This window comes from Mesorhizobium sp. CNPSo 4684, assembly GCF_057784315.1.
The window spans coordinates 1-57,553 of sequence record NZ_JBWLUX010000017.1; the positions used below are offsets into that span (position 1 = coordinate 1).

General features: G+C 63.4%; 51 protein-coding genes and 1 pseudogene (1 of these 52 cut by a window edge). 20 read left to right on the forward strand and 32 right to left on the reverse strand.

Annotated elements, in window-relative coordinates; all coding sequences use genetic code 11:
• From AC04SG_RS17435 to AC04SG_RS17455, 5 genes and pseudogenes are all read right to left on the reverse strand, one after another.
• Nucleotides 1–271 (reverse strand): annotated as a pseudogene (locus AC04SG_RS17435) (2-hydroxyhepta-2,4-diene-1,7-dioate isomerase); the annotation flags it as partial.
• A gap of 151 nt (nt 272–422) precedes the next feature.
• Entirely contained in the window at nt 423–1,154 is a 732-nt protein-coding gene (locus AC04SG_RS17440; RefSeq protein WP_488552045.1) for an SDR family oxidoreductase, read from the reverse strand.
• 183 nt (nt 1,155–1,337) lie between these two features.
• On the reverse strand, nt 1,338–3,710 hold the full coding sequence (locus AC04SG_RS17445; protein WP_488552046.1) for an aldehyde dehydrogenase family protein: 2,373 nt from the start codon (nt 3,708–3,710) through the stop codon (nt 1,338–1,340).
• A 232-nt stretch (nt 3,711–3,942) separates the two neighbouring features.
• Nucleotides 3,943–4,992, reverse strand: a complete 1,050-nt coding sequence (gene deoC / locus AC04SG_RS17450; protein WP_488552047.1) for a deoxyribose-phosphate aldolase — start codon at nt 4,990–4,992, stop codon at nt 3,943–3,945.
• 214 nt (nt 4,993–5,206) lie between these two features.
• The gene (locus AC04SG_RS17455) at nt 5,207–6,034 is read right to left on the reverse strand and encodes a ferredoxin--NADP reductase (RefSeq protein ID WP_488552048.1); all 828 of its coding nucleotides are present in this window, start codon (nt 6,032–6,034) and stop codon (nt 5,207–5,209) included.
• Nucleotides 6,035–6,256: 222 nt separating this feature from the next.
• On the opposite strand from AC04SG_RS17455, the gene AC04SG_RS17460 reads away from it, so the two are divergent.
• Together AC04SG_RS17460 and AC04SG_RS17465 are read left to right on the forward strand one after the other, a co-directional pair.
• A complete protein-coding gene (locus AC04SG_RS17460) occupies nt 6,257–8,341 on the forward strand; it encodes a hydantoinase/oxoprolinase family protein (RefSeq protein WP_488552049.1) in 2,085 nt (694 codons plus the stop codon).
• A gap of 274 nt (nt 8,342–8,615) precedes the next feature.
• Complete coding sequence (locus AC04SG_RS17465; RefSeq protein ID WP_488552050.1) at nt 8,616–10,301, forward strand: hydantoinase B/oxoprolinase family protein; 1,686 nt, start codon at nt 8,616–8,618, stop codon at nt 10,299–10,301.
• Between the two features lie 40 nt (nt 10,302–10,341).
• Here AC04SG_RS17465 and AC04SG_RS17470 read toward each other — a convergent pair whose 3' ends face one another.
• The 7 genes from AC04SG_RS17470 to AC04SG_RS17500 form a co-directional block, all read right to left on the reverse strand.
• Nucleotides 10,342–11,232 carry an SGNH/GDSL hydrolase family protein gene (locus AC04SG_RS17470; protein WP_488552051.1) on the reverse strand — a complete coding sequence of 297 codons (891 nt, stop codon included), beginning with the start codon at nt 11,230–11,232 and terminating at the stop codon, nt 10,342–10,344.
• Nucleotides 11,233–11,562: 330 nt separating this feature from the next.
• On the reverse strand, nt 11,563–12,018 hold the full coding sequence (locus AC04SG_RS17475; protein ID WP_352555950.1) for a MarR family winged helix-turn-helix transcriptional regulator: 456 nt from the start codon (nt 12,016–12,018) through the stop codon (nt 11,563–11,565).
• Entirely contained in the window at nt 12,015–12,599 is a 585-nt protein-coding gene (locus tag AC04SG_RS17480) for an amino acid synthesis family protein (protein ID WP_023714549.1), read from the reverse strand. The genes AC04SG_RS17475 and AC04SG_RS17480 overlap by 4 nt, the downstream gene beginning before the upstream one ends.
• Nucleotides 12,592–13,476, reverse strand: a complete 885-nt coding sequence (locus AC04SG_RS17485; protein ID WP_488552052.1) for a UPF0280 family protein — start codon at nt 13,474–13,476, stop codon at nt 12,592–12,594. Before AC04SG_RS17485 ends, AC04SG_RS17480 begins: the two co-directional genes overlap by 8 nt.
• A complete protein-coding gene (locus AC04SG_RS17490) occupies nt 13,476–15,017 on the reverse strand; it encodes a 6-hydroxynicotinate reductase (protein WP_488552053.1) in 1,542 nt (513 codons plus the stop codon). Before AC04SG_RS17490 ends, AC04SG_RS17485 begins: the two co-directional genes overlap by 1 nt.
• Nucleotides 15,014–17,998, reverse strand: coding sequence for a molybdopterin-dependent oxidoreductase (locus tag AC04SG_RS17495; RefSeq protein WP_488552054.1), 2,985 nt, complete (start codon nt 17,996–17,998; stop codon nt 15,014–15,016). The genes AC04SG_RS17490 and AC04SG_RS17495 overlap by 4 nt, the downstream gene beginning before the upstream one ends.
• Nucleotides 17,995–18,858, reverse strand: a complete 864-nt coding sequence (locus AC04SG_RS17500) for an FAD binding domain-containing protein (protein WP_488552055.1) — start codon at nt 18,856–18,858, stop codon at nt 17,995–17,997. Before AC04SG_RS17500 ends, AC04SG_RS17495 begins: the two co-directional genes overlap by 4 nt.
• A gap of 270 nt (nt 18,859–19,128) precedes the next feature.
• Here AC04SG_RS17500 and pncA point away from each other — a divergent pair, with 270 nt between their 5' ends.
• The 3 genes from pncA to AC04SG_RS17515 all read left to right on the forward strand — a co-directional run bounded on the left by pncA (nt 19,129) and on the right by AC04SG_RS17515 (nt 22,489).
• Nucleotides 19,129–19,743, forward strand: coding sequence for a bifunctional nicotinamidase/pyrazinamidase (gene pncA / locus AC04SG_RS17505; protein ID WP_352582579.1), 615 nt, complete (start codon nt 19,129–19,131; stop codon nt 19,741–19,743).
• A 225-nt stretch (nt 19,744–19,968) separates the two neighbouring features.
• Nucleotides 19,969–21,363 carry a sodium:proton antiporter gene (locus AC04SG_RS17510; RefSeq protein ID WP_488552137.1) on the forward strand — a complete coding sequence of 465 codons (1,395 nt, stop codon included), beginning with the start codon at nt 19,969–19,971 and terminating at the stop codon, nt 21,361–21,363.
• 163 nt (nt 21,364–21,526) lie between these two features.
• Nucleotides 21,527–22,489 carry an ornithine cyclodeaminase family protein gene (locus tag AC04SG_RS17515; RefSeq protein WP_488552056.1) on the forward strand — a complete coding sequence of 321 codons (963 nt, stop codon included), beginning with the start codon at nt 21,527–21,529 and terminating at the stop codon, nt 22,487–22,489.
• Between the two features lie 22 nt (nt 22,490–22,511).
• Here the strand turns inward: AC04SG_RS17515 and AC04SG_RS17520 are convergent, their stop codons facing one another.
• The 8 genes from AC04SG_RS17520 to gcvA all read right to left on the reverse strand — a co-directional run bounded on the left by AC04SG_RS17520 (nt 22,512) and on the right by gcvA (nt 31,638).
• Entirely contained in the window at nt 22,512–23,234 is a 723-nt protein-coding gene (locus AC04SG_RS17520; RefSeq protein WP_488552057.1) for an ABC transporter ATP-binding protein, read from the reverse strand.
• A complete protein-coding gene (locus tag AC04SG_RS17525) occupies nt 23,231–23,956 on the reverse strand; it encodes an ABC transporter ATP-binding protein (RefSeq protein ID WP_192255182.1) in 726 nt (241 codons plus the stop codon). Before AC04SG_RS17525 ends, AC04SG_RS17520 begins: the two co-directional genes overlap by 4 nt.
• Nucleotides 23,953–24,915, reverse strand: a complete 963-nt coding sequence (locus AC04SG_RS17530) for a branched-chain amino acid ABC transporter permease (RefSeq protein ID WP_488552058.1) — start codon at nt 24,913–24,915, stop codon at nt 23,953–23,955. Before AC04SG_RS17530 ends, AC04SG_RS17525 begins: the two co-directional genes overlap by 4 nt.
• On the reverse strand, nt 24,912–25,793 hold the full coding sequence (locus AC04SG_RS17535; protein ID WP_488552059.1) for a branched-chain amino acid ABC transporter permease: 882 nt from the start codon (nt 25,791–25,793) through the stop codon (nt 24,912–24,914). Before AC04SG_RS17535 ends, AC04SG_RS17530 begins: the two co-directional genes overlap by 4 nt.
• 213 nt (nt 25,794–26,006) lie before the next feature.
• Nucleotides 26,007–27,311, reverse strand: coding sequence for an ABC transporter substrate-binding protein (locus tag AC04SG_RS17540; protein ID WP_488552060.1), 1,305 nt, complete (start codon nt 27,309–27,311; stop codon nt 26,007–26,009).
• Nucleotides 27,312–27,566: 255 nt separating this feature from the next.
• Nucleotides 27,567–29,009: a hypothetical protein gene (locus AC04SG_RS17545; protein WP_488552138.1), complete on the reverse strand. Its 1,443-nt coding sequence runs from the start codon at nt 29,007–29,009 to the stop codon at nt 27,567–27,569.
• 186 nt (nt 29,010–29,195) lie between these two features.
• A complete protein-coding gene (gene pncB / locus AC04SG_RS17550; protein ID WP_488552061.1) occupies nt 29,196–30,500 on the reverse strand; it encodes a nicotinate phosphoribosyltransferase in 1,305 nt (434 codons plus the stop codon).
• A gap of 169 nt (nt 30,501–30,669) precedes the next feature.
• Nucleotides 30,670–31,638, reverse strand: a complete 969-nt coding sequence (gene gcvA / locus AC04SG_RS17555) for a transcriptional regulator GcvA (protein ID WP_203277626.1) — start codon at nt 31,636–31,638, stop codon at nt 30,670–30,672.
• Between the two features lie 214 nt (nt 31,639–31,852).
• On the opposite strand from gcvA, the gene speB reads away from it, so the two are divergent.
• From speB to AC04SG_RS17595, 8 genes are all read left to right on the forward strand, one after another.
• Nucleotides 31,853–32,914, forward strand: a complete 1,062-nt coding sequence (gene speB, locus AC04SG_RS17560) for an agmatinase (protein ID WP_203277625.1) — start codon at nt 31,853–31,855, stop codon at nt 32,912–32,914.
• Nucleotides 32,915–33,006: 92 nt separating this feature from the next.
• Nucleotides 33,007–33,789 carry a transporter substrate-binding domain-containing protein gene (locus tag AC04SG_RS17565; protein ID WP_488552062.1) on the forward strand — a complete coding sequence of 261 codons (783 nt, stop codon included), beginning with the start codon at nt 33,007–33,009 and terminating at the stop codon, nt 33,787–33,789.
• A 6-nt stretch (nt 33,790–33,795) separates the two neighbouring features.
• Entirely contained in the window at nt 33,796–34,452 is a 657-nt protein-coding gene (locus tag AC04SG_RS17570) for an amino acid ABC transporter permease (RefSeq protein ID WP_488552063.1), read from the forward strand.
• Nucleotides 34,449–35,096, forward strand: coding sequence for an amino acid ABC transporter permease (locus AC04SG_RS17575; RefSeq protein WP_488552064.1), 648 nt, complete (start codon nt 34,449–34,451; stop codon nt 35,094–35,096). Before AC04SG_RS17570 ends, AC04SG_RS17575 begins: the two co-directional genes overlap by 4 nt.
• 68 nt (nt 35,097–35,164) lie before the next feature.
• A complete protein-coding gene (locus tag AC04SG_RS17580) occupies nt 35,165–36,253 on the forward strand; it encodes an ABC transporter substrate-binding protein (RefSeq protein WP_488552065.1) in 1,089 nt (362 codons plus the stop codon).
• Between the two features lie 81 nt (nt 36,254–36,334).
• The gene (locus tag AC04SG_RS17585; protein WP_112563776.1) at nt 36,335–37,372 is read left to right on the forward strand and encodes an ABC transporter ATP-binding protein; all 1,038 of its coding nucleotides are present in this window, start codon (nt 36,335–36,337) and stop codon (nt 37,370–37,372) included.
• A complete protein-coding gene (locus AC04SG_RS17590; RefSeq protein ID WP_203277622.1) occupies nt 37,369–38,223 on the forward strand; it encodes an ABC transporter permease in 855 nt (284 codons plus the stop codon). The genes AC04SG_RS17585 and AC04SG_RS17590 overlap by 4 nt, the downstream gene beginning before the upstream one ends.
• The gene (locus AC04SG_RS17595) at nt 38,220–39,023 is read left to right on the forward strand and encodes an ABC transporter permease (protein WP_488552066.1); all 804 of its coding nucleotides are present in this window, start codon (nt 38,220–38,222) and stop codon (nt 39,021–39,023) included. Before AC04SG_RS17590 ends, AC04SG_RS17595 begins: the two co-directional genes overlap by 4 nt.
• A 140-nt stretch (nt 39,024–39,163) precedes the next feature.
• On the opposite strand, the gene AC04SG_RS17600 is transcribed toward AC04SG_RS17595, so the two are convergent.
• The 12 genes from AC04SG_RS17600 to AC04SG_RS17655 all read right to left on the reverse strand — a co-directional run bounded on the left by AC04SG_RS17600 (nt 39,164) and on the right by AC04SG_RS17655 (nt 51,253).
• On the reverse strand, nt 39,164–40,753 hold the full coding sequence (locus tag AC04SG_RS17600) for a tetratricopeptide repeat-containing sulfotransferase family protein (RefSeq protein ID WP_488552067.1): 1,590 nt from the start codon (nt 40,751–40,753) through the stop codon (nt 39,164–39,166).
• A 99-nt stretch (nt 40,754–40,852) separates the two neighbouring features.
• The gene (locus tag AC04SG_RS17605; protein ID WP_488552068.1) at nt 40,853–41,533 is read right to left on the reverse strand and encodes an outer membrane protein; all 681 of its coding nucleotides are present in this window, start codon (nt 41,531–41,533) and stop codon (nt 40,853–40,855) included.
• 375 nt (nt 41,534–41,908) lie between these two features.
• Nucleotides 41,909–42,142: a hypothetical protein gene (locus AC04SG_RS17610; RefSeq protein WP_488552069.1), complete on the reverse strand. Its 234-nt coding sequence runs from the start codon at nt 42,140–42,142 to the stop codon at nt 41,909–41,911.
• A gap of 28 nt (nt 42,143–42,170) precedes the next feature.
• A complete protein-coding gene (locus tag AC04SG_RS17615; RefSeq protein WP_488552070.1) occupies nt 42,171–42,329 on the reverse strand; it encodes a DUF1127 domain-containing protein in 159 nt (52 codons plus the stop codon).
• Nucleotides 42,330–42,458: 129 nt separating this feature from the next.
• Nucleotides 42,459–42,755, reverse strand: a complete 297-nt coding sequence (locus AC04SG_RS17620) for a nickel-binding protein (RefSeq protein ID WP_488552071.1) — start codon at nt 42,753–42,755, stop codon at nt 42,459–42,461.
• Nucleotides 42,756–42,931: 176 nt separating this feature from the next.
• Nucleotides 42,932–44,731: a winged helix-turn-helix domain-containing protein gene (locus AC04SG_RS17625; protein ID WP_488552072.1), complete on the reverse strand. Its 1,800-nt coding sequence runs from the start codon at nt 44,729–44,731 to the stop codon at nt 42,932–42,934.
• 139 nt (nt 44,732–44,870) lie between these two features.
• On the reverse strand, nt 44,871–46,274 hold the full coding sequence (locus AC04SG_RS17630) for an MATE family efflux transporter (protein ID WP_488552073.1): 1,404 nt from the start codon (nt 46,272–46,274) through the stop codon (nt 44,871–44,873).
• 187 nt (nt 46,275–46,461) lie between these two features.
• Nucleotides 46,462–47,223, reverse strand: coding sequence for an SDR family NAD(P)-dependent oxidoreductase (locus AC04SG_RS17635; protein WP_488552074.1), 762 nt, complete (start codon nt 47,221–47,223; stop codon nt 46,462–46,464).
• Between the two features lie 10 nt (nt 47,224–47,233).
• Nucleotides 47,234–48,046, reverse strand: a complete 813-nt coding sequence (locus AC04SG_RS17640; protein ID WP_488552075.1) for an ABC transporter permease — start codon at nt 48,044–48,046, stop codon at nt 47,234–47,236.
• Nucleotides 48,046–48,909, reverse strand: a complete 864-nt coding sequence (locus AC04SG_RS17645) for an ABC transporter permease (RefSeq protein WP_192255222.1) — start codon at nt 48,907–48,909, stop codon at nt 48,046–48,048. The genes AC04SG_RS17640 and AC04SG_RS17645 overlap by 1 nt, the downstream gene beginning before the upstream one ends.
• A 63-nt stretch (nt 48,910–48,972) precedes the next feature.
• Nucleotides 48,973–50,136 carry an ABC transporter substrate-binding protein gene (locus tag AC04SG_RS17650; protein ID WP_488552076.1) on the reverse strand — a complete coding sequence of 388 codons (1,164 nt, stop codon included), beginning with the start codon at nt 50,134–50,136 and terminating at the stop codon, nt 48,973–48,975.
• Entirely contained in the window at nt 50,117–51,253 is a 1,137-nt protein-coding gene (locus tag AC04SG_RS17655; protein ID WP_488552077.1) for an ABC transporter ATP-binding protein, read from the reverse strand. Before AC04SG_RS17655 ends, AC04SG_RS17650 begins: the two co-directional genes overlap by 20 nt.
• 113 nt (nt 51,254–51,366) lie before the next feature.
• Here AC04SG_RS17655 and AC04SG_RS17660 point away from each other — a divergent pair, with 113 nt between their 5' ends.
• The 7 genes from AC04SG_RS17660 to AC04SG_RS17690 all read left to right on the forward strand — a co-directional run.
• The gene (locus tag AC04SG_RS17660; protein ID WP_488552078.1) at nt 51,367–52,176 is read left to right on the forward strand and encodes a response regulator transcription factor; all 810 of its coding nucleotides are present in this window, start codon (nt 51,367–51,369) and stop codon (nt 52,174–52,176) included.
• 95 nt (nt 52,177–52,271) lie between these two features.
• Nucleotides 52,272–53,189 carry an AraC family transcriptional regulator gene (locus tag AC04SG_RS17665; RefSeq protein WP_488552079.1) on the forward strand — a complete coding sequence of 306 codons (918 nt, stop codon included), beginning with the start codon at nt 52,272–52,274 and terminating at the stop codon, nt 53,187–53,189.
• Between the two features lie 229 nt (nt 53,190–53,418).
• Complete coding sequence (locus AC04SG_RS17670; RefSeq protein ID WP_488552080.1) at nt 53,419–54,690, forward strand: ABC transporter substrate-binding protein; 1,272 nt, start codon at nt 53,419–53,421, stop codon at nt 54,688–54,690.
• 99 nt (nt 54,691–54,789) lie between these two features.
• Entirely contained in the window at nt 54,790–55,656 is an 867-nt protein-coding gene (locus AC04SG_RS17675; RefSeq protein WP_192255234.1) for a carbohydrate ABC transporter permease, read from the forward strand.
• On the forward strand, nt 55,653–56,480 hold the full coding sequence (locus tag AC04SG_RS17680; RefSeq protein ID WP_488552081.1) for a carbohydrate ABC transporter permease: 828 nt from the start codon (nt 55,653–55,655) through the stop codon (nt 56,478–56,480). The genes AC04SG_RS17675 and AC04SG_RS17680 overlap by 4 nt, the downstream gene beginning before the upstream one ends.
• Nucleotides 56,481–56,495: 15 nt before the next feature.
• A complete protein-coding gene (locus AC04SG_RS17685) occupies nt 56,496–57,542 on the forward strand; it encodes an NAD(P)-dependent alcohol dehydrogenase (protein WP_488552082.1) in 1,047 nt (348 codons plus the stop codon).
• 2 nt (nt 57,543–57,544) lie between these two features.
• Nucleotides 57,545–57,553 carry the 5' end (the start) of an ABC transporter ATP-binding protein gene (locus tag AC04SG_RS17690; RefSeq protein WP_488552083.1) on the forward strand. The gene runs 1,092 nt beyond the window's last position, so only the first 9 of its 1,101 coding nucleotides appear in the window; its start codon is at nt 57,545–57,547; its stop codon lies off the right edge, out of view.

A 57,553-nucleotide genomic window follows, 5' to 3' on the forward strand; every position in this document is an offset into this window, starting at 1 on the left:
CGGTGGCGCCGGTTTCGGCGGCGTGGTCGGAATAGTTCAGCCCAATACAGATGAACTTGCCGGTGCCGGCAACGCAAGGGCCGAGCCGGGGCTTTCCGGACACCGCCGGCAGCGACTTCGGATCGAGCTTCGACAATGTCTCGAGCGACTCCGGATCGAGCGTCTTGCCGGCAATGTCAGGGACATGACCTGAAAGATCGCGGATCGTTCCATCCGCATCGAGCAGGCCGGGGCGCTCGCTCCCAACCTCGCCATAGCGCAGCAGTTTCATCTTGCTCTCCAAATTGCGGCCCAAGGCCGTTTTCAAACTCACTCAGCCAAAGCGACAGAGGGACTGGGCGGACTCTGGCTATCGGATCCGACCTCGGACAAGCCGGACTTTAGGTCTGCTCGATCCCGGACCTTCGGATCGGGAATAGTGCTCAGATCGACCAGCCACCGTCGATATTATAGGCCTGCCCCGACGTGTAGGTGGCGCCGGCGAGATAGACGGCCAGGTCGGCGATTTCCTCGGGCGTGCCGAGACGGCCCATCGGCTGACGGGCGATGAAGGCCGCGCGGGCGGCCTCATAATCCCCCTGCGCATGCATGCGATCCTGCAGCGACGGGCTTTCGACCGTGCCGGGGCAGATGGCGTTGCAGCGAATGCCCTTGGCGACATAGTCGGCGGCGATTGCCTTGGTGAGACCGATCACTGCTGCCTTGGTGACGCCATAGGCGAAGCGGTTGGGCACGCCTTTGCCGGCGCCGGCGACGGAAGACATGTTGATGATGGAGCCGTCGCCGCGCTCCAGCATGCCGGGCAGCACGGCCCGGATGGTGCGGATCATGGCGCGGACATTGAGGTTGAAGGCGAAATCGAGATCAGCATCCTTCATCTCGAGGATCGAGCCGGAATGGACGAAGCCGGCACAGTTGAACAACACGTCGACACGGCCGATTTCAGCAAAGCCCGATGCCACCGCATCATCGTTGAGAACGTCGAGCTTGCGGGTCTTGATGCCGGAGGGCCTGGCGAGTTCGGCCAGCAGCGCCTCGTTGATGTCGGTGGCATGGACGACGGCGCCTGCCTTGGCGAAGGCTAGCGCGCTCGCCTTGCCGATGCCTTGCGCCGCCGCCGTGACGACAACGGTCTTGCCCGCTAGATCCGCCATTCGTCTTCTCCTCCGTCCGTTTGCGATCAACCGGCTTTCTACCGGCAGACGGTCGCGATGCACTGTGCCAGGCGAGCACATTGTGCCGCTTGCGCCCAATCCGATAAATGTTTTTTCTCGTTAAAGAACATTATTTCCGGCGTCAAGCCCGACGGTCCGCTCCGGAGACGGGAACACGAATCCTCAGTCGCCGTAAGGCACCCAGACGTTCTTGACCTCGACGGCGCGGCGCAGCAAGGCATCGCCGGCGGCCTGGTCGGACGCCCAGTCGAGGCCGCGGCCGTTGCCGGTCCAGACGCGCTTGAGATTGCCGATGGAATCGGCCTCCGCCTTGGCGCAGGTCTCGGCATCGGCGAACAGCCAGAGCCCGTCGACATCGTCATGCTTGGCCAGAACGCCTGCAAGTTCCGCCGTGCGGCCGGTGACGATGTTGATGGCGCCGGCCGGAACGTCGGAATATTCGATCACCTGGTAGAGATCAGTGGCGAGCAGCGGGTATTTTTCCGACGGCACGGCGACCACGGTGTTGCCCATGGCAAGGGCGGGCGCCACCAGCGAGATAAACCCGAGCAGCGGCGCGGTGTCGGGTGCTACGATGCCGACGACGCCGACCGGCTCGTGCAGGGCGAGCGTGACGGCGCGGGCCGGCGGCTGATGCACCCTGCCCTCGAACTTATCGGCGAGGCCGGCATAGAGGAACAGGCGCTCGATCGACTGTTCCACTTCTTCCCGGGCGGCCTTGACGTTGGCACCTGTCAGTTCGGTCAGGCGCGCGGCGAATTCGACGGCACGCCCGGACAGATTTTCGGCGAGGTAATAAAGCACCTGGGACCGGTTGTAGGCGGTCGCCTCCCGCCAGGCTTTGCAGGCGCGAGCGGCAGCAACGGCGTCGCGGATATCCTTGCGGTTGCCGAGGCCGACTTCGCCGGCCAGCTTGCCCTTGGCAGTGGCAATCGCCAGCGAGTAATTGCCGTCCGGGCGGACCTGCTTGCCGCCGATGAACAGCTTTGCCGTGCGGTCGATGGCGCCGCCGTCCGATTGCTCGACCGGCTGCGCGGAAGACGTCGCCGGCTTGATCACCGGACCGAGCGGCAGCTTTGCCGCGAGATATTCGAACATGCCCTCGCGCCCGCCTTCGCGACCAAAGCCGCTTTCGCGGTAGCCGCCGAAGCCGCAGGCGGCGTCGAACATGTTGGTGCCGTTGACCCAGACGACGCCGGCCTTCAGCTGCGGCGCGACATGCAGAGCGAGGTTGATGTTTTCACTCCACACCGAAGCTGCGAGCCCATAGCGCGTATTGTTGGCAAGCTCGATCGCTTCCTCGGTGTTGCGGAAGGTCATGGTGGCCAGCACCGGGCCGAACACTTCCTCCTGCGCCAATATGTTAGCCGGCGAAACACCGGTGGCGAGTGTCGGCAGATGGTAATAGCCGGAAGACGGCAGTGCTGCATCCGGCTGCCAGCAGACGGCGCCCTGTTTCGCGCCCTCGGCGACCAGGCCCTTGACCCGGTCGAGCTGCGTGGCGTCGACCAGCGGGCCGATATCGGTGTTCTTGTCGAGCGGGCTGCCGACGCGCAGCCGGCTCATCCTGACCTTGACCTTGGCGATCAAGGCCTCGGCTATGCCTTCCTGCACCAGAAGCCGCGACCCGGCGCAGCAGACCTGGCCCTGGTTGAACCAGATGCCGTCGACCAGGCCTTCGACGGCGCTGTCGAGATCGGCGTCCTCGAAGACGACGAAGGCCGACTTGCCGCCGAGTTCCAGCGATATTTTTTTCCCGGAGCCGGCCGTGGCTTTGCGAATGATCTTGCCGACTTCGGAGGAGCCGGTGAAGGCGATCTTCTGGACGCCGGGATGATTGACGATCGCCACACCCGCTTCCGGTCCGCCCTGGACGATGTTGACGACGCCCTTGGGCACGCCGGCGCGCTCGCAGATTTCGGCGAACAGAATGGCGGTGAGCGGCGTGAACTCGGCCGGCTTCAGCACCACCGTGCAGCCGGCGGCAAGCGCCGGCGCGATCTTCCAGGCCAGCATCAAGAGCGGAAAATTCCACGGGATGATCTGGCCGACGACGCCGACGCCCTTGTTGCCGGGGAAATCCTTGTCCAACGCCTGCGCCCAGCCGGCATGATGGATGAAATGGCGGATGGCCAGCGGCACGTCGATGTCGCGGCTTTCGCGGATCGGCTTGCCGTTGTCGATTGTCTCAAGCACCGCGAACAGGCGCTGATGACGCTGCATGGCGCGGCCGATGGCATAAAGCACCTTCGCGCGCTGGTAACCCGAGGATGCCGCCCATTTCGGCAGTGCCTTGGTGGCGGCGGCAACGGCCGCATCGATATCGGCGGCGCCGGCATCGGAGACCTTGGCCAGCAGCTTGCCGGAGGACGGCTCGCTGGTGTCAAAAGTCTTGCCGCTGGCGGCGGCCTTCCAGGCACCATCGATGAACAGCGCCTTGCCAAAATCGCGCGCGGCGAGCCAGGCATCGGCCTCGTTGCGCGCTTCCGGCGCCGGGCCGTATTCCATGGCGTGATAGCGTTCGAGGATGTTCATGGCGCGCTCCCGAGAATCGTCTTGGCAGGCGCTCTGTCGCGCCCCCCTCTGTCCTGCCGGACATCTCCCCCACGAGGGGGGAGATTGGACTTCGCGCCTGTCGGCTGCCGTCCTGCAATGTCCGCGATTGGCGAAATCGCCGATGACAGCTGATCTCCCCCCAAGTGGGAGAGATGTCCGGCAGGACAGAGGGGGGCGCGAAGGAACTCGGCGTTCAAGGCGTTCACCCGCCTCACGCCATAGCGTGGCGATGATTGGCCGAATAGTGCCCGGTCAAATGGTGCTCGAGCTGACGTTCGATATCGGTCAAAAGGCTCGAAGCGCCGAAGCGGAACAGGTCTGGCTCCAGCCACGGCCGTCCGAGTTCTTCCTTCATCAGCACCAGCCAGTCGAGCGAAGCCTTGGCGGTGGAAATGCCGCCGGCGGGCTTGAAGCCGATGAGAAAGCCGGTCTCCTCGAAATAGGCCCTGATGGCGCGCACCATGGCGAGGCCGACCGGCAGCGTGGCATTGACGCTTTCCTTGCCGGTGGAGGTCTTGATGAAATCGGCGCCGGCCATCATCGCCACCATCGAAGCCAGCATGACATTGCGCAGCGTGGCGAGGTCGCCGGTGCCCAGAATGACCTTGAGATGCGCATCGCCGCAGGCTTCGCGCATCGAGACGATCTCGTTGTAGAGCTCCTGCCATTTGGCGCCGAAGACCAGGCCGCGCGGGATGACGACGTCGATTTCGTCGGCGCCATCGCGCACCGAAGCCTCGATCTCCTGCAGGCGGGTCGACAGCGGCGCAAGGCCGTGCGGGAAGGCGGTGGAGACGGCGGCAACATGGATGCCGGTGCCGCGCACGGCGTCCACGGCGGTGGCGACGAAAGGATGATAGACGCAGACCGCCGCCGGGCGAATCTTCTCGCCTTCGATGCCGAGTCCTTCGACGATGTCGCGGCGGAACGGGTTGACCGCCTTGGCGCAGAGCCGGCGCACGCGCTCTTCGGTGTCGTTGGAGTTCAGCGTCGTCAGGTCCATGCAGGAGACGGCGCGCAGCAGCCATGCCGCCTGGTTGTCGGCCTTGATCGAGCGCCTTTTGGTCAGGCTGGCGACGCGGCGTTCCAGCGCCGAGCGGTTGACGGAGCGCACCGATTCCATGAAGCCGAGATCGAGCCGCATGCCGGTGTTGCGGGCTATGCCGTGCGACTGTGGGACAGGGGTGTTGGCTGCCGCACGCGCCGGCAGCGGTGTGACCTTGGACGTACCGAGATCGGCTTCGCGGATTGTGCTGCTCATCTCCTGCCCTTTCGCTCGACGATTTTACGTCGTGGTGCGCGTCGTTCCTCCGGGCCGCAAAGCAGCTTGGGGCGACACACGCCGAAGATAGCCCGTGAATCGATGCTTCACGAGTCCTTCAAGCGGTCATATCGGAAAAAGGCGGCGAAAGCAGCTGAATTTTGACCGTATGGTCAAAACATCGATCCGAGAGCGCCGGCGCCGAAGCGCCGGCTCAGCCGACGAAAGCGCGCTCGACGACGAAGCTCGAGGGATGGCTGAGCGAGCCCTCGTGGAAGCCCAGGCTTTCGGCCAGCTCCTTGACGTCCTTCAGCATATGCATCGAGCCGCAGATCATGATGCGGTCGGTTTCCGGATTGAGCTTCTCGATGCCGAGATCGCTGTAGAACTTGCCAGAGCCGATCAGCGCGGTGATACGACCCATGCGCGCGGACTCTTCGCGGGTCGTCGAGTTGTAGAGGGTGACGCGGCCGCCGGTCAGTTCGCCGATCAGCGGATCGTTCTCGAGCGCGGCCACCAGTTCCTGGCCATAGACCAGTTCGGCATTGTCGCGGCAGGTGTGAGTCAGAATGAGCTGGTCGAACTTTTCGTAGGTGTCGGGGTCGCGCAGCAGGCTGGCGAAAGGCGCAATGCCGGTGCCGGTCGAGATCATGAACAGGCGCTTTGCCGGGGTCAGCGCGTCGACAACCAGCGTGCCGGTCGACTTCTGGCGCATGATGACGGTGTCGCCGACCTGGATCTTCTGCAGTTCGGAGGTCAGCGGGCCGTCCGGCACCTTGATCGAGAAGAATTCCAGCTCTTCGTCCCAGGCCGGGCTCGCCACCGAGTAGGCGCGGTACACCGGCTTTTCGGCATTGGGCAGGCCGATCATGACGAACTCGCCGGAGCGGAAGCGCAGCGACTGCGGACGGGTGATGCGGAACGAGAACAGCCGGTCGGTGTAGTGCTTCACCGACACCACGGTTTCGGCATAGACATTGGCCGGAATCGGGAACTGCAGCGGACGGGCGCCGGCGGTGTTGAATGCGGATGTGGTGTTCATCAAATCCAACTCTGTCTTGCCCACTCACATATGCGGGCGCCAAACCATTTCCTGCGCGCCCGGACCGTTCAGGTCCCGGCGTGCCGTTCACACACTCCAAAGCGGTAAGCTCTTGTGTCCGAAATTTATTAGTATACAAACGATATTTGTGTCAAGATACCACGCTAAAACAGCTTTCCAAACTGCGGCATATTCGTAGTCCTGCCATTTCGGGTTTCGACAATGAAAGAGAATTTTTCGGTGCAACAGCCGGATTCCCTGGGTAACGTCGTTGCCGGCATCGATGTCGGTGGAACCTTCACCGACCTCATTTTGATCGACGGCAAGGACGGCGGCAGGGTGCATATCGCCAAGACGCCAACCACGGTCGACAACCAGGCTTTCGGTGTGGTTTCAGCGCTTGGCGCCACCGGCTTTGCCATAGACGGCATCGACCTCATCGTGCACGGCACGACCACCACCACCAACGCCGTTCTGGAACGCCGGCTGGCGAAGACCGGCATGATCACCACACGCGGTTTTCGCGATGTGATCGAGCTTGGCCGGCGCACCCGGCCGCAGCCCTACGGCATGACCGGAAGCTTCGTGCCGATCATCCCGCGCGATCTCAGGCTGGAAGTGTCGGAGCGTGTCGAGGCATCGGGCGCGGTGCGCACGCCGCTCGACGAGCCGGAGATGCGCGCAGCGGTGAGGGCGCTGATCGCGGCCGGCTGCGAATCCCTGGTCATCCATTTCCTGCACTCCTATGCCAACCCCAGGCATGAGCGGCGCGCCGCCGAGATTGCCGCCGAGCTCTGGCCGAATGGCTACATCACCACCGGCCATGCGCTGCTGTCGGAAGCGCGCGAATTCGAGCGCGGCGTGACCGCCGCGGTCAACGCCTCGGTGCAGCCGATCCTCGAGCGCTATGTCGAGCGGCTGCGCAAGGAGTTGGCGGCCAAAGGTTATGCCCGCGACTTCCTGATCATGAACGGCAATGGCGGCATGATCTCGGCCCGCTTCGTCACCAGGGAATCGGCCAAGACCGTGATGTCAGGCCCGGCCTCCGGCGTCATCGCCGCCGCCTATACGGGCAAGCGCGCCGGTTTCGAGAACCTCGTCACCTACGACATGGGCGGCACCTCGACCGACGTGGCGCTGATCCGCAACGCCGAACCCGCTGTCTCCAACGAGATCGAGATCGAATATGCGATGCCGATCCATGTACCGATGGTGGCGGTGCATACGGTCGGCGCCGGCGGCGGCTCGATCGCCCGCGTCGATGCGGCCGGGCTGATCCAGATCGGCCCCGAAAGTGCCGGCGCCAATCCCGGCCCGATCTGCTACGGCCGCGGCGGCGCCGAGCCGACCATCACCGATGCCAATCTGGTGCTCGGGCGGCTGGCGCCGAAAAAGCTGCTGGCGGTCGAGAATCCGGTCACCGTCGAGCGCGTCACCGGCATTTTCGAAGACAAAATCGGCAAGGCCACCGGGCTCTCCGGCGTTGAGGCGGCGGGCGCAATCCTGCGGCTCGGCAACATGAAAATGGCCGGCGCCATCCGCATGGTCTCGGTGTCGCGCGGCCATGATCCGCGCGATTTCGCGCTGTTCGCCTTCGGCGGCGCCGGACCGTTGCACGCCTCCGCGCTGGCGCGCGAACTCGGCCTTCCCCGGGTGCTGGTGCCGGCGCGTCCAGGGATCACCAACGCCCTCGGCTGCGTCGTCGCCGATCTGCGCCACGACTTCGTCAACACCATCAACCAGCCGGTGTCTGTGCTCGATGAAACCCAGCTTCATGTGGTATTGGAACGGCACCGAAACGAAGGCGAAGAGCTGATCGGCAAGGAAGCGGTGAAGCCGGAGACGATCCGCGTCACCCACTCCGCCGACATGCAGTTTGTCGGCCAGACCCACATCATCAACGTGGCGCTGCCGTCGTCCTCGGTGACCCGGAGCGAGCTGCAGGCGCTGTTCGAAAAGGCCTATTTCGCCCGCTTCAAGGTCGAATTGCCGGAAATCCGCGCCAATCTGGTCAACCTCAACACCTCGGTGACCGGCGTGCGGCCGGCGATCGACCTATCGCGACTGATCGACCCGGCCGGACGCGCCAAGACGCTTGACGAGGCGCTGCGCGAGACAAGGCCGGTCTGGTACGCCGGCCGCTGGCACGACACGCCTGTCTATGCACGTGAAAAACTGCCGCTCGATGCCGTCATCAAGGGGCCTGCGATCCTCGAACAGATGGACGCCACAACCGTGCTTGAACCCGGCGACCGCGCACGTTCGGACGCCGACGGCAACATCATCATCGATGTGGGCAAGGAATGATGGGAAACTCGTTGGTTGGTCTCGCTCCTTTTACCTTGGACGCAGCGCTGCCCCTCATCGCCCTGCCAGGCACTTCTCCCCGTATAGGGACGGGGAGAAGGGGGCAGCTGCGGCCTTGCTTCTTTTCTTGCGACGTTGAAAGTGAGCGAAAACATCGGCGATGGCGTCTTTCTCCCCGTCACTATACGGGGAGAAATGTCCGGCAGGACAATGCGGGGCGGCGCCAAGCTTCAGATTTTCTATTTCCCGCCGTACCAGTGGAGGCGCTTGCACCATGACCGGCCTCGACGCCATAACGCTTTCGGTCCTCCAGGCGGCCTTGCAGCAAGTCTGCGACGAGATGGACCTGACCTTTTCGCGCGCAGCCTTCTCGCCTGTCATCGCCGAGGCCAATGATCGTTCCGACGGCATTTATTCAGCCGTCGACGGTTCGCTGATCGCGCAAGGCAGCCAGGGCCTGCCGGTGTTCGTCGGTGTCATGCAGTATTCGACCAAAACGGTGATCGAGATGATCGCCGACGGCCGCTGCCTGGCCCCCGAACCAGGCGACATCTACATCGTCAACGACCCCTATCTCGGCGGCACGCATCTGATGGATGTGCGTTTCGCCATGCCGGTCTATCGCGACGGCAAGATATTTTGCTGGCTATCGAACACCGGCCACTGGCCCGATATTGGCGGCTCGGTGCCGGGCGGCTTCTCCGCTTCGGCCACGGCAGTCGAGCAGGAAGGGCTGCGGCTGCCGCCAGTAAAACTGTTCAAGAAGGGCGTGCTCGACACGGAAATCTACGCCATCATCTGCTCCAACATCCGCGTTGCCGACCAGCGCATCGGCGACATCCGGGCGCAGGCCGCGGCCCTTTTGATCGGCCAGGACCGGCTCAACGGAATCCTGGATCGTTACGGCGACGAAACTGTTGTCGAGGCGATCGCCGAACTGCGCCGCCGCGCCGCCGAACAGATGCGCGCCAACATCTCCGCCATTCCCGACGGCATCTATCGCTCGACCGCCTTTGTCGACTCGGACGGCGTGGTCAACGAGCCGCTGACCATAGCGCTCGCCGTCGAGAAGCAGGACGACGCGCTGACTTTCGATTTCACAGGTTCGTCAAAACCCTGCGCCGGGCCGATGAACAGCGTGCTGGCGACGACGCTGTCGTCGGTCTATCTCGCCATGCGCCATATTTTCCCTGATGTGCCGATCAGCGCCGGGGCTTTCGAACCGCTGATCGTCAAGCGGCCGGAGGGCACTTTCCTCGATGCCAAATATCCCCGACCGGTTTCAGGCTGTGCGGCGGAAGTCTCGCAGCGCATCGCCGAGGCGGTGTTCGCGGCGATGGTGCAGGCGTTGCCGGAGAAAGTGACGGCCGCGCCTGCCGGCTCGAGCGGCAATTTCGCGCTGGGCGGCAACGATCCGGCCCGCGGCCGCGACTATGTCATGTACCAGATTTCCGGCGGCGGCTATGGCGGCAATTCAGGCCATGACGGCCTGACCAATGGCTGCTCGACCATAGGCATTTCGAAATCGCCGCCGGTCGAGATCATGGAGCAGGCGTTTCCCGTGCTCTATCGCCACTATGCCTTGCGCGAAGGCTCGGGCGGCGCCGGCAAGCAGCGCGGCGGTTTTGGCCTTGCCTATGAGGTCGAGATCCTGCGCGGTGAGGCACGCGCCTCCTTCGTCATGGACCATGGCCGCTTCGGCCCGCAGGGCGCGCTCGGCGGCAAGGACGGCGCGGTGAACACGGTGACCGTGTTTCGCGGCGGCGAGGAACATGTGCCGCCGCATCTGTCCAAGGAACAGGACATCGCACTCAAGGCCGGCGACCGCGTGCGCGTCGGCACGCCGGGCGGCGGCGGCTATGGCGATCCGCGTCAGCGCGATCCAAAACTGGTCGCTGAGGATATCCGGCTTGGCTACTATACGGCAGAGCAAGCCAAGGACCTGTTCGGGGCCAAATGAACTCGACGGCCCTGGGCGGCGTCGAGCGCCTGTCCAATCATCAGGTCTGCAGTTTCGCCTTCAGGACGTCGGCGAATTTCTGCGCGATCTTCTTGAAGCCGGCGGGATCGGGATGCAGCTCGTTGGCCCAGTCGGCCACCTTCAGCGTTCCCTGCGTGTCGACCAGGTGAAAATTGTTGCTGGGATCGTCGGCCAGACGCTTCACCACATCCCGGAATGCCGCCAGCGCCGCGTGAACGATGACCGTGCCCTTGGCCACCGACCAGTTGCAGAAATCGAGCGACGGCTTCAGCCACGGACCGGCACAGGATGGATGCGCGCCGTTCGGTATTGGAAAATCGTAGCAATGGCCGAAAATCGGCACGCCAGGCGCGACGCGGTCGCGCAGAGCGAACAAATCGAGATAGCAGGCCTCGACCATGCCCAGCGCCTTGGCGAAGCGGTCCTTGTTCAGCCCGGCGGCATGGCCGTCATTGAAGTCGAGGAAGATGCAGAACTGGTCGCCGGCAATGTCGTTGCCGCCGGCCGAGAACAGGATGGCGTCGGGCTTGCCGTCCAGCCAGTTCGCCTTGTTGCGCAAGGCTGAAATCATCCGTTGCTGCTTGGGCAGCGACATCTCGTCGGTCGCCGCATCGCCGTGATGAGCGAGGTTGAGGATCGTCGGCGGCATCGAGCCGAGCCGGCGCAGTTGCGCGATCACATCGGTGTCGACAAAGGGAAACCCGTTGCCGGTCAGCGGATAATCGAACCAGGAATCGCCCTGCGCCAGCATCACCAGCGGGCGGTTGGCGACGGCGGCCTCGAGATTGCCGGCACTTTCCCTTGCGGCTTCAAGACGCTCGATGTTGGCCTGGTGAACCTTGACGCGCTTGGCGATGTCTTCGTCGATGCGCCGTTGCGCGGCTTCCTGCACGAATTCCTGCTGGTCCATCCCCAGGTCCCTCCCACGACCGTCTGTGTCTGCCTGAACATACGCCGATCTACATGATCGATCTGTAATTTAGATCACAATAAGACTTCCTGAGAAGGACGGCTCGCCGCGCCGTGATCGCCGCAGAGCATGTCGTTTCCGTCTCCGCCGCGCATCGCAAAGACCGTAAGACTTCTGATGTCAACGGGGAACCGGAACCGCATCTGCGGCTGCCCTTCACTGCCGTCGGGACGGAGCTGAGCATCAACATAAACGGCAAACCGACACGGGCCGTGGTGGCACCGATGCCATTCCTCGACCCAGAGGGGACGAGGCTGCGCGCCTGATTGCTCAGGCGAGCTTTGCTAACAAGCGCATAAAGGTCGCCGCTTCCTTGGCGGTCAGCGGCGCCAGCGTTTCCTGGGTGATGGCGCGTGCCAGCGGGATCAGCCGCTCGATGGCCTCGCGTCCCTCAGGCGTCAGGCTGACCAGCAACCGCCTTTTATCGACCTCATGCTTGGTGAGATCGACCAGGCCGCGCGCTTTCAGCCGGTCGATCACGCCCTTGACCGTCGCCGCATCCATGGCGATCAGCGTGCCGAGCTGGTTCTGCGAGGTCTCGCCGACATCGTGCAGCTTGGCCAGCGCCGCAAATTGCGGCGGCGTCAGGTCGCCGATCTGCGAGGCAAAGATCGAGACATGGCGCTGGTGCGCCTTGCGCAGGATGAAGCCAACCTGTTCCTGCAGGCGATAATCATGATCGTCAGGCTCTTCGGCCTCGACCAGCTTGAGCTCGCCACCGCTCATCGCAAGCCGTCCCAGGCCTTGATATCGCCAACCGCCAGGCCGCCCATGCGGTCGTGAACACGCGGGCCGCAGCTCATAGCCAGGCAAAACAGAATTTCGTCGGGACGCGGCCCGTCGCTGAGGCCGACCTCCATGGCGTCGAAATGGCTGCGCACATAGGCGGCGTTGGTGTGACCAAGCGGCACGTCCAGCCGCGAGCCGAAGGCGCCGACCTTGGTTGCCGACGGCACAATCGCCTTGGCGTCGCCGAGCCGCTCGCGCATGGCATAGCCGCCCGGCACATGCCAGAGCGCGCCATGTTCGAGCTCACCCGACGAGCCGACAATGGTGCCCTTGCCGTAGGCGTCGATCTGCTTGATGTCACCGCCCAATGCGGCAATGAGCTTGTCGGTGAGCAGCAGCCCGAGCGGCTTCAGATCGTCCATGGCGCTCTGCAGTTCTTCCACGTAGCGGCCGGCGAACGGGTTCTTCACCAGCGCCACGGCCGCGGCGCGGCGGCGCGGCGCGGCTGCGACCGGCCCGCCATCGTGAAAGATCTCTTCGGTCAGAACCGCGATCTTGCGGATCGGAAACTCAGGCATGGGCAATTTCCTTCCCTGGATTTTTGTTGGGCGCGGCAAGCGCCATGGAACCACTGATGCGGGTCTCACCGCCAAGAAACAGCGCCGATGCGGCGATCAGGCCGCGCCGGCGAAAATCTTCGGCGACAGCAAGGCCATTGTCCAGCGCCCGCGCCACCTCGCCAAATGCAAGCGTGCCGACCGCTTGTGTCACCAGCCGCGCGCCGAGATCGCTGTCGGGCGAGAGTTCCTGTGCGGGAATGCGCTTGATGGCCGGATTGCCGGGCAGGTCGACGGCGTTGGCAATGAGCGTCGCCGCCGCATCGGCCTCGGCGCCGGTCCGCGCCAGCACCGTGACGGCGTCGGCAATGCCAAGCGAGAAGGAGCGGCCGCGCCAGCCGCTGGTGGCGACGCCGCGCACACCGTCCGCCGAGTGAATGGTGATGCGGTCGGCCATACCGTTGCCGGTGCCGGCGATCGCAAGGTTCATCGACTGGCCCTTGCCGATATGGAGCGCGCTGTCGCCGCCATTGTTGACATAGGCGCGATCAAGCTTGCGGCCGGCAAGCAATGCGGCGAGCATTTCGTCGGCTACTGATCCGGCAACGGCGGCCATCGGTGTTATGAAGCATTCCGCCAAGGGTATGACGGCTGCTTCCATGCGGCGCGCCGTCGGGCCGGCGAAGGTGCGTGGCGCCAGGAAAAATGCCGGCAGCCGCAGTTCGGGAAGCTCCTCGACCAACTCGATCAGGATCGTCTGGAAACGCGCGACCGCCTGGTCGTAGGCGGCACGGCACTCATCCGCCTCGCCGAAGGCTTCGACGATCAGGTCGATCGGTCCGTGGTTGAGATGCAGCCGCTTGCCGTCCTGCAGCCAGGTTACTTGTGGGCCTTGCATCACCCGGCCCCATTCGAACCGGCGCGGCGCAACTGCGCCAGCGGCGGCCATGGATTTTGGGACTCGGCGCCTGTGCCGCGGCGCGGATTGAGGTATTCGCCGCCCTTGGCGACGATGTCGTCAACGCTGCGGATTTCGGCCTCATAGCCGCCCAGCCTGACATAGTCGTCGCGGCGCAGTGTGAATTCGATCGGCGCCACCAGCGCCGGCGTCGGCACATAACCGAAGGCGCCTTCCGGCACCCTTGTGACATCGACCATCAGCGTGATGCCGCCGCCCGGCCAGACATAGACCGGCGCGCCGCCGACCGTCACATAGGTCTTCAGGCCCTGCACCGAGCGGGTGAGATTGACCGGGTTTTCGGTGACGCCGGCGCGCAGCGATCCGCCGGCGCCGCCGATGAACAGCACGGTGCAGAGCGCCGGCTCACAATTGTCCTCGATCAGCCCGACCGATTTTTGCAGCCGTTCCGGGAATGGCTTTTCGACCGGCTTCAACTCGTCATCGAGTTCGTAATAGGCGAACTGCTCGCCGGTGGTCGACACCATCAGCAGCGATAGGCCCGGACGCGCGCCCTTCTTGGAATTCCACTCGCCGAGGATCGACAGCGGATCGGAAATCGAGGTGCCACCCCAGCCGAGGCCGGGCTCGGAGACTTTGAAATAGCGGCCCGGCGTCGAACGGCGGCCGATGATCTTGATCCCGGTCTCCTGCCAGCCCAGCACCTTGCCGGCCTGATGCTCGGAGACGACGCCGGTGATGTGGTCGTCGACCACCACCACCTCGTCGACAAGGCCGCGCCATTGCGTGGCGAACATGCCGATGGTCGCCGAGCCGCAGCCGACGCGCATGCGGTGTTCCTGCTTGCCGTCGATGACAGGTGGTTTGCCGGCTTCGACGATGATGGTGGCGCCGCCGTCGATGGTCAGTTCGACCGGCTTGCGGTTGCACAGATTGAGCATCGCGTCACAGGTGGCGCGTCCCTCCGCCTTGGAGCCGCCGGTCAGATGATGCACGCCGCCCAGCGACAGCATCTGCGAGCCGTATTCGCCTGTGGTGACATGGCCGATCGCTTCGCCTTGCGAGCGCACGATTGCCGTTTCGGGGCCGAGATGGCGGTCGGTGTCGATCTTCACCTTGACGCCGCAGTAGGAGAAGATGCCCTCGGTGACCACGGTGACGAGATCGACGCCTTCGACCTCCTGGCTGACAATGAACGGCGCCGGCTTGTAGTCGGGATAGGTGGTGCCAGCGCCGATTGCGGTGACGAAGCGGCGGCCGGTGTTGACGAGTTCGCCGTCCCATTCCTCGCCTTCGGCCGTGAAAGGCACGACGGCGGCACCGCTCTCGGCCGCGTGGTCGAGAATGGTCAGCGGGTCCATGCGCACGATGCGGCCGCCTGAGTTGCCGTAGCGGTCGCAGGCGCCGGTGCGGCCATCGGCGATATAGCACATGACCGGGCAGGCATCGCAGCGGATCTTTTCCGCCACCAGCTTCTCGCCGGGATCGTGGGTTTCGAAGCGTTCGGCAAGCTCGCTCATGCGCGTGCCTCCTTTTCGCGGATGCCATCTTTTTCGCGGATGCCAGCGCGGATGCGCGTCGGCGTCGCCGGGACCTTGGTGATGAGCACGCCGGTGGCGTGGCGGATGGCGTTGAGGATCGCCGGTGCGGTCGGGATCAGCACATGCTCGCCCAGGCCCTTGGCGCCGAACGGTCCCTCCGGATCGGGAACCTCGATCAGAATGTGCTCGATCGGCGGCACATCGCCGATGGTCGGGATGAGATAGTCGTGCAAATTCTCGGTACGGCCGGGGATGTATTCCTCCATCAGCGCCATGCCGATGCCTTGCGCGATGCCGCCTTCGATCTGCCCCTCGACCAACAGCGGATTGATCGCCTTGCCGACATCATGCGCGGCGGTGATTTTCAGCAGCTTGACGGTGCCGAGCCTGAGATCGACCTCGAGTTCGGCGATCTGCGCGCCATAGCCATAGACGGCGTAAGGCTTGCCCTGGCCCTTGGCATCGAGCGGCAGCGTCGGCGGATCGTAGGTCTCCTCGGCGCGGAAGACGAAACCGCCGGCATCGACATCAAGGGTGGCGAGATCGATGCGGCGGGTGGCTTCACCCTCGCGGATGACGAGCGCCGCGCCGTCCAATTGCAAGGCCGCGTTCTCCGAGACATTGGCGAAGCGCAGGATTTTTTCGCGCAAGGCGCGGCCGGCTTTTTCGGCCGCCTTGCCAGTGACGAAGGTCTGGCGCGAGGCCGATGTTTTGCCGGCGTCGGGGCTGATCGCGGTGTCGGCGCTTTTCAGCCGGAATCTTTCCAGCGGCAGGCCGAGGGCGTCAGCGCAGATCTGGGTGATGACGGTGTTGGAGCCCTGGCCGATATCGACGGCGCCCTGATGCAGGATGACCTCGCCCGCTGGCGCAATGCCGACCCTTATGGTCGACGGATTGGGCAGCGAGGTGTTGCCGCAGCCATACCAGCAGGACGCGATGCCGACGCCGCGCTTTTTGCTCGTATTGGAGGAATTGAATGTATCTGCGTCGGCCGTCGCGCGAGCCCAATGCGGCCGCAAAGCATCGAGGCATTCGAAAATACCGACACCCGACTCCAGCCTCTGCCCGGTAACCGTTTCGGATCCGTTCCGAAGGCAGTTTTTCAAGCGGAAATCGAGCCGATCCATGCTCAGTTTGCCGGCGAGCTCATCATAGAGCGTCTCCTGCATGATCGTCGCCTGCGGCACGCCGAAACCGCGGAAGGCGCCGGAGATCGGCCCGTTTGTGTGGATGGCGCGGCCTTCGGCCCGATAGTTCGGCGTCGCATAGGGACCGGAGGCGTGCACGGGCACGCGGTTGGCGACGGTCGGGCCCCAGCTGGCATAGGCGCCGGTGTTGAAATCGCCTGTGAAGACCATGCCGGTGACCCGTCCCTCGGCGTCGGCGCCGATGGTTGCCTTCATCTCGGAGGGATGGCGCTTGGTGGTCGACATCATGGATTCGTTGCGGGTGTAGGCGAGCGCTGCCGGCCGGCCGGTCTTCAGCGCGACAAGGCCGATGAGAGGTTGCAGCGAGACGTCCAGCTTCGAGCCGAAGCCGCCGCCGGTCGCGGTCGGCACGATGCGCACCTTGTCGACGGCAAGGCCAAGCACTTTCGCCGTGTCGTCGCGGTCCATGTAAGGCGCCTGGGTGCAGGCGACGACAACCAGCGTGTCGCCATCCATATAGGCGTGGCCGGCCTCCGGCTCGATATAGGCATGCTCGACATAGGAGGTGTCGATGGCTCCGGTCACGGTGAAGGCAGCGCCGGCAAGAGCGGCCTCGGGGTCGCCGCGCTCGACAAAGCCCTTGGTCAACAAATTGTCCGGGCGGTTGGCATGGATCAGCGCAGCACCTTCGGCCTGCGCGTCGCCGGGCTGCAGACAATGCGGCAATTCGGTCCAGCGGACCGGGAAATCACTGAGGTCAAGATCGAGCATCGCCTCGCGCTCGCCGGCGACCAGCGCCACAGCCTCGCCGCGCAGGCGCGCAAAGCCTTCGGCCAACGCCGGCTGGTCGGCAAACGGGCCGATGACGCCGAAACAGTTCTTGCCTGGAATGTCGGCGGCGGTGAAGACACCGACGATGCCGGGATGCTTCTTCACCCAGCCGTCGAGATCGCCGAAAACGAAGCCGGCGTGATAGTGCGGCGAACGGACCACCAGCACAGCCAGCGCATCGGTGGGGAAAGAATCACCGCCGAACTTTTCGCCGCCGGTGACTTTTGGCACGCCGTCGAGCCGGACTGGAGAGGCGCCTACGGCATTCCCTTTGGTGGGCATTCTACGGTCAAGGCCGAAGTCCAACGAATGAGGTTGGCGCTGCCCCTCACCCTTACCCTCTCCCCGTGAATGACGGGGAGAGGGGGTCGCCGGCGCCGGAGCTTGTCCCTTCTCCCCGTCATTATACGGGGAGAAGGTGCCGGCAGGCGGATGAGGGGCAGCGCCGTCGGTCGACGTCTGGAACCGCCCTGCATCCATCACCGCCGCGATGATCTTTCTGTAGCCGGTGCAGCGGCAGAGGATACCGCCCAGCGCATCCTGCACCTCGACCTCTGTCGGGTTCGGCTTTGTCTCCAGCAGCGCCGTGCCCGCGACCAGCAGGGCCGGCGTGCAGATGCCGCATTGCGCCGCGCCATGCGCCAGGAAAGACGCCTGCAGCGCCGACAGGCGGCCATTGGCGAGGCCTTCGACGGTCGTCACCGATGTCCCGGCCGCGGAGGCCGCCGGCATCAGGCAGGCGCAGACGGCGTCACCGTCGACCAGGACCGTGCAGGCGCCGCAATCGCCGGCATCGCAACCGACCTTGGTGCCGGTCAGCTGCAATTCGTCGCGCAGAACCTGCGAGAGCCGGCGCAGCGGCGGCACATTGACCGAGACGGCGGCGCCATTGACGGCGAAAGCGATATCCGCACGCTCGAGGCCGAAGCCCGGCACGAGGTCGGGGAGAGCTTCTATCGCCTCAGAACGAACCTGGCTCATGCCGCCACCATGCTGTTGTCGTTCGTCAGACCGCAGGCTCCCAGCACGGCGCGGGCGACAAGTTCGCGTGCCGCATCGAGCCGGTATTCGGCGCTGCCGCGCACATCGGCGATCGGCGACAGTTCGGCCATCGGCGCGGACAGGACCGCATCGGCGAGTGCCGGGCCGGCAGGCTTGCCGCGCAGCACAGCTTCGACACCGGCGAGCCGCGCGGCGACAGCCGAACAGGAGCCGACGGAAACGGCCGCTTCCGTGACTATACCGTTGCCGACGACAAGGCGCGCCGCCACCATGGCGATGGAGATGACGAGATAACGCCGCGCACCAAGCTTGACAAAGGCTGAGCTGCCGGCGGAAGCGCGCTTCGGAATGCGGATGGCGGTAACCAGTTCGCCGGGCAGCAAAGCCGTGCGGCGGTTGCCGAGAATGAACCGCTGCAGCGGCAGGTAGCGCGTCGCGGCGGCCGAGCGCAGTTCGACCTCGGCGTCGAGCACCAGCAATCCCGGCACGCCGTCGGCGGCCGGCGAGGCGTTACAGAGATTGCCGGCGATAGAGGCGACATTCTGGATCTGCAGCGAGCCGACCTCACGCGCGGCCTGCTTCAGCGCATCGAAAGCCGCCGGCAAGGGATGGCGGACCAGATCGGTCCAGGTGGTACGGGCGCCCAAAACCCAATGGCTCTCGGTCTCGGCGATGCCGCGCAGGCAAGCCAGGCCATTGATGTCGAGAACATTGTCGCGGAAGGGCTTGGCGCCTTGCGCCGGATAGAAATCGGTGCCGCCGGCAAGCACGCGCCAGGCGCCCTCGCCAAGCAGAGCGAGCGCCTCGTCCAGCGTGGTGGGTTTCGCGTAACGGATCACGCCTGCCTTCCCAAGAAATGGGCCTTCCTAAAAAGTCGGGTCTTCCCGTAACCTCGCCAGTACTCGATCTGGCCAAATTCATTCGTATGCAAATGATATCAAGCTGGTGGAAATTGTCAAAGCCGGAGTTTGCGGGAAGCTGGTCGCCACGCATTTGTTACGCTTGCAGAGGTTGACGCAGGCCGCCATCTGGTCAAGTTTCTGCATCCGGTCGCATCCGCGGCGTTTTTCACTCGATCCCGCTCGAGACGAAGAAAGAGGAGAGGCGCCATGGCCGACGAAGCGCTTGTTGTCATCGACCTGCAGAACGACTTCTGCCCCGGCGGTGCGCTGGCGGTTGCGGGCGGCGACGAGATCGTGCCGCTGGTCAACGATCTGATCCGGCACGCCGAGCACGTGGTGCTGACCCAGGACTGGCACCCGGCCGGACATTCGAGCTTTGCCTCCAGCCATCCGGGGGCGCAGCCTTTCAGCGCGATCGAGATGCCCTATGGGCCGCAGACGCTATGGCCCGACCATTGCATTCAGGGCAGCCTTGGCTCGGACTTCCACTCCGGCCTTGCCTGGACCAAGGCCGAGCTGGTGATCCGCAAGGGATTTCGCCCGGCAATCGACAGCTACTCCGCCTTCTTCGAGAACGACCACAAGACGCCGACCGGGCTCGCCGGCTACCTCAAGGAGCGCGGTATCGACACTGTGACGCTGGTCGGCCTGGCGACCGATTTCTGCGTCGCCTTCTCGGCGCTCGATGCGGTCAAGCACGGCTTCAAGACGACGGTGCGGCTCGACGCCTGCCGCGGCATCGATCTCAACGGCTCGGTCGAGGCGATGCTGAAGCGCATGCGCGACGCCGGGGTGAGGCTCGAAGATCCGACTGCGGACTGACTGGAAGTGGAGCTTCAGGCGGCGTTCTCTCGTTCTATACGTTCGGACAAGGGCCCCCTCACCCGGATTGCCAACCGAATTGCGAAGGGCAATTCGGGGCAATCCGACCTCTCCCCGAGGGGAGAGGAAGCTGCTGGCGCCGACATACGCCTCTTCTCCCCACCGGGGAGAAGGTGGCCGCGAAGCGGCCGGATGAGGGGGCCTTTTTCATATGCAATCGCCGTGATGGTCGTCGCGATGCTGTTGCCTGTACAGGCTCTCGCGGCTGAGAGCAGCGAATTGCCAGGTGCCGCAATGTCGCTGTGGTGGGGACTGCCGTTTGCCGGACTGCTGCTGTCGATCGCCACCGGGCCGCTGCTGTTCCACCATGTCTGGGAGCATCATTACGGCAAGATCGCCGCCGGCTGGGCAGCACTTGTGGTGGTGCCGCTGGCGATCGCCTTCGGCATGCCTTCGGCGAGCGAGGCCGTGCTGCACACGCTGCTCACCGAATATATGTCGTTCATCATCCTGCTGTTCGCGCTCTACACCATTTCGGGCGGCATCCTTGTTGCCGGCAACATCCACGGCACGCCACTGGTCAATGCCGGGCTGCTGCTTGTCGGTGCGATGCTGGCCTCGGTGATCGGCACGACCGGCGCCTCGATGATCCTGATCCGGCCGATGCTGCGCGCCAATGACAACCGGCCGTTCAACGCCCATGTCGTCATCTTCTTCATTTTCCTGGTGTCCAACATTGGCGGTTCACTGACGCCCTTGGGTGACCCGCCACTGTTCGTCGGCTTCCTGCGCGGCGTCGACTTCTTCTGGACGACGGCGAACCTCTGGCGCGAGACGCTGTTTACCGGCGGCCTTGTGCTGATTGTCTTCCTGGCCATCGACATCGTGCTGCACCGCCGCGAAGGCGGCGCGCCGAAGATCACGGATCCGACGCCGGATACGAAGGTGCGCATTCGCGGCCTCGCCAATTTGCCGCTGCTGGCCGGCGTCATTGGCGCGATCCTGCTGTCGGCGGCGTGGAAACCAGGCGTGAGCTTTCCAGTGCTGGGCGTCAGCCTCGAATTGCAGAACCTGGTACGCGATGCGATCATCCTGGGGCTGGCCGGACTGTCGCTTGTCGTCTCTTACAAAAGCCATCGCAAGGCCAACGGCTTCACCTGGGGCCCGATCGCGGAAGTGGCAAAACTGTTTGCCGGCATCTTCGTCTGCATCGTGCCGGTGATTGCCATCCTTCGCGCCGGCCATGATGGCACGCTGGCGCCGCTGGTCGCGCTGGTCACCTCGCCGACCGGACAGCCCAACAACCTCGCCTATTTCTGGCTGGCCGGCGGGCTGTCGTCCTTCCTCGACAATGCGCCGACCTATCTGGTGTTCTTCGAACTCGCTGGTGGCGATCCGCAGCATCTGATGACGGAAGCCGCCTCGACGCTGGCTGCGATTTCGGCTGGCGCTGTGTTCATGGGAGCCAACACCTATATCGGCAACGCACCGAACTTCATGGTCTACGCCATCGCCCGGCATCGCGGCGTGAAGATGCCTGGCTTCTTCGGCTACATGGTGTGGTCAGGGCTGGTACTGGTGCCGGTATTTCTGGTCGCGGGCTTTTTGTTTTTTAGCTGAGGCAGCCATCGGCTTAGGGGATCGGGATCCGTCTGCGAGCGGCATGGAGCCGACAGCGCATGCGTATGCGGAGTCGGCAATTTCTGCTATCAACGATGATATAGGTCGACTGCACGCTGAAACCGAGGAATGCGTACCGAAACAAGCCATTGTTGGGGAGACAATGACCATCCAAGCCGACCGCCTGCCTTATCTGTCGGGCGAATTCCTGGATAGCCTGCCAATTTCCACGTCCGACATGGTCGACGAAATCGAGCGACAGATCGTCGGTCAGAGGCGGGGCGAGGTATGGTGTGCGCCGAAGGCAGTCGTTCTGCCGGGCGATAACCGCTACATCATGGCCACTCTCGGAGTCGCGACGGAGCCCCGGGTGCTGGCGACCAAATCGCTGCTGGTCAACCCCCGCAACGCCGAAAGGGGACTTCCAATCCTGAACTCGCTCGTAACCCTTCTCGACGCCGAGACGGGTCTGCCGCTTGCAGTGGTCGACGGCAATTGGGTGACTGCGAAGCGGACGGCCGGTCTAAGCGCTGCGGCCGCCAAGCGTCTGGCTCGGGCCGACTCGGCCTGCGTCGCGTTCATCGGATGCGGCGTTCAGGCGCGCGGTCATCTCGAGGTCCTGGCCGATCTTTTTCCGTTGCAAGAGATTCGCGCCTTTGGTCGGGGCAAAAGCAATCGTGACGCATTGTGTCGGTTGGCCGAGATTCGCGGTTTAGCTGCAGTACCCAGCGATACCGCCAAAGAGGCGGTCGAGCCTGCCGATATTGTGGTGACGACAGTCACTCTAGTGCCAGAGCCCACTCCATTTTTGGATGCCCGATGGCTGAAGGCGGGAGCCTTCGCGACGATGACCGATCTGGCTTTGCCCTGGCTGCCCGAGACCATGGCTGTCTTCGATCGCATCGTCATAGACGACCTGGTGCAAGAGGCGCAAATGAGCAAACCGATGGTGAGACCGGAGCTCGTTGCCGGCGACCTGACGGGTTTGGTCGGCGGCGACGTGCCCGGTCGTCAGGGCGCAAATGAGCGGACAGCATTCGCGTTCCGCGGCATGGCGGTTGGCGATCTCGCACTGGCCGGCCTGGCATTTGTGCGCGCGAAAGCGATCGGTGCGCTGGAGGATTAGAGTTCAGAGGTCCAGGCCTGCTTCAGCCCACCCCTACATAACGCCTGACCGCCGACGGGTCGGCGCGCAGTTGCTCGACATCGACGGTCTCGCGGTTGCGGCCGTTTTCGATGAAGCAGACGCGGTCGGCGACCGACAGCACGGCATCGACGCGCTGCTCGACCAGGATGGTCGAGACACCAAGTTCGCGCAGCTTCACCACCGTTTCGCGGATCTTGGCGATCATCGACGGCATCAGGCCTTCGGTCGGTTCGTCGAGTAACAGCACCTGCGGTTCGAGGCAGAGCGCGCGGGCCATGGCCAGCATCTGCTGTTCGCCGCCAGACAAAGTGCCGGAGCGTTGCCTGAGCCGCTGGCGCAGCAATGGAAAAAGGTCGAGGACATTTTCCCGCACGGCCTTGCCCCTGCCGCGCGCCATCAGGCCGATCTCGATGTTTTCCGCCACCGTCATCTCGGCGAACAGCCGCCTGCCTTGCGGCACATAGGCGACGCCGGCCTTCGGCACCTCATGCGCCGGCAGGCCGGTCAATTCCTGGTCGCCCAGCCGGATCGAACCGGCCTCCGCCGGCACCGAGCCCATGATCGCCTTCAGCGTCGTCGTCTTGCCGGCGCCGTTGCGGCCGAAGAGACACAGCACCTCGCCCTTGTAGAGCACAAGGTCGAGGCCATAGAGCACCTGAACCTCGCCATAGAAGCAATCGAGGCCGGAGATGGTCAGCGCTTCAGTCGCGGGGGCTTCGGTCATGGCGCCGTCCCCAGATAGGCTTCCTGCACCTGTGTGTTGGCGCGGATCTGTTCGGGCGTGCCTTCGGCGAGGATCCTGCCGGCGTTGAAGACGGTGATGCGGTCGGCCAGCTGCATGACGACCGGCATATTGTGCTCGATCAAAAGCACGGTGGCGCTTTTGGCGATCTCGCGCACCAGCTCGATGAAATTGTCGATCTCGCTATCGGCCAGGCCTTGCGTGGGCTCGTCGAGGATCAACAGCCGCGGCTTCAGCGCCAGACCCATCGCCACTTCCAGCAGCCGCTGATGGCCGTAGGAGAGCTGGCCGGCCGGCATATGGGCGCGGTCGGCAAGGCCGGTGCGCTCCAGCGCCGCCATGACGCCGGTGCGCACCGCGCCTTTCGAGCGGCCATCGGTCAGCGTGCGCTGAACAGGCAGCGCGACATTGTCGTAGGCGGACAAATTGGCAAAGACGCTGGTGATCTGGAAGGTGTAGGCGATGCCCTGGCGCACCCTGAGATAGGCCGGCCGGCTGGTGATGTCGGTGCCGTCGAAGACGATCATGCCGGAGGACGGCTGGATGCGGCCGCTGATCAGGCTGACGAAGGTGGTTTTGCCTGCGCCGTTGGGGCCGATGACAGCGCGGATTTCGCCCGGCATCAGCTGGAAATCGACACCGTCGACGGCGCGCAGACCGCCGAAATTGCGCGCCAGGTTCTTTGTCGTCAGCAGCGGCATCATGGCAGCCACCCAAGCCAGCGCTGGCGGATGGTGCCCAAAATGCCTTTGGGGAAAAACAGCACCAAGAGGATAAGCGCGATGCCGACGATCAAGAGATAGGCCGAGGTGTAGCCGCTGGCGATGTCGATGACATAGTACATGAAGACGGTGCCGATCAGGGCACCCAGCGTCGTGGCGGCACCGCCGAGCAGCACCCAGAGCAGCGGCAGGATGGAATACTGCACCGAGGCGAAGCTCGAGCCGACATAGCCGAACAACAGCGCATAGGCCGCACCCGAGGCCGCGCAGATGGTGCCGGAGACGACCACGGCGATGAGCTTGTTCGAAAAGGTGTCGTAGCCGAGCATTTTCGTGCGCTCCTCGTTTTCGCGCACGGCGACCAGCACGCGGCCGTAGCGGGAGCGGACGACGGCGAGCGTGATGAGCAGCACGATCGAGAACAGCGTGAGCGCGCTCATGTAGCGGACAGTCGGGTCGGTGAGGTCGAGCGATGTCGCGCCGAAGCTCAGAACCCGCGCCGGCTGCGGCACGACCAGGCCCTGGTCGCCGCCGGTCCAGGCGGCGAAATAGAGGATGACGAGATAGAAAACCTGCGCGAACATCATGGTCACGATCATGAAGGCGACGCCGGTGGTGCGCAGCGCCAGCAGGCCGATCACCAGCGCCAGCAGCGCGCCACAGCCGATCCCGGCGAGGAAGGCCAGCGGCACGTTCCAGCCGAGATGGATGACGGCAAGACCGGCGCCATAGAGCCCGGCGGCAAAGAACATGGCATGGCCAAGGCTGAGCAGGCCGACATAGCCGAACAGCATGTTGTAGCCCATGGCGAACACCGCCAGCACCATGATGCGGGCGAGCAGGCCGTGATGGTATTCCGGCAGGACGAAGCTGAGCGCAAAGAGCAACGCGATGACGCCGAGATGCAGGGAATAGGCCTTTGCCGGAGAGGCTTCGCTCATCGCGATGCTGTCCCGAACAGGCCTTGCGGCCGGAACACCAGAACCATGGCCACCAGCAGCGTGGCGATGATCTTGGCCAGAGTCGGCGAGAAGAACACCGAGATGATGCCGTCGGAGAGGCCGATCAGCACGGCAGCGACGACAGTGCCGCGCAGCGAGCCGAGGCCGCCGATGATGACGACGATGAAAGACAGAAGCAGCGGGTCCTGCCCCATCAGATAATGCGCCTGGCTGATCGGCACGATCAGCACCGCGGCAATTGCCGCCAGCATGGCGCCGAGCGCGAAGACGCCGGCATAGACGCGGTCGACCGGAATGCCGAAGGCCTGCGCCGTCTCGCTGTCATACTGAGTGGCGCGCATGATAAGGCCGATCTTCGTGTGCGTCAGCACCAGCCAGGTGAGGACGAGCAGAAGTGCGGAGGCGGCGATGATCGACAACTTGTAGCCGGAATAGCCGAACCAGGGCAAAAGGATACGATAGCTGAAGGGCGGCTCCACCGGGCGCGCTTCCGGGCCGTAGAAGCTCAGCGCCAGCTGCTGGATGATGTAGAGCATGCCGATGGTGGCAACGATGGTGGCTTCCGGATTGTAATTGAGCCGGCGCAGCACCAGCCGCTCGGCAACCAGCGCGATGGCGCCGACGATCAGCGGTGCGATCACCAGTGCGGTCAGGAAGCCGACGGTGGGATGGCCGGGTATCGCCGTCGAGATCGCCCAGGCGAGCACCGCGCCCAGCATGAAGAACTCGCCATGGGCGACATTGACGACGCGCATGACGCCGAACACCAGCGACAGCCCAAGCGCCGTCAGCGCCAGCACGGCTGAGGTGACGAGGCCTTCGAGGGCGGCGAGGAGGAGATGAGGTCCGAAATGCATCGCTTAAACGCCAGCGGATGCGTGAGGCACCCCCCTCTGTCCTGCCGGACATCTCCCCCGCAAGGGGGGAGATGGGATGTCAGGACGGCCTTCGCCAATCTCCAAAGTCGGTAAATGGGTGCTGACGCACGAACTGCTGATCTCCCCCCTTGCGGGGGAGATGTCCGGCAGGACAGAGGGGGGTGGCTGGGTGCTCACGCTCGCTGGAGCAGCCTACAGCGCCTGCGTCGTGTAATCCCCCTCGGCCTCGTACAGCCCGTCTTCGATCTTGGTCTTGTGGACGACATTCAGCCTGCCGCCCTCGACCTTGGAGATGTTCTGGATGCCGAAGCACTGATGGATCTTGCCGTTGAAGGTCTTTGGCCCCTGCGGATGCTCCGGCCCCTCGGCGAATTCGGTCAGCGCTTCGGTCGCCTCGACCAGCTTGGCGCGGTCTTGCGGGCCCTTGTAGCCGGCGTCTTCCATCGCCTTCTTGACGACGTAGAGCGTTTCCCAGCAGCCGAACATGTGGGCCGCGGTGGAGACGTCCTTGGGATCGCCGACGGCAGCGCCGTTGTCGTCGATGCCGACGGCGGCGCGGTAGGCTTTTTGCGCGGCCGAGTCATTGGCCTGGGCATAGCGTGGCGAGCCTTCCCAGAAATGGCTGCCGTCCAAAAATTCGAGGCCGGGGCTGTTGATATCGGTGGCTTCGAGCGAATCGATGAAGCCGAACAGCTGCGGCCGGTTGGAGCCGTAGAACTCGCCGAGCTCCTTGACGAAGGTAAGCACAGCCGGGCCGACCATGACGTGGTAGATCACCTCGGTTTCAGCCGGGATCTGCGGGAAATACTTGGTAAAGGAGGATTCCGTCGGCGGGATGGCGATCTGGGCGATGACCTCGGCGCCCTGCGCCTTCAGCGCCGGCGGCAGGTAGTCGCGATGGTCGTAGCCGAAGGCGAAATCGGGGAAGATCTGCGTCACCTTCTTGCCGGCATTGGCCGCGATCCACGGCGCCATCGACTGGATCTGGCTCTTCACGTCGGTGATGCCGGGCTGGAAGACGTAGCGGTTGAGCTTGGTCGAGGCGACATGGTGGCCTTCGCTGACGACGAAATAGGGGATCTTGTTTTCGCCGGCGGCCGGCGCCGAGCCGATGACGACATGCGAGAACAAAGTGCCGAAGACGATGTCGGTCTTGTGTTGGGTGGCGAACTTGCCGACCACTTCGGCGCCGCGGCCGGGATCGGTGCCGTCATCCTCGATCACGAGTTCGACCGGACGGCCGTTGATGCCACCGGCGTCGTTGATCGCCTTGACCGCGGCAGCACTGGTCTTCTCGTACCAGCGGCCATAGGCGGCGCCGATGCCGGTGCGGTGCGACTGGAAGCCGATCTTGACCGGCGCCGAGCTCTGCGCCTGGCTGTAGCGGACAAAGCCTGGCGCGAGCGTCAGGCCGGCACCAGCGGCGAGGCCTTTTAGCGCCGTGCGGCGAGAGAGCGTGGATTTGGAGAGATCGAAAAACCCATTCTTGTCAGTCACCGCAGTTCCCCTGTTTTTGAGTTTTGACTGTCTGTAACGAGGCAAGGTCACTCCGTTGCAGGAGGGACGAAAATCGCATGTATACAAACTAAATCACCAAAGCTTCGACCTGGCAAGCGGGCTTTCCGCATCCAGCGCCGCGCGTCCATCAGGACGCGCAAAGGACGCTGGAGCATTTCTTGTTTTGCGCATGATCCTTTCCGAAAATCGAAGCCGATTTTCGGGGTCATGCGCTGGCATGTCCACCGTCTTCTCTCATCCCGCTGTCGGCGTAGCAAGCAACCAGAGGCCGAAGATCGTGTAGGCGATCATCAGCACGGTGAGCGGCAGCTGGCTGAGTGCGGCGCGTGATGGAACCGGGTGCAGCCGCCAGGCCAGACCATGGGCCACAAGCACGGCCAGCATGTGGCCGGCAATGATGATGCCAGCTTGCACATTCCACAGCCACAAGGCGGAGTCGGCGCCGGCGACGATGCCGGCTTCGATCTGCATGTCGGCGGTGCCGAACAGGTTCCAGCCCAGTGCAAACGGGTCGGACAGAGAGGCCACCGCATACTGGCCGTCGACCAGCAGCGCCGTCAGATAATGCGCGACATGATAGGCGAGTGCGATCGGCACGATCGACCAGACGAGCAGGCCTGCCGCCTTGCCAAGCGCATGCCGGCTGCCCGAGAGACGCTGGCCGAGGATGACGGCCAGCATGAATGCCGCCGCCAACAGGACGAAGGTGAGCACAAGTCCGAAGCTGCCGATGCCGATTAACGCGGTGCGGCCGGGATACTCCAGCGGATTGATGTCGAACAGACCGAGCCAGAAGAAGGTTTTCGACAGGCCGTCGAAGGAGACAGACGAGAGGCTGAGCAGCAGGAAAGCGATGCCGCTGGCCGGCAGTGGCGCGGCGCCGAGTAGTTTTGCGCCTGGCCAGCAAAGATTGAGCCGGCCCGCCTCGTCGCGCTCAAGCAGGGCGAAGCGCGCCACCATGGCAAAAAAGATCGTCAGGAATTCGCCGCGCCGGCTCCAGTTGGGATAGCCTAAGGCGAGCATGGCGATGAAGGTGAACAACCAATAGAGGCCAGCGATGTAAGCCAGCCGCGCCGGGTCGTCGGGCGCCGGGTCGATCAGCTCGAACCAGGCAAAGGCGAAGAACAGGATGACGGCCGGCAAGCAGCCGAGCCATGAAGGCAAACGCGATTCCTGCGCCGTATCGCCCCGTAGGCCGAACAGCCGGGTCACAATTCGCCACGGGCCGTACCATGGGTTCAGCCATGACCAGAGATCGCCGAACAGGCCTTGCGCGATGGCGACGCCGACCCAGAGTAGGGTCCAGATGGTTGAGGGAAGCGGGTTGGAGAGTGGGTCGCGGCTGCCGAACAGGCCGGCTGCGATGAGAATTGCAAAGCCGGCAAAGGAGAACAGGCTGACGATTGTGCGAGGGGCGTCGCTGAATGTGAAAAGTCGTAAGCGGCGACGCCAGAAACGGTCGAGTGCGTCGGGTGGCAAAAGGGCCAAGACGAGGAAGCTGACGGCGACGGCAAGTGCACCGCCGGCGATGTAATAGCCGGTGGGGAGGAGCAGGACGTGGCCCCGGTCGGAGGCGTGCGCGAAGGCTGGGGTGGGGAGGAGGGTCAGGATGGGAGCGAGAAGCGCTGACCTGCGGCGAAGGCGCTCTACGGCGCCCCCCTCTGTCCTGCCGGACATCTCCCCCACATGGGGGGAGATCAGCAGTTTCTCTGCCGGCGCTTCCCTTGCAGCGTTCGAGATTGGCGAAAGCGGAGATGACAAGATAATCTCCCCACTCGTGGGGGAGATGTCCGGCAGGACAGAGGGGGGCGCGAAGGAACTCAGCCTATCCAACCTTTGCCGCCTCACCCGCGATGCACGCCCTCAAACCTTGACCAGTTGCTCCACGCGGTCCTTGGCCCCAAAAATCCGGAGATAGCGCTCGATCTCTTTCTTGTCCCCGGTCGCCTTGGCCGGATTGTCCGACAGCTTCACCGCCGGGCGGCCATTGGCCTCCGTCACCTTGCAGACCAGCGATATGGCATCGAGGCTGTTGGTCTCGGTCGGCGCGCAGCCTTCGAAGTCGTTGGTGAGGTTGGTGCCCCAGCCGAAGGACATGCGCACCTTGCCCTTGAAGTGATGATAGGTCTCCTCGATGGTCTCGACTTCGAGCCCGTCGGAGAAGATGAGCAGCTTCTGCCTGGGGTCCTTGCCCTTCTCGCGCCACCAGTCGATGATTTTTTCGCCGCCTTCGATCGGCGGCGCGCTGTCGGGGCGAAAGCCGGTCCAGTCGGCGACCCAATCCGGCGCATCGCGCAGGAAGGATGCCGTACCGAAGGCATCGGGCAATACGATCAGCAGGTTGCCGCCATAATAGCGCTGCCAGTCCTGCAGCACCTTGTAGGGCGACTGCTTCAGTTCCTTTTCCGTATCGGCAAGGGCTGCAAACACCATCGGCAGTTCATGCGCGTTGGTGCCCAGCGCCTCGAGGTCGTTGTCCATCGCGAGCAGCACGTTGGAGGTACCGGTGAAGGCTTCGCCAATGCCTTCCTTGAGCGCCTCGACGCACCAGCGCTGCCACAGGAACGAGTGGCGGCGGCGGGTGCCGAAGTCGGAAATGCGGATGCCGGGCAGCGCCTTCAGGCGCTCGGTCTTGGCCCACATCTTGGCCTTGGCGCGGGCATAGAGCACGTCGAGCGCGAAGGGGCCGAAGGCACGCATGGCCGCACGGGAGCGGAGTTCATTGATGATGGCCAGCGCCGGGATTTCCCACAGCGTGGTGTACATCCAGGGGCCGCTGAAGGAGAGCTCATACTGGCCGTCGCGCCTGGAGAGCTCATAGTCGGGTAGCCGGAAACCTTCCAGCCAGGCGAGGAATTCAGGCTCGAAAATCTGCTTGCGGCCATAGAAATTGTTACCGCCGAGCCAGATCATCTCCTTCTTGGAGAAGCGCAGCGTGCGGGCATGGTCGAGCTGGTCGCGCAACTCGCCTTCGTCGATCTCGTCGGCGAGGCGCACCGATGTGGTGCGGTTGATCAGCGAGAAGGTGGTGTCGACCTTGGGGTACATGCCCCAGATCATCTGCAGCATCAGAAGCTTGTAGAAATCGGTGTCGAGCAGGCTGCGGACGATCGGGTCCAGCTTCCAAGTGTGGTTGTAGACGCGCCGCGCTATGTCGGTTCTTGCCATGTTCTGCCGTCGCCTTCGCTGCTCACGTCTGTCTTACGCAATTCCGGACGGAAAACCGCCGCACACTTTTCCTGGAATTGCTTGGCAAGAGCTTATTAGCATTGAATTTTTGAAAGCGCTGCCCGCTTTCCCAACTGGCCCGACAAAAAGGAGCCGCTCCGGTCCAGCCTCAGCTCTTGGCGCCGACCACACGCAGCGCCGGTCGCTTCCGGCGGATGCCGATGCGGCCGGCCACCGGGGCGTCGGCGCGGCTGTCGGCCTGTTCCTTCTCGGCAAACAGCCAGTCGACGAACAGCTGCACGATCGGCGCCGAGCGCATCTCGTTGCGGCAGACGACATAGAAATCGTCGACCGCCGGCACCGACAGGCTGAACGGCGCCACCAGCAGGCCCCTGGCGAGCAACATGCTGGCGGTGACGGAATCGCCGAGCGCCACGCCATGGCCATGCACCGCGGCTTCGATCGCCGTGCGCGCATCGCCGAGATGGTGGCGACGGCCGCGCTCAAGATCCAGCCCGTCGGCGGCCGCCAGCCAGGTGTGCCACTCGCGACCGTCATCGCCATGCAGGATGACATGGTCGGCGAGATCCCGGCAGGTGCGGATCGGCCGATTGTTGATCAGCGTTGGGCTGACCACCGGGAACAGTTCGAGGCCCGACCATTTGCGCATCCAGCAGTCGGTCCAGCTGCCGTCGCCATAGAGCACGCAGACGTCGACCTGCGGCGCGCGGATGTCCTTGGGATCGTTGGACGGGATCAGCGTCAGCCTGATGTCGGGATATTGCGCCATGAAGCTGCCCAGCCGCGGCGTCATCCACAAAAGCAGCAGCGCCGGGACGCAGGAGACCGACAGCGTGCCGGCACTGGCCGGCCTGGTCATGCGCTGGGTAGCGGCGGCGATGCCGTCGAAGGCGGTCGACACCGCCGGCAACAGCTCCGCGCCGTGCGGTGTGAGCTTGACCCGCTGCCCGGTGCGCTCGAACAGTTTTACGCCCAGCGACTGCTCGAGCGCCTTGATCTGGTGGCTGATGGCGCCATGGGTGACGTTCAGCTCACTCGCCGCCTTGGTCAGCGAGGCGTGGCGCGCCGTCGCTTCGAAGGCGCGCAGGGGATTTAGGGGCGGCAGACGCTTGGCCATGGGCAACCGGATACTCTGTGAGATTTTCTCACAATCAGCACCGTAACAATATCAATTGATTTTTCAATGCGGCTGCCGGACACTTTGGCAGGTCAACAGCATCAATGACGTGAAATCTGCAGGCAGCCAGCGGGACAGCGACCCGGCCGGATGACGGTCAGTTCGCAAGATGTCGCCACGGCCGCATGCACCAGCCCGGCAGGAGGAGACCGACATGGGTTATGATCGCGGCAAGCTCGACGCGTTGCGCCGCAAATATGGCGAAAGCCATGGCGGTGAGATGTTCGACCCGAAATTCCGCAAGGTCGCCGACAAGATCTTCTCCAAGAGCGGCACCAGGCTGGCGCCGTATTCCGGCATCCCGACCTTCCTCGCCGCGCCCTATCGCGAAGTCGCGGCCGACAATCCGGATTTCGGCGATTTGCAGGTGGCGATCATCGGCGTGCCGATGGATCTCGGCGTTACCAACCGGCCAGGCTCGCGCTTCGGGCCCAGGGCGCTGCGCGCCATCGAGCGCATCGGCCCCTACAACCATGTGCTGGAGTGCGCGCCGACGCATGAGCTGCGCGTCGCCGACATCGGCGACACCCCATTCCGCAGCCGCTACCGGCTGGAGATCAGCCATGAGGATATCGAGCGCCGCACCAACCAGATCGTCGATGCCGGCGTGCTGCCTCTTTCCGTTGGCGGCGACCATTCGATCAGCCATCCGATCCTGAAGGCGGTCGGCAAAAAGGCGCCGGTCGGCATGATCCATATCGACGCCCATTGCGACACCAGCGGGCTGTTCGACATGACCAAGTTCCACCATGGCGGACCCTTCCGCAACGCGGTGCTGGACGGCGTACTCGACCCGACCCGCACCATCCAGATCGGCATCCGCGGCTCGGCCGAATATCTGTGGGAGTTCACCTACGAATCCGGCATGACGGTCGTGCACGCCGAAGAGGTGACCGGACTCGGCATCCCCGCCATCATCGAGAAGGCGCGCAAGATTGTCGGCGACGGCCCGACCTACATCTCCTTCGACGTCGACAGCGTCGATCCGGCCTTCGCGCCGGGCACCGGCACACCTGAGATCGGCGGCCTGACGACGCGCGAAGTGCTCGAACTGCTGCGCGGCCTGAAAGGCCTCAACATTGTCGGCGGCGACGTCGTCGAGGTGGCGCCGCAATATGACGCGACGACCAACACCGCCCATGTCGGCGCGCAGGTCCTGTTCGAGATCCTGAGTCTGATGGTGTTCAGCCCGGCCATTACGAGCAAGGGGGCCTGACGGACTTCACATGCAAAGGCGGCCGCCGCGCTGGAGCCGGCGGCCGTTTCAAACAAACAAGCTTCCAGAAGGGAACCACAATGAATCTTCACATGAAATCAACCGTCGCAGCCGCGCTGATGCTCGCCGGCCTCGGCTTCGCCTCTCAGGCCAATGCCGACGCCGTCGACGACATCACCAAGGCCGGCGCCATCAATGTCGGCATCTTCTCCGACTTCCCGCCCTTCTCCTCGGCGAGTGCCGATATGAGCATCAAGGGCTATGACGTCGACGTGGCCCAGGCGATCGCCGACTCCTTGAAGGTGAAGCTCAATCTGGTCAGCGTCACCGGCCAGAACCGCATCCCCTATCTCACCGACAAGCGCGTCGACATCCTGATGAGCGTCGGCTATTCCAAGGAGCGCGAGGAGGTGATCGATTTCGCCGCCGCCTACGCGCCCTACTACATCGCCGTCATCGGCCCGGCCGCGCTCTCCGTCAAAGGCAAGGAAGACCTCGCCGACAAGTCGATCGCCGTCAATCGCGGCACGCTGGAAGATACGTCGCTGACCGAAGCTGCACCGGCTTCCGCCGACATCAAGCGCTTCGACAATTACAACTCCGTCATCCAGGCCTTCATCTCCGGCCAGACCCAGCTGATGGTGGTGGGCAACGATGTCGGCGCCCAGGTGCTGGCCAAGCAGGACGCGCTGAAGCCGGAGCAGAAGTTCCAGCTTTTGACCTCGCCCTCGCATATCGGCCTCAACAAGCATGAGGACCGGCTGAAGACGGCGGTCAATGACGCCGTCGCCAAGATGCTGGCCGACGGCAAGCTCGACGAGAGCTCGAAAGCCTGGCTGAAGACGCCGCTCAATCCTGACAACCTCAAGGATTGAGTTCCCGTGGCCTTTGCCTGGCTCCCAGGTGCTCTGGGCGATATCACGCGCGGTGCGCTCACGACGATCCTGTTGATCGTCGTGACCACGCTCGTGGGCACGCTGCTCAGCATCCTGGGCGCCGCCGGCCGGCGCAACGGCCCGGTAGTCCTGAAGCGGGCGATCGCGGTCTATGTCGAGGTGATGCGCAACACGCCGTTCCTGGTGCAGCTGTTCTTCATCTTCTTCGGCCTGCCCAGCCTCGGCATAAGGCTCGATCCGATCCTGGCCGCCATGCTGGCGATGACGCTCAACATGGCGGCCTACACGATTGAAATCGTCGGCGCCGGCCTCGATGCCGTACCCGGCGGACAGACGGAAGCCGCCCTTTCGCTGGGCTTGAGGCCACGCCAGGTGTTCATCAAGATCGTGCTGCCGCAAGCGCTGAAGGTGATCTATCCGGCACTGACCAGCCAGATCGTCATCATGATGCTGGAATCCGCCGTGGTGTCGCAGATCGCCGTGCGCGAACTGACCTATGAGGCCGACATGCTGCAGGCGCGCACTTTCCGTTCCTTTGAGACCTATTTCGTCGTGACGCTGGTCTATCTCTTGATGTCGATGGCCTTGCGCCGGCTGCTGGTCACAGGCGGGCGCCGCGTTCTGGGAGCCGGCGTGTCATGATCGAATTCACCTTCTGGGACATCGTTCGCAATCTGCTGCTCGCCGCCCGCTGGACGGTGCTTCTGTCGCTGGCCGCCTTCGTCGGCGGCGCTGTTGTCGGCCTGATCGTGCTGTTCTTCCGCATCGCTGAGAATAAATGGAGCCGGCGCATCGGTTCCGGCTACATCGCCCTGTTCCAGGGCACCCCGCTGTTGATGCAACTGTTCCTGATGTTTTTCGGCTTGCCGATGCTGGGCCTGCGCATCGAGCCGTGGACGGCCGCCGTGCTCGGCCTGACTTTCTTTGCCAGCGCCTATCTCGCCGAGATCTGGCGCAGCGGCGTCGATGCGCTGCCGCGCGGGCAATGGGACGCCGGCGCCAGCCTTGGCCTGCACCGCCTGCAGGAGCTCAGGCTCATCATCCTGCCGCAGGCGTTTTCGATCACAAGGGCGCCGATCGTCGGCTTCCTGGTGCAATTGATCAAATCGACGGCTCTGACCTCGATCATCGGCTTCGAGGAGCTGGTCAGGACCTCGAACGCCATCAACAATGCCACCTTCGAGCCGTTCAAGGTCTACGGGTTGGTGGCGCTGATCTTCTTCGTCATGTGCTTTCCACTGACGCAATACGCCCGTACGCTCGAACAACGAGCGGCGGCCCACTGACGCCAGGCGGCGACAGTGTGTGAAGGGAACCTGCCGGAAAAGAACGGCATCAACTGAGGAGAAATCGGATGAACAGACTGATCGGAAAATCCCTGACACGGCGCGGCGTGCTTGGCGCCGGCCTCGCCATATCAGGCGTGCTCGCCATGCCGTCGATCCTGCGCGCGCAGGACAAGTCGCTGAAAGTCGGCGTCTATGGCGGCTATTTCAAGAAATCCTTCGACGAGCACGTCTTCCCCGACTTCACCAAGGCCACCGGCATTGCGGTGGAATCGGTCGCCGAGCCGACCGGCGAAGCCTGGCTGGTGCAGCTGGAGCAGGCGGCCAAGGCCGGCCAGGCGCCGGCCGACCTTTCGATGATGTCACAGACCTCGACGCTGAAGGGCCAGTCGACCGAATTGTGGACACCGCTCGATACGTCGAAGTTCAAGCACTATGGCGACCTGTTGCCGCGCTTCATCAACAAATATCCGGACGGCCGCGTCGCCGGTATCGGCGCCGTCGCCTGGTGGATCACGCTTGTTACCAACACCGACGTCTACAAGGATGCGCCGACATCGTGGGCAGCCCTTTGGGACAAGGCCAACGAGGATAAGCTCGGCCTACTGGCGCTTGCCTCCAACTCGTTCCTGCTCGAAGTGACGGCCAAGACCTTCATGGGCGGCACCAATGCGCTCGACACCGAAGAGGGACTGAACAAGGCGTTCGAAAAGCTCGCCGAGGTCAAGCCGAACGTTCGCCTCTGGTATCGTGACGAGGCGCAGTTCGAGCAGGCGCTGAAGTCGGGCGAAATCCCGATGGGCCAGTATTATCACGACGTCACCGGGCTCGCGGTCGCCGACGGCTTCCATGTCCGCTCGACCTTCCCGAAGGAAGGCGGCATCCAGGATTCCGGCAACTGGGTGCTGTCGCGCGCCTCGACCAAGGTCGACGAGGCACATGCCTTCATCGACTATATGAGCCAGCCTTCGATGCAGGGCGTGATGTCGCGCAAGGTCGGCACCACGCCGACGCTCAAGAAAGAGGTACTCGACCTCAAGCCGGAAGAGTTCGCCGCGGTATCGTCGGATATCGATCCGATCATCCCGCGCTACGACCTCTACACGTCGAAGGCCGACTGGATCAACCAGAAGTGGACCGAGTTGATCGTCGGCTGAGCCGTTCGATCCGCTTGAAAACTGATCGGCCGCCGGATTTCTTTCGGCGGCCTTGAAGCGCACAGCCTGAGAGGGATGAGCATGTCCGGACTAGACATCAACAGCATCACCAAAAAATTCGGCAATTTCGCCGCCGTCGACAATGTCCAGCTCAACGTGCCACACGGCACGTTCGTGTGCCTGCTCGGCCCATCGGGCTGCGGCAAGACCACGCTGCTGCGCATGATTGCCGGATTGGAGGAACCGACCAGCGGCGCCATCGTCCTCGACGGCGAGGACATCACGCCGCTGCCGACGCACAAGCGCAATCTCGGCATGGTGTTCCAGTCGCTGGCGCTGTTTCCGCATCTCTCCGTCGGCGACAACATCGCCTATGCGCTGCGCATTCGCGGCGCCTCCAAGGAGGAGCAGAAGAAGCGCGTCGACGAATTGCTGAGCTTGATCCACCTGACCGGCTTTGCCGACCGTCCGGTGGCCAAACTGTCGGGCGGCCAGCGTCAGCGCGTCGCGATTGCCCGGGCACTCGCCTTGTCGCCAAAACTGTTCCTGCTTGACGAGCCGCTGTCGGCGCTCGACGCCAAATTGCGCGAGGCCATGCAGGTAGAATTGCGCCAGCTGCAGCAGCGGCTCGGCATCACCACCATCGTCGTCACCCACGACCAGCGCGAAGCCATGACCATGGCCGACCTCGTCGTCGTCATGGGCCATGGCAAGATCCTGCAGGCGGCGCCACCGATCGAGATCTACCGCAAACCGGCCGACGCCTTCGTCGCCGATTTCATCGGCATCACCAATCTGTTGCCGGCCGAGATCGACAGCACCGGCCGCACCACCATTTTGGGTACAGCCATTCCCGGCCTGGCCATGCCGGCGGGTCAGACAAAAGCGTCCGTCTCGGTCCGTCCCGAGGATGTGCATCTGGGCAGCCCCGGCGGCTCGGCCATCACCGGCGAAGTGAGTTTCGTGCGCGACCTCGGCGGCACGATCGAGACCTTCGTCGACGTCGGCGGCACCAGCATTATTGCGGTCACGACGCCGCGCGAGCGCCATGACGTGCCAGTCGGCGCCAAGGTCGGCGTCACGCTGCCGCCTGCGAGCTGCGTGGTGCTCGGCGCATGAGACGCGAAGCTCCGAAGTCGGTAGCCGACTACACGCCGCTGTTCTTTCCGGCGCTGATGCTGATCGTCTTCTTCGTCGTGCCGTTCTCGACGATGATCGCGGTGAGTTTCTTCAAGCGCAACCCGTCCGGCTTCTACACGCCGGATTTCGTGCTCGACAATTACGCCCGCTTCCTGTCGGTGTTCTTCGGCGGAGTGCTCGGCTTCTCGCTGATGCTGGCGGTGCTGGTCGCGGTCTGCTGCGTCTGCATCGCTTTCCCCTTCACCTATCTCCTGACCCGACGGCCGCGCCGCGCACAGACGCTGTGGCTGGTCGGCCTGTTGTCGGTGCTGTCGCTGTCGGAAGTCATTATCGGCTTTGCCTGGTCGACGCTGTTTTCGCGCACGGCAGGCATCACCAATCTGTTCGTGGCGATCGGGCTGATGGACAAGCCGGTGGCGCTGCTGCCGACCTTCGGCGCGGTGCTGACCGGCATGGTCTACCAGGCGCTGCCTTACACCATCCTGGTGCTGTACCCCGCTCTGGTGCGCCTCGACCCGACTTTGCTGGAGGCTGCGCGCACGCTCGGCGCCTCGCCTATCCGGGCTTTCTTCAACGTCGTCGCGCCGGCGCTGCGCAACACCATCGTGGCGACGCTGATCATGGTGTTCGTCTTCGCACTCGGCTCGTATCTTTTGCCGCAGATCCTCGGGCGGCCGCAACACTGGACACTGTCGGTGCTGATCACCGACCAGGCGATCTACCAGTCCAACATGCCGTTCGCAGCCGCGATGGCAGTGTTCCTGGTGTTGATCTCACTGGCGCTGGTCGGACTGACCCTTCTCGTCGGACGCCGGGAGAACGCCCTATGACCGCGACCGTTTTGCGCCGTGTCTATTTCACTATCGTCGCGCTGTTCCTGGCCGCGCCGCTGATCGTGGTCGCGGGCGTGTCGATCAACTCACGCCAGGAGCTCACCTTCCCACCGGTTGGTTTCTCGCTGGCCTGGTACGCCCAGATCTTCACCGATCCGGAATGGCGGCTGGCGCTGATCCATTCGGTGACGCTCGCCGTTTGTTCGGCGGCGATTGCCGTTGCGGTCGCGCTGCCACTGGCCTGGTTCCTGTGGCGGCGCATCGCGCCATGGGCAAACATTTTCCAGGTGCTGGGGCTTGCCCCTTTCATCCTGCCGCCGGTCATCACCGCGCTCGGCTTTCTCTCCTTCTGGGCGACGGTCGGGCTGTTCGGCCAGTTCTTCACCGCCATCATCAGCCACGCCATCTTCTTCGTGACGCTGCCGCTGGTGACGTTGTCGCTGGGCTTTGCCTCGATCGACCGCTCGCTGGTCGAGGCTGCCGCCACCATGGGCGCCGACGACCGCACCGTGCTGAAGACGGTGGTGCTGCCGCTGATCCTGCCCTACCTCGTTTCGGGCTACGCCTTCGCCTTCGTGCTGTCGCTCAACGAATACATCGTCGCCTATATGACCATCGGCTTCACCACCGAGACGCTGCCGATCAAGATCTTCAACGCCCTGCGCTACGGCTACACGCCGACCATGGCCGCGGTGTCGGTGTTCTTCGTCGCGGTGGCGGCGCTGGTGTTCGGCTCGATCGCCCGGTTCGGCGATATTCGCAGATTGCTCGGTGCGATGTCGTCGGACGGCAACTGAATGCATTTAAGAGCGTGAGCATCGGGGCTTTTACGGCCCCGATGCGCTAACCGCTCGTTTCCTTTGGCGAAGGCATGGCCAATTTAGCCTCGAGCGCCATGGCGTGAGCAGCCACTGCCCCGGACGTGTTCAACGCGATCTCAGACTTGGGCGAGCGGCCCCAGCGCGGCCCGCAACGGGTCAAGGGCATCGCCATATAGCTTCCAACGCTCGACAGAGGTTGAATAGATCGGCTGGCGCACCTGCCAGCGGCTCGGCGTTCGGACTGTGCGTTCAGTTTCGTGAAATTGCAGACAGGCGGCGTCCCACTCCACGCCGAGGAAAGCGATCAATCCGCGAGCCTGGGTTTCGAGATCAGCCACGGTTCGTTCGTATTGCATGCCATGGATAGCAATTGGCAGGACCTTTGCCCAATGATTCATCAGGCGATCATATTGCCGATAATACTGGCCAAGTTTGGCGAGGTCGGCATTGTAGCCATGCGCATCCGAAAAATTGTGCATGAAGCAGGATGTGCAATTGTCCATCGGGTCGCGCATGCAATGGACGACACGCGCGTTTGGCAAAACAAGGCTGATGAAAGCCAATAGTTCGAAATTATGCGGCATCTTGTCGATGACGCGGATCGCTTTGTCGTTGCGCTTCTTGAGATAGCCGAGATATTTCGAACCGAGGTCTTTGGCTTTCTGCGGAGTGAGTGCCTCCATGGCCATGGTGAAGATCGTAGGATCAAGCTGATCGAACCCAAGTTCTGCAGCCAACAGACGGATAATCGGCAGTTCGCCGGCGCCATAGATACCCCGATGGCTGGCGCATATCTGCTCGGTCAGCGTCGTTCCCGAACGTGGCATGCCAACGATGAAGACAGGTCGGTCGGACGGATTGCCAAATCCTTGACGAGCTTCAAAAAAACCAGCGTCGAAAGTGTGGATGAAGCTGTCGTAAAGCCTCGTGTGCAGGTCAATATCGAAGTCGTTGCCGGAAATGGCCTTTGCCTTGGTGAAATGGCGGATCGCAGGCAGATACTCGTGTTGGTCGTTAAGCATCTTTCCTGCGGCATGGTGGAGGATCACCCGATCACGATCGGTGGTCGTCGGCAGCTCGAGGCGGGCCTGCACCAACGCCACGGCGGGATCGCCCTTTATCGCCCGTCGTGCGAGCGCCAGCCCGGCCAGTGCCTCGACATTCCGCTGGTCGAGGGCAATGGCACGCTCAAAATATCCAACCGCTTCGGCTTGTCTGCCCATATCCGTGAGAAGGTCGCCCATGCCGACAAGGGCAGTGAGCGACTGGCCGTCGACCTCGAGCGCCCTGCGATAGAAACCCTCGGCAATCTCGCCCGCAAGTTCGGTCCTATAGGACCGGCCAAGGTTGCACATAGCCTCGATCAGCCTGCCGTCAAGATCGATCGCTTTTCTCAGATGCTTGCGCGCCAGATCGACATTTCCGACAAGATTATAGACATTACCAAGATTATTTCGGAAAATAGCGTTGTTGGGATCGAGTTTGACTGCTCGTTTCATGTAGCTAACGGCCACATCGTTTCGATGCGCTTCGATTGCCAGTGTACCCATCAGGTTAAGCGCCATGGCATTGTCGGGTTGCTGGCGCAGGACAGTCTGGTAGCAAAACTCTGCTTCACGGAAGAGATTTCGCCGTTGAAAGTCGATACCGCGCTGTAAGGTCTCCAGAGCAGATTTCCCCGTGGTGGGGTGCAAGTTCTGGGCCATAGCTATGGTGCCACGGGTTGCTGGAGCAGCGACAACGGGATCGTTAACTCCTGGTTGCCGGACAGCCGACGACAGTCAGCCGGATCGAGTTGCAACCAATCAGAATTTGAACGTCACGCCAAGCTGAAGGTTTTGGGAATTCAGCTTGCCGTTTGAAAAAACGGCGTCGCCTTCGCGACTGGAATCGAAGTCGACACTGGAGACAGCCTTGAACCGGTAGCCAAAGTCGATGTCGATATTCTGCGCCAGCGCGTAGTTGACGCCGGCTCCCAATTGACCGGCGAAGCCCCACCCGCCCGACCCGTACCCATACAAGTGCCCGTCCCAATGGGTGTCGGCGGTTACGTAGGCGGCGCCGAGGCCGCCGCCAGCGTAGACCGTGGCCTTCCCGAAATGAGCAACGTCGGCCCAGACGTTGGCAAGCAGATATGTAGCTGACAAATTACCCGAGGCCGGGTACCCCGAAAAAGGACCCTCGGAATACGTGCTCGCCTTGTAGCGAGCATAGGACAGTTCACCTTCGACGCGAAATACGTCATTGAACCGTTTGCCGACGGCCGCGCCGACGATGAAGCCGGTCTTGAAGTCCATGGAGAAGTCATTGTTGTAGTAGTCCGCGTGGGTCTTTACCTCACTGGGAAAGCTCGCGCCGCCGAACAGCGTGACATACCAAAGGTCCTGGGCAGCGGGGATTTCGACGGCCTCGGCAGCATGTGCAGCAGAGGTCCAGCCGAGCGCCAGTGCTAACGTCGACACGCTGGCCATCAGGTTCAGTTTCATGGACACGCCATCCCACACCGAAATGCATCAGGCGACATCAGTCTCGGCCAATTGCCGAACTGTCAACCTTTGAACATGCAACCTGATTTTTCGACCGAGATTAACAGCAGTTCCCGTTGCAATACTGCAACAACACTGCAACAACCGGATTGTGGCGTCATGATCGGCGAAAAGTTTGCGGCGGGCAGGCTGCGGGCCAACGCACAGGCACGGCCAATACCGCGCCCGGCGCTGGTCAGCCGAGGCGATCGAGGTCCGACCAAAGCCACTTCACTGTCCAGGTAAGTCCGCGAACTGCAACGCGCCTATACCGTGCAATATTCAGCTGTTCTTTCGGCCAAAAGCGAACACTTCAGGCTCGCGCCGAGCAGGTCATCAAGCTTTGCTTCGACCAAAGCGAGACTTCAAAATGCGGCCGATCTGGACCAGATTCAGAAGCACAAAGAAAACGTTCCAGCCGACGACGTTCATGAGCGGCGGCGGCTGGCTATAGAAATACACGGCAAGGCAGATTGCGGCCGCCGTGGTGAGAATCCTCAGCCGCAAAATGTCCAGCGTGAAGTAGGCGATCACATACAGGATGTTCGCCATGTTTATCAGAAGGTCCATGTCCCTGGTTCCAATGGATGCTGGGCACTCAGACGAGACGGTCCTTGAAGTGTTCCCGAACGGCAAAGGCGATCGCGCCGCGGCGAATGCCTATGTCCTTCAGGATGTGGTCGGGCAGCTCCTGCAAAGCCCTCTCGGCCCTGCGTACTCTCAGCCCGATCGAAACGCGCTTCAGGTAGTGAAACATTGCTTTCTCCATTCGTGGGAATCGCAGCGCATGGAAGGCGGCATGCCGCCCCAAGCGCCGTGCTGTTAGTGTTTGCTGGTTGAATGACGCTGCCCCGCTTTGTTCACGCGAGGCAGCGACTGGAGGTCGTCAGGCCGCCGCCGTCATCGGATCATTGCGAAGGATGACCGTGTCGACGACGGGATAGAATTCCTCACCGGGCATGCCGACGCGCTTGGCGTGATCCCGGATGGCCTCGCCGTCCTTGGCCTCGTAGATGCAGAAGGTGCCGATGCGCCCGTCGGGCTCGTGCACGACATAGCTGCGGATCCAGCTGACCGTGCCCGCCATCTGTTCCTTGGCGACCTTTGCCGATTTCGCGCCTGCGGCTTCGAGTTCCTGCAGGGATGCCCACGCGCTCGGGCGGCGGATAACAAACAGGTTCATGATCTTTCCCTTTCGATTTCGCGCCAGCCTTTCGCCGGCGCTGCTGATTGCCAGGCGTGTCTGCCTGGCTGGGGAAAAATTACCTTCGAGGGGGACTGATCGTCCTTATCGGGACCTGATCTCTGGCTGATCTTTCGCTGCCACCGCCGATAAGCTCGATCAGGAGGCAGGCAGGATCAGAGGATGAGTTCTTGCATGGAGCCATCGCCGGGCGGCTGGCTCTCGCGCGAAAAGCTGTGGCGAAGCGTTGCAGCTTCCTCTTCCAGGCGCCGAGATCCCAGATGGCGGGCCGATCTCTCTGCCGCGGTGATCTCTACTTTCGCTCCGCTGACGTCACCCGATCTCAACAAGGCGCTGGCGAGCTGCAGCCGAACCCTTGCCGCGTGATATTCGACGCCTGCGCTGGTCCAAAGCTGCCGGGCCAACAGTAGAAGCCGATTGCCGTTCGGGTCGCCTGGCTCGCAAAGGGCTGCTTTGGTTTCGGCTATCAAGGCCTGCGTTGCCGGTTGCCGCCAGCGCTCTGGCTGCGCATCGATTTCGTGGAGATAGATTGACGCCTGGGCAGAGCGCCCACCGCGCGCCGCTATGCAGGCTGCGTTCACCAGCAGGTTTCCGCGCCGCTGCAGATGGAACCATGACATCCCTTGCAGAGCCCGATCGAGCGCGGCAAGCGCCCCGTCCAGATCGCCTGTTTCGAACAAAAGCACGGCATTGCCCGGTTCCGCGTCCCAGCCCAGTGCATAAGCCTGGTCGTAGTCGGCGCGCGCCGATGTGAGCTCGCCGATCATGGCGAAGATATCGCCGCGAACGCGGAAGCCTTCGCCGAGCGACCAGGATTCCTCCGCGGAGAGTTTGGGAAGCGCTTCGTTTATGCAGGTCAGGGCTTCAGGCAATATCTGCTGCGCCGCGACCACTTCGGCGCGGTGAAGGTCACACGCGCCCGAGGTCTGCGCGAAACTTGCGGTGCACCAGCTTTCAAAACCTTCGCTCCACTGGCGAGCACGGGGCCAATCGGCGTACGTCCTGCAGCTCCAGAGTATATTGCAGTAAACCAGACTACCGGTGATCGGGTCGACCTGGCTCGACAACGCGATCGCCGCCGCATGGTTTTGCTGCTCGCTGCCCTCCTCGATCTTGCCGAGGGCGAGGTTGAAAAACCCCTTGTATGTCAAAGTCAGAGCTCGCAGGCCGGGATCGTCGCAATTTTCAGCTATCGCGTAAGCGGCTGACGCCAGCTGCAGCGCTTCCTCGGGACGGCCGCCCGAGGATGCCAGGCGCGACCTCATCCACAGCAGATATGCTTGCGTAGCATCGTCCGGCGACTGGGACAGAAGCGACGCAGCACGCTCCAGCCATCCCTCTGCAACGGCCCCTGATCCGCGCTCGGCCTGGATCTTTGCGAGCGTGACAGCGGATCTGGCGGCGCGGGCCAAGTCGCCGGCCTCGACGTGAGCCGCCACCGCGCGGGCCAGCACAGGGATCGCCGAGGTAGGTCGCCCACCACATTCGACGACCAGAGCCCAGAGATCGACATCAGCAGGAGAGAGATCTTCATTGTCCGCCAAATGCGCGAAAAGTTTTGCAGCCGCGCTCCAGTCGCGCAGGGCTGCCAGCCTGCGGGCCTCGGCAAGCATGTCGTCCCCTTGCAACGAGGCAGGCCGGACATAGCCCAGCCCCGGTTCATCGATGGCGAAGCGATAGCCGTGGCGAACGTAGCTGTGTATCGCGTCTTGCAGGCCACCGGCTGCCAGCGCCTTTCGAGTGAGGCTGACCACGCGCTGAAGTGATGCTTCCGTCACGATGACATCCGGCCAAAGAGCGTCCATCAATTCGTCCTTGGGGACCACCCTGCCGGCGTTGCGCACCAAGTACACCAGCAGGTCAAAGACGAGCGGCTGGATTTTCTGCCCAACGCCGCTTAGCGACAGTTTGCGGGCAGCTTCATCCAGTTCGAATTGTCCAAATGAGTGTTGCATCGCCCCTTTCCGATGCAACAATCTACCTTATCAGCTTTGACTAGGGGAGAGGCCTGGGCCGAATGTCGGCAAGGCTAGGTTGGATCGGTAGCCAACGGCAGCTTTAGCGACAGCAACTGGCGGACCGATTGGTGCGCCATCAATGGCTGAAGACGAGCGGCGGCGCGATGCGGTCGCGCCTGAGCCAGCGGGCCAGGAGCAGCACCGCCACCACCGCCAGCCCCGACGCCAGGCCGATCCAGATGCCGACGCCGTGCAGGCCGAAATGGAAGGCGAGCAACACGCCGAGCGGCAGGCCGATGCCCCAATAGCCGACGGCGGCATAGATCATCGGCACCTTGGTGTCGTGCAGGCCGCGCAGCATGCCGGCGGCAACGGCTTGTGCGCCGTCGAAAATCTGAAACAGCGCCGCAAAGGCCAGGAACGACACGGCAAGGGCGATCACCCTGGCATTGACCGGATCGGTCATGTCGATGAAGGCGCTGATCAGCAGATGCGGCCACAGGACCATCACCAGCCCCATCAGCGCCATGAACGAGACGCCGATGACGAAGGCGGTCCAGCCGGCGCGTGAAACGCCTGCCGGATTGCCGGCGCCATGGGCCAGGCCGACGCGCACCGTGACCGCCTGGTTGAGGCCGAGCGGCACCATGAAGGAGATCGAGGCAATCTGGATGGAGATGGCGTGCGCGGCCAGCGAATCCGCATCGATCAGGCCCATCAGCAGAGCTGCCGCATTGAAGATCGTCACCTCGAAGGCGAGGATGCCGGCGATCGGCAGGCCAAGCCGCAGCAGGCCCTTGAAGCGCGGCCAGTCGGAACGCCAGAAGCGGCCGAGCAGCCGGTAGCGGCGGAACTTCTTCTCCAGCATCACCACCGCTGCCAAGCCGCAGAACATCAGCGTGCTCGACAGCGTCGTGGCAAGTCCTGAACCCGCAATGCCCATCGAGCTGATCCCGAGATTGCCGAACATGAACACCCAGTTGAAGAAGGCGTTGCAGGCGACGGCGACGAAGACGATGACCAGCGCCCAGCCCGGCCGCTCCAACGCCGAGATGAAGGAGCGCAGCACGATATAGCCGTAGAAAGGCAGCACCGCCCATTCGAGCCAACGCAGATAGATACCGGCTTGATGGGCGAGCGCCGGCTCCTGTCCCATGGCCAGCAGAATGGCTTCCCCATGCCAGAGGAAGATCCAGATCGGGATCGCGATCAGGATCGCCAGCCACAGGCCCTGGCGCACGGTGCGGCGCAGGTCGCGCACGGAATGGCGGCGGCGGCCAAGCTCGGTCGCCATCATCGGCGAGGTCGCCAGCATCAGGCCGAGGCCGAAGATCAGCGGCATGAAATAGAGGTTGGCGCCAAGTGCGCCGCTGGCCAGCGTGTCTGCGCCCAGACGCCCCATCATCATGACGTCGGTGGCCGTCATCGCGGTCTGGCCGAGATTGGTCAGCACCATCGGCCAGGCGAGCGCCAGCGTCGCCCTGATTTCCTGACGCCAAAGATTTTCCGGCGCATGAGCGCCGGCTTCGATCGCAGACATTGTCCTGCTCTTTCCGATTGCGGCGCGTCGGCAATAGGCCGGAAGCCGCACTTCCAAACGGCAAAACCTTCGGTTTCGCGGCGTTTGTGCCGTTCTATTGGACGAAATGCGACATTAAGGCAAGGGAGGAGGGACAGGCAGAGATTGAGCCAGAGGCGCGAGACCCTCCCATCCGGCCGTCCTTGGATCAGCCGATGCTTTCGCCGCCGTCGATGACCAGTGCCTGGCCGGTCATGAAGGATGAGCGGTCGGAGACGAGGAACAGGATCGCTTCGGCGATCTCCTCGGCGCTGGCCCAGCGACCCATCGGGATCTTGGTGCGGACATAGGTCTCGATCGCTTCGCGTCCGCCCATCTGGGCGATGAACGGCTCGTTGAAGGGCGTATCGACCCAGCCGGGGCAGAGCGCGTTGACGCGGACATTATGCCGGGCATAGTCCAGCGACATCTGCCTGGTCATCGCCACCACCGCATGTTTGGAGGTGGCATAGGCGATCATCTCGCGGTCGTAGAATACGCCGGAATTCGAGGCCGTGTTGAGGATGACGCCGCCACCTTGCGCGACCATTGCCGGCATGACGATCCGCGCGGCCAGAAACTGCGCCCGTACATTGATGCGCCAGGACGCATCCATGCCATCGACTTCGACCTCGGTCAGCGCCCCGCCGACCTGGATGCCGGCGTGATTGTGCAGGATGTCGATCCGCCCGTGCTTGTCGAGCGTGCCACCAATGAGTTGCTCGACAGCCGTGTCGTCAGCGACATCGGTCGCGATCGCTTCTGCCTGCCCGCCCGCCGCGTGGATTTCGGAAGCCGTCGCCTCGCCGCTGGCCTGATCCCGGTCTGCGATGACCACGACCGCGCCCTCCCTGGCCATGATCATGGCGCCGGCGCGGCCGATGCCGGAGCCGGCGCCCGTTACCACGGCGATGCGGTCTTTGAGGATCATGATGCGGCTTTCAGTTTGCCGGCTTGCGCTGGCGCAGCTGCCATTGGGCAAGCACCACGAGCAGGACCGAGGCGACGAGCACGATCGTCGCAATGGCATTGATTTCCGGCGTGACGCCGCGCCGGATCGAGGCGAAGACATAGATCGGCAGTGTCGTCTGCGCGCCGGCAACGAAGAAGGCGACGATGAAATCGTCGAAGGAGAAGGTGAAGGCAAGCAGGAAGCCGGCGACCACCGCCGGCATGATCTGCGGCAGCACGATCGAGCGGAAGGTGGTCAGAGGCGTGGCATAGAGATCGCTGGATGCCTCGACCAGATTGCGGTCGAGGCTGGCGAGACGCGTGCCGACGATCATCGTCACCAGTGCCATGGAGAACAGGCCATGCGCGGCGATGATCGATCCATAGCCGAGCGACAGGCGCGGCGGCTGGCCGTCAGGCCAGATCGAGGCGAGGAACGGGTTGAGCACGCCAAACAGCTGGACGAGCGCAACCAGGGTGGAAATGCCGATGACGACGCCGGGAACGACGATCGCGGCACCCATCAGCGCGTCGAAGACGGCGCGGGTTCTGAGCCCGACCCGCGCCAGGCCGAGCGCTGCTGCCGTGCCGCACACCGCCGCCAGAAGCGCGCTGGTGGTGGCGATGAACAGGCTGTTCTTCAGCGCCTCGACCAGGAACGGGTTCGACAGCGCGGTGCCATACCACTGCACCGAAAAGCCGGTGAACTCGCTGGCATGACGGCCGGCGTTGAAGGAGAACAGCACGACCAGCGCAATCGGCAGATAGAGGAAGGCGAAGACGGCGGTGACGAAGGCGCGCATCAGATCAGGTCCACCCTGCGGGCGCCCGACACCCGTGTCGAAATGCGGTTGGCAGCAATCAGCACCACCACCGAAACCGCCACCAGCGTGATCGCAATGGCCGATCCGAACGGCCAGTTGCGCGACTGCAGGAACAGGTCGACCAGCGCGTTGCCGATGAAGAACACTTTGCCGCCGCCAAGCAGCGTCGGGATCAGGTATTCGCCGAGCAGCAGGATCATGACCAGCGAAAAGCCGGTCATCACGCCGGGCAGCGAAAGCTTCAGGGTCACGCCCAGGAATGTCGAGAGCGGCGTCGCGCCGAGATCGGCGGAGGCTTCCAGCAGCCGCCGGTCGAGCCGTTCGAGGCTGACATAGATCGGCAGGATCATCAACGGCAGATAGCCGTAGACGATGCCGAGCAGAACGGCGCCCGGCGTGTTGATCAGCCTGACATCCTCGATGCCGACAAAGGCGAGCAAAGCCGGAATGCCGCGTCCGCCCAGAATGTACATCCAGGCATAGGTGCGCATCAGAAGGCTGGTCCAGAACGGAATGACGACGAGCGCAAGCAGGATCAGCCGCCAGCGTTGCGGCGCCTTCAAGGCAAGGTAATAGGCGACCGGGTAGGCGACGAGCAGGCAGGCAAGCGCGCCCACCGGCGCCAGCATCATCGTGTTCCAGAAAGCGGTCGCCCGCGCCGGAAGGTTGGCGTATTGCGCCAGCGTGAAGGCGGCCTGGTAGCCGCCCTCCGGCGCCCGCTCGCCGACGCTGAACACGGCAATGGCGATGAATGGCAATACCAGAAACACCACCAGCCACACTGTAGCCGGAGCGAGCAGCAGCGCTGTCAGGATGTTATGCCGAAATCTGTTGCCGTGCATGAAAAACCGCCCCGATGCCGGCGGACATAGGCCCGCCGGTTGCTTGTCTCATTCAGGCCGGCTTCAAGCCGACTTGAAGCGCGCCATCAGCTCGGCGCGACCGGGATCGGTAAGCGTCGCCGCCGCGCCGAATTCCAGCGGCGTCAAAAGGTCGGCCGCCGGATAGAGGATCGGATTGTCCAGCACTTCCTTGGGCAGCAGCTTGTTGACGCGTGCGTCGGTCGAGGGCGCGCCATTGGCCAGATGCTCCTTCACCGCGACTTCAGGGTTCATCAGATAGTTGAGCAAGGCGTAGCCGGCAGGCTTGTTCGGCGCGTCCTTCGGGATGGCGTAGAAGTCGGTCCAGATCTCGCCACCCTCCTTGCCCAGCACATAGGCGATCTCTGGGATATCGCGATGCAGCTGCGCGCCGTCATTCGTCCAGCACATGGTCATCCAGGCGTCGCCCGCCCGCATTCCGGGCTGATAGTCGGAGGAGACCGCGAACAGATGCGGCTTGACCTTGAGCAGCAGTTCCTCGGCCTTGGCAAGTTCGTCCTGCTTCAGCGAGTTGAAGGAATAGCCGTAATATTTCAGCGCGTTGCCGATGGTGGTCAGCTGGTAGTCGTGCACCATGGTGCGGCCATCGCCCTCAGCCATGGCGACGTCCCAGAACTCCTTCCAGCTGGTCATCGGCTTGGCCAGCTTCTTGGTGTTGACGGCAAAGCCGGTCGTGCCCCAGTTCTTCGGCACCGCATAGGTCGTGCCGTCGATCGTGCCTTCCGAGGTGAAGCGTGGGTCTTCCTGGGAGCCGTCGAAATTCGGCAGCTTCGCCATATCGAGCGGATCGATGATGCCGAGTTTCTTGTAGGTCGAGATGGTGTAATTGGTCGGCACGAACAGGCTCCAGCCCGAAGCGCCGGCCTGCAGCTTGGCCAGCATCTCCTCATTGGAGCCGAAGACGTTGACCTCGACGGCGACGCCGGTGTCCTTCTTGAAGTTTTCGAAGGTCTGCGGGTCGTGGTAGTTCGGCCAGGTGGCGATCGACATGCGGTCGCCAAGGTTTTCGGCGGCGAAGGCCGGCGTCGGCATGATGCCGATCTCGCGCGCCATCACCGCGGTTGCGATGCCCAGGCCGGTGAGGCCGAGGAAGTCGCGGCGGCCGATCGAGCCGCGCTTCAAACGCATTAGCTGGTCGACGAAGTTCTCAGGGCTTATCGGCAGTCCGTCACGATATGATTTCGACATTTTTTGCTACCCTCTGGTTGGTCCCGTTGTTCTTGATCTCCGGAAACGCCAGCGGCGTCCCGGAGGCAAAGCCGATGGCGACGGGTTCACCCGGCTTGAAGAGATTGCCATGGCCGATCACATGGTCGGCCTTGGCCAGCAGCGTTCCGATGCCCTGGACCTCGATGGCGTATTCCGCGGTCGAGCCCAGAAAGATCCGGTTGCGCACGATGCCCTTGAACGGGCTGCCTTCCGTGGCGCCGAGGCTTAGCGATTCCGGACGCAGACTGACCGAGACGGTCTCGCCCTTCCGCAAGGCGGTTCGCTTGCGCGCGGCAATGACGGTGCCGTCGGCGAGCGCCACGTTGACCAGGTCGCCCGAATGCCCGGCGACCTTGCCGCTCAACAGATTGGTCTTGCCGACGAAATCGGCGACGAACAGGTCCGCCGGCTCGTCATAGATCTCGTTCGGCTGCCCGAGCTGAACGATGCGGCCGCCATTCATGACGCAGACGAAATCGCTCATCGACAGCGCTTCCTCCTGGTCGTGGGTGACCAGCACGAAGGTGATGCCGATCTCGCGCTGCAGGTTCTGCAGCTCGATCTGCATGTCGGTGCGCAGCTTCTTGTCGAGCGCCGCCAGCGGCTCGTCGAGCAGCAGCACCGCCGGCTTGTTGACCAGCGCGCGCGCCAGAGCCACGCGCTGCTGCTGGCCGCCGGAGAGTTCGTGGATCTTGCGGCCGCCATAGCCGGCGAGCCGCACCATTTCGAGGGCCTCGCCGGCGCGCCGGCCGATCTCCTGCGACGACAGCCGTGGCCGTGCCTGGCGCAGCCCATAAGACACATTGGCTTCCACATCGAGATGCGGAAACAGCGCATATTGCTGGAACACCATGTTGACCGGCCGGCGATAGGGCGGCGTGCCGGCCATGTCCTGGCCGCGGATGAACACCTGGCCTTCGCTCGGCTGCTCGAAGCCGCCGATCATGCGCAGACATGTGGTCTTGCCGCAGCCGGACGGGCCGAGCAGGGCGACAAAGGCGGAGGGCGGAATGGCTAGATCGATGCCGGTGACCGCGGTCACCGCGCCATAGCGCTTGGTGACGCCGCGAAACTCGATGTCGGGCACTGCGGTCAAAGTGCTGGCTCCAGCAACAGGGCTATTTCAGGACGCTACCAGAGCCAATGGCGGCTAGTATATACCTCGCTGGTGGTATATCTGATCTATTTTCTCGTTTAAGGGGGTATAGGTTGAGTGCGTCCCGCAGCGACGAATACAGCCAGCTCGCTGCGCTTGTCGCGGCGACGCGAGAGACCAGCGGCGACCTGTTCGGCAGCGCGATGGTCAATTGGCTGAGGCAGCATGTCAGCTTCGACCACTGCGTGATCTTCGGCTATCGCGGTGCGGCGCGACCGCCGCTGCTGTTCGAAACCTTCTCGCCGGCCGAAAGCCATGTCTTCGTCACGCTCTATCAGGAAGGGCCCTATCTGCTCGACCCGTTCCACCACGCGGCTGTCGAGCGCAAGGAGGGGTTCTGGCGCATGCGCGAACTGGCGCCCGACCGCTTCTATGCCAGCGAGTATTTTCGCACCTACTACAGCCAGACAAGACTCGCCGAGGAGGTCGGCTTCTTCGTGCCATTGCCGGGAAAGGATGCGCTGGTGCTGTCGCTCATGCGATTGCAGGCCTCGGGGCCCTTCGGCACCGCCGATGCCAGGCTGCTGCGCGACATGGCGCCGGCGGTGATCGGTTTCGCCCGGTTGCGCTGGCCAGCTCTTGCGACCGACGAGCCGGACGAAGCGGAGCAGGACGAGACGATCGCCGCGACCAACGAGTTCGACCGTGCGCAAATCTGGGAGAGCCTGTCGCTGACAGCGCGCGAAAAGCATGTCGTCGACCTGGTGCTGCAGGGGCATTCCACCGAGTCGATCGCGAGAGCGTTGCGCATCGTGCCGGGAACCGTGAAGGTCCACCGCCGCAACATCCACCGCAAGCTCGGCATCAAATCCCAGGCCGGACTGTTCGCCCGTTTCATCGAGATCATCGAGAGCCGGCGCTGACGTCGTGAAGATAGAGATCGTTCACTTGCCGGCGACAGACTGCTAGGAACAAGCCGAAACCGGACCGCATCCGGATTTCGCCCGGAGAGCAGACGATGGCATTCAGGCGCAGAAAGAATACGGCCGCGATCCCACGCACGGTGCCTGCCTTCGAGCATATCGTCACCGAGGCGAGCGACAGTTTCCTGTGGCGCGTGGACGACTATCCCTGGGAGCGCAATGTCTGGAATTTCCATCCGGAATACGAAATCCATCTTTTGCGGAAATCCTCCGGCGTCGTGCTGGTCGGCGACCATATCGGCGAGTTCGGGCCGGGCTATCTGGCCATCGTCGGCGGCGGGCTGCCGCATGACTGGGTGACGGCGGTGCAGCCCGGTGAGCTGATAGAGGGCCGCGACATCGTCCTGCAGTTCGACCCGCAGCGGCTGCGCGGATCGGCCGGGCTGCTGCCGGAACTGCGCGAGCTGGAGCCGTTCCTGGAGCGGTCGCTGCGCGGCATCGTCTTCCACGGCCGCACCGCGCTCGACGGCGCGGCGCTGATGGAGCGGATGGGCACGGTGCATGGGCTCGCCCGGCTCTGCCTGTTCCTCGAACTGGTGGATCTGCTGGCCAGGACCGACGAATACGAGCTTTTGTCGTCACCGGATTTCTCACCCGCCCTCGATGCAACCTCGCTTGATATCATCCAGCGCACGCTGACCTATCTGTTCCAGCATTTCGCCGAGGACCTGAAGCTGCCGGAGGTGGCGGAACTGGCCGGCATGAGCGAAAGCACGTTTTCGCGCTTCTTCCAGAAGAACACCGGCAACTCCTTCAGCGACCACATCGCCAAGCTCCGGCTCTGGCAGGCCTGCAAGCTGCTGGCCGACACCGATATTCCGATCACCGACATCTGCTTCCAGGTCGGCTATATGAACATATCCAACTTCAACCGCGCCTTCCTGCGCAAGCACAAGATGACGCCGTCATCCTATCGCAAGCTGTCGCGGCAGCGGCTGACGATGCGCGCCTGAAAACCGGCCTTTCCGGCCCATCGGTACTCACCTGACGGGCACCGTCCCTAAGGAGACGGTTTTGCAGCGCACAATGCATAAAAGTACAGGTCTGCTGCAACGGGGCTTCTAGCGCGGCCTTTAGCAACTCCTCATTTTGGCGATGGGTGGCTTGTCGCTCGGGCGATGGCGAGGATCGCGCAAACCGAGGACTTCCGCTTCCTGCGACTGTTCCTGGAGGAGAAAATCAATGAAACCAATTCGGCTCGCTGCGAGCTTAAGCGCAGCTTTCCTGCTCACCACCACCCTCTCGACCATGGCGCTGGCGGCGCCGGTCTGCTCGGCGCCGGTCAAGGTGCTGGCGCAGCCGCGCGACGGCCTGACGCTGCTGGAAGAGTCCAAGGACGAATTCCAGAAACTGGCCGGCGCCAGCTTCCAGATCGACTATCTCAACGAGAACGACCGCCGCGCAAAGTCGCGCGCCGACGCCTCCACCGTCGGCAACTACAACGTCTACTATGTCGACGAAGCCAATGTCGCTTTGTTCGCCTCGTCGAAATGGATCGTGCCGCTGGCCGATTATTATCCGGCTGATTACGACTATGCCGATTTCGATCCGGGCCGGCAGAAGGTCGCCACCTATGACGGCAAGGTGTGGTTCGCGCCACTGACAGGCGGCGGCGACCTGATGGTCTATCGCAAGGATGTGCTCGAGGCCGCCGGTATCCAACCGCCGAAGACGCTTGATGAACTGATTGCCGACGTGCCGAAGCTGACTGACCCGGACAAGGGCATGTATGGTATCGCGCTGCGCGGCGCGCGTGGTTCGGGCGCCAATGTCTGGCGCTGGATGCCGTTCTTCAAGGCCTATGGCGGCAAGTGGTTCGATGGCGACAAGCCGGCTTTCAACTCCGAGGCTGCCTTCAAGGCGACCGAGACTTACCTTAAGCTGTTCAAGGACTCCGCGCCTGGCACGCAGACCGGCAGCTGGGACGAATCGACCGGCGCGTTCCTGTCGGGCCAGGTCGCCATCCTCGTCGAATCCACACCGCTGTCGGGTATGGCGGTCGACCCGAAGACGTCGCAAGTGGTCGGCAAGATCGGCTTCCTGCCACCCCCTTCGCCGCTGACCGGCGGCGGTTATGGTCATGGTCTTGCCATTGCTGCCAAGGCCAATGCCGATGACGCCTCGAAGAAATGCGCCGGCCTGTTCATTGCCTGGGCGACGTCGAAAGAGAATGAGAAGCGCCGGCTCGACGCGCACCAGTTCGGCGAGCTCAACCGCACCAGCATCTTGTCCAGCAAGGAGTTCGCCGACATCTATGGCGCCGATCTCGGCCAGGCACTTGCCGAGACCGGCAAGGTGACGGCGGTCAACTTTTGGCAGGATCCGCGCTGGCCGGATCTCGGCGACCGCTGGGGCATTATCCTGGAAGAGCTGGTCACCGGCACGCGCACCGACGTCAAAGGCGGCCTCGACGAACTCGAAGCCTACGCCAACGAGCTGATGAAAAAGAAGTAATCCTCCCGCCCGCGGTGCGCGGTCCACGGCATTCGGTGGAATGCCGGGACCTGTGCGCCGCGGGTCTCCCCCCCGAAAGGCATAGCCCGAGGATAGGCAATGCGCCGACGCTCTTCCCTGCCCGTGACGTTTCTGGTTCCGACGCTCGCCATTCTCCTGGTGCTGTCGATGGTGCCGACGCTCTACGCCATCGTCATCGCCTTGCAGAACCGCGAACTGAGCTCGTCGGACTATTCCTGGGTCTGGCTGTCGAACTTCATCGATCTGTTCCTCGACCGGCGGTTCCTCAACGCCGTCTGGGTGTCGGTGAAATGGGAAATCGTCACCGTCGTGGCGACAATGGTGGTGGCGATCGGGCTCGGCGTGCTGATGTTCGAAGTGGCGTCACCGCGGCTGCGCAACATCTACTGCCTGCTGTTCATCATCCCGGTGCTGTTGCCGCGCGTTTCGGCGGCCTTCGTGTGGAAGTTCGCCTATCATCCGCTCTACGGCATCGCCACCTACCCCTACCGGCTCATCACCGGTGGACTGATCTTCGATCCGCTGTCCAAGCCGTCGACGGCCTTGTTTGCCGTCGCCTCGGTCGATGTCTGGCAGTGGGGACTGTTCTTCGCCGTCATCGTGCTGAAGCTTTTGGAGACCTTGCCGCCGCAGCCGATCGAGGCGGCGCGGCTCGACCACGCCAAGCGCTGGCAGATCCATGCCTATGTGACCTTGCCTATGCTGAAGGCGCCGCTGATCAGCCTGATGTTCGTCAAGATGATCGAGTCGTTGCGTTCCTTCGACCTGATCTATGTGATGACGCGCGGCGGGCCGGGCGTGGCGACCGAGACGCTCGACATGTATGCCTTCTCGCAGGGCTTCATCGAATCCGGCAAGGTGTCCTACGCCTCGGCCATGGCGGTGCTGATGATGATCGCAACCGTCATCACCTTCACCATGTTGTGGAAGCGGGTGCAGGCATGAGGCCCCATCGCACAAGATTAGGCCTGATCATCGGCAAGACCATTCTGGCCTTTGCCGGCTTCATGGCGGTGTTTCCGCTCGCCTGGACCGCACTCAATTCGCTGAAGAACAATGTCGACATCATCACCCGCGTGCCGCGCCTGGTGTTTTCGCCGACATTCGACAACATCCGCTACATTATCGGCCGCGACAGCGTCATGACCGGGCTCCACAATTCGGTCATCGCCTGCTGCTGCGCCGTGCTGATCGGAGTCGTGCTCGGCCTGCCGGCGGCCTATGCGGTGGCGCGCTATCCCAACCGCTTCGCCGGCGACATCCAGTTCTTCGTGCTGTCGCTGCGCTTCCTGCCGCCGGTCGCGGTCGCCATTCCATTGATGGTGATCTGGCTGCAGATCGGACTCTACGACACTTTGCCGGCGCTGATCGTCACCTATTCGCTGCTCACCATCTCGGTGATTATGTGGCTCGCCATCCCTGCCTTCCAGGCAGTGCCGAAGGAAATCGAGGAAGCGGCCTTTGTCGACGGCTACGGGGCCTATTCGGTGTTCTGGCGGATCGCGCTGCCGCTTGCGGCGCGCTCGCTGATCGGGGCCGTTGCCTTCAGCTTCGTGCTGGTGTGGAACGAATTCCTGATCGCACTGATGCTGTCGAGCTCCGACGCCAAGACCTTGCCGATCGTCGCTTCCGAACTGTCGCAGCAAGGCATGAACGTGCCGTGGGGCATCCTCAATGCTTCGGTCGTGCTGCTGTCGATGCCGCCGCTGCTGTTCCTCGGCGTGCTCAGCGGCTTTCTGAATTCTGTTTTCCGGCAAAAAAAGACTTGATGCGAGGACTGACCGATGCGGGCACTGGTGCTTGAGAAAAAAGGCGAACTGTCGCTGCGCGAGATCGCGCTGCCCCTCGACGTCGGACCGGACGACGTCAAAATCGCCATCCACACGGTCGGCGTCTGCGGCAGCGACGTGCACTATTACACGCATGGCGCCATTGGCAGCTACGTCGTGCGGGCACCTATGGTGCTCGGCCATGAAGCCTCCGGAACGATCGTCGAGGTGGGCGCCAATGTCGAGGCGTTCAAAATCGGCGACCGCGTCTGCATGGAGCCCGGCGTACCAAACCTGTCGTCGCGCGCGACAAGGCTCGGCATCTACAATGTCGACCCCGACGTCAGCTTCTGGGCGACACCGCCGGTGCATGGCGTGCTTGCTCCTCAAGCGGTGCACCCGGCCGCCTTTACCTACAGACTGCCCGACAATGTCTCTTTCGCCGAAGGCGCGATGGTCGAGCCCTTTGCCATCGGCATGCAGGCGGCCAGCCGCGCCCGCATTGTTCCGGGCGATGTCGCCGTGGTCGTCGGCTGCGGCCCGATCGGCATCATGATCGCGCTTGCCGCCCTTGCCGGCGGCTGCTCGAAGGTGCTGATCTCCGATTTCTCCGCCCCCAAGCTCGAGATCGCCGCGCAATATGCCGGCATCGTGCCGGTCAATATCGGCGAGCAATCGCTGGCCGATGCCGTAGCGGCTGCTACCGACAATTGGGGCGCGGACATAGTCTTCGAGGCGAGCGGCAGCCCGAAGGCCTTTGCCAACCTGTTCGATGTCGTGCGGCCTGGCGGCGCGGTGGTGCTGGTCGGGTTGCCGGTGGAGCCGGTCAGCCTCGACGTTCCGGCGGCGATCTCCAAGGAAGTGCGCATCGAGACGGTGTTCCGCTACGCCAACATCTTCGACCGCGCGCTGCAGCTGATCGCTTCGGGCAAGGTCGACCTCAAGCCGCTGATCACCGGCACTTATGCCTTTGCCGACAGCATCGAGGCCTTCGAGCGGGCGGCGCAAGGCAACCCGCAAGACGTCAAGCTGCAAATCCTGCTTACCGGCGAAAAGGGCTGACCATGTCCGCG

Coding starts and splice junctions, on each gene's coding strand:
- AC04SG_RS17440 (WP_488552045.1), bottom strand. CDS start 1,154: ATGGCGGATCTAGCGGGCAAGACCGTTGTCGTCACGGCGGCGGCGCAA.
- AC04SG_RS17445 (WP_488552046.1), bottom strand. CDS start 3,710: ATGAACATCCTCGAACGCTATCACGCCATGGAATACGGCCCGGCGCCG.
- deoC (WP_488552047.1), bottom strand. CDS start 4,992: ATGAGCAGCACAATCCGCGAAGCCGATCTCGGTACGTCCAAGGTCACA.
- AC04SG_RS17455 (WP_488552048.1), bottom strand. CDS start 6,034: ATGAACACCACATCCGCATTCAACACCGCCGGCGCCCGTCCGCTGCAG.
- AC04SG_RS17460 (WP_488552049.1), top strand. CDS start 6,257: ATGAAAGAGAATTTTTCGGTGCAACAGCCGGATTCCCTGGGTAACGTC.
- AC04SG_RS17465 (WP_488552050.1), top strand. CDS start 8,616: ATGACCGGCCTCGACGCCATAACGCTTTCGGTCCTCCAGGCGGCCTTG.
- AC04SG_RS17470 (WP_488552051.1), bottom strand. CDS start 11,232: ATGGACCAGCAGGAATTCGTGCAGGAAGCCGCGCAACGGCGCATCGAC.
- AC04SG_RS17475 (WP_352555950.1), bottom strand. CDS start 12,018: ATGAGCGGTGGCGAGCTCAAGCTGGTCGAGGCCGAAGAGCCTGACGAT.
- AC04SG_RS17480 (WP_023714549.1), bottom strand. CDS start 12,599: ATGCCTGAGTTTCCGATCCGCAAGATCGCGGTTCTGACCGAAGAGATC.
- AC04SG_RS17485 (WP_488552052.1), bottom strand. CDS start 13,476: ATGCAAGGCCCACAAGTAACCTGGCTGCAGGACGGCAAGCGGCTGCAT.
- AC04SG_RS17490 (WP_488552053.1), bottom strand. CDS start 15,017: ATGAGCGAGCTTGCCGAACGCTTCGAAACCCACGATCCCGGCGAGAAG.
- AC04SG_RS17495 (WP_488552054.1), bottom strand. CDS start 17,998: ATGAGCCAGGTTCGTTCTGAGGCGATAGAAGCTCTCCCCGACCTCGTG.
- pncA (WP_352582579.1), top strand. CDS start 19,129: ATGGCCGACGAAGCGCTTGTTGTCATCGACCTGCAGAACGACTTCTGC.
- AC04SG_RS17510 (WP_488552137.1), top strand. CDS start 19,969: ATGGTCGTCGCGATGCTGTTGCCTGTACAGGCTCTCGCGGCTGAGAGC.
- AC04SG_RS17515 (WP_488552056.1), top strand. CDS start 21,527: ATGACCATCCAAGCCGACCGCCTGCCTTATCTGTCGGGCGAATTCCTG.
- AC04SG_RS17520 (WP_488552057.1), bottom strand. CDS start 23,234: ATGACCGAAGCCCCCGCGACTGAAGCGCTGACCATCTCCGGCCTCGAT.
- AC04SG_RS17525 (WP_192255182.1), bottom strand. CDS start 23,956: ATGATGCCGCTGCTGACGACAAAGAACCTGGCGCGCAATTTCGGCGGT.
- AC04SG_RS17530 (WP_488552058.1), bottom strand. CDS start 24,915: ATGAGCGAAGCCTCTCCGGCAAAGGCCTATTCCCTGCATCTCGGCGTC.
- AC04SG_RS17535 (WP_488552059.1), bottom strand. CDS start 25,793: ATGCATTTCGGACCTCATCTCCTCCTCGCCGCCCTCGAAGGCCTCGTC.
- AC04SG_RS17545 (WP_488552138.1), bottom strand. CDS start 29,009: ATGTCCGGCAGGACAGAGGGGGGCGCCGTAGAGCGCCTTCGCCGCAGG.
- pncB (WP_488552061.1), bottom strand. CDS start 30,500: ATGGCAAGAACCGACATAGCGCGGCGCGTCTACAACCACACTTGGAAG.
- gcvA (WP_203277626.1), bottom strand. CDS start 31,638: ATGGCCAAGCGTCTGCCGCCCCTAAATCCCCTGCGCGCCTTCGAAGCG.
- speB (WP_203277625.1), top strand. CDS start 31,853: ATGGGTTATGATCGCGGCAAGCTCGACGCGTTGCGCCGCAAATATGGC.
- AC04SG_RS17565 (WP_488552062.1), top strand. CDS start 33,007: ATGAAATCAACCGTCGCAGCCGCGCTGATGCTCGCCGGCCTCGGCTTC.
- AC04SG_RS17575 (WP_488552064.1), top strand. CDS start 34,449: ATGATCGAATTCACCTTCTGGGACATCGTTCGCAATCTGCTGCTCGCC.
- AC04SG_RS17580 (WP_488552065.1), top strand. CDS start 35,165: ATGAACAGACTGATCGGAAAATCCCTGACACGGCGCGGCGTGCTTGGC.
- AC04SG_RS17585 (WP_112563776.1), top strand. CDS start 36,335: ATGTCCGGACTAGACATCAACAGCATCACCAAAAAATTCGGCAATTTC.
- AC04SG_RS17590 (WP_203277622.1), top strand. CDS start 37,369: ATGAGACGCGAAGCTCCGAAGTCGGTAGCCGACTACACGCCGCTGTTC.
- AC04SG_RS17595 (WP_488552066.1), top strand. CDS start 38,220: ATGACCGCGACCGTTTTGCGCCGTGTCTATTTCACTATCGTCGCGCTG.
- AC04SG_RS17600 (WP_488552067.1), bottom strand. CDS start 40,753: ATGGCCCAGAACTTGCACCCCACCACGGGGAAATCTGCTCTGGAGACC.
- AC04SG_RS17605 (WP_488552068.1), bottom strand. CDS start 41,533: ATGAAACTGAACCTGATGGCCAGCGTGTCGACGTTAGCACTGGCGCTC.
- AC04SG_RS17610 (WP_488552069.1), bottom strand. CDS start 42,142: ATGGACCTTCTGATAAACATGGCGAACATCCTGTATGTGATCGCCTAC.
- AC04SG_RS17615 (WP_488552070.1), bottom strand. CDS start 42,329: ATGTTTCACTACCTGAAGCGCGTTTCGATCGGGCTGAGAGTACGCAGG.
- AC04SG_RS17620 (WP_488552071.1), bottom strand. CDS start 42,755: ATGAACCTGTTTGTTATCCGCCGCCCGAGCGCGTGGGCATCCCTGCAG.
- AC04SG_RS17625 (WP_488552072.1), bottom strand. CDS start 44,731: ATGCAACACTCATTTGGACAATTCGAACTGGATGAAGCTGCCCGCAAA.
- AC04SG_RS17630 (WP_488552073.1), bottom strand. CDS start 46,274: ATGTCTGCGATCGAAGCCGGCGCTCATGCGCCGGAAAATCTTTGGCGT.
- AC04SG_RS17635 (WP_488552074.1), bottom strand. CDS start 47,223: ATGATCCTCAAAGACCGCATCGCCGTGGTAACGGGCGCCGGCTCCGGC.
- AC04SG_RS17640 (WP_488552075.1), bottom strand. CDS start 48,046: ATGCGCGCCTTCGTCACCGCCGTCTTCGCCTTCCTCTATCTGCCGATT.
- AC04SG_RS17645 (WP_192255222.1), bottom strand. CDS start 48,909: ATGCACGGCAACAGATTTCGGCATAACATCCTGACAGCGCTGCTGCTC.
- AC04SG_RS17650 (WP_488552076.1), bottom strand. CDS start 50,136: ATGTCGAAATCATATCGTGACGGACTGCCGATAAGCCCTGAGAACTTC.
- AC04SG_RS17665 (WP_488552079.1), top strand. CDS start 52,272: ATGGCATTCAGGCGCAGAAAGAATACGGCCGCGATCCCACGCACGGTG.
- AC04SG_RS17670 (WP_488552080.1), top strand. CDS start 53,419: ATGAAACCAATTCGGCTCGCTGCGAGCTTAAGCGCAGCTTTCCTGCTC.
- AC04SG_RS17675 (WP_192255234.1), top strand. CDS start 54,790: ATGCGCCGACGCTCTTCCCTGCCCGTGACGTTTCTGGTTCCGACGCTC.
- AC04SG_RS17680 (WP_488552081.1), top strand. CDS start 55,653: ATGAGGCCCCATCGCACAAGATTAGGCCTGATCATCGGCAAGACCATT.
- AC04SG_RS17685 (WP_488552082.1), top strand. CDS start 56,496: ATGCGGGCACTGGTGCTTGAGAAAAAAGGCGAACTGTCGCTGCGCGAG.